Origin of the sequence: Pseudorhodoferax aquiterrae (assembly GCF_014652235.1) — a bacterium.
GTDB lineage: Bacteria > Pseudomonadota > Gammaproteobacteria > Burkholderiales > Burkholderiaceae_C > Pseudorhodoferax > Pseudorhodoferax aquiterrae.
In genome coordinates, this window is the sequence record NZ_BMYK01000005.1 from 1 (window position 1) to 56,436 (window position 56,436).

At 66.4% G+C, this 56,436-nt stretch carries 53 protein-coding genes (1 of these 53 only partly in view); 17 read left to right on the top strand and 36 right to left on the bottom strand.

The annotated features are described in order from the left end of the window. Window positions 1–757: 757 nt before the first annotated feature. Genes IE209_RS10310 through epsF form a run of 13 tightly spaced genes read right to left on the bottom strand, consistent with a single transcriptional unit; the run spans window position 758 to window position 14,823 of the window. Complete coding sequence (locus IE209_RS10310; protein WP_189686880.1) at window positions 758–1,585, bottom strand: polysaccharide pyruvyl transferase family protein; 828 nt, start codon at window positions 1,583–1,585, stop codon at window positions 758–760. Next, window positions 1,576–2,493: a glycoside hydrolase family protein gene (locus tag IE209_RS10315; RefSeq protein ID WP_189686881.1), complete on the bottom strand. Its 918-nt coding sequence runs from the start codon at window positions 2,491–2,493 to the stop codon at window positions 1,576–1,578. Before IE209_RS10315 ends, IE209_RS10310 begins: the two co-directional genes overlap by 10 nt. Further along, window positions 2,490–3,977 (bottom strand): lipopolysaccharide biosynthesis protein, encoded by a 1,488-nt coding sequence (locus tag IE209_RS10320; protein ID WP_189686882.1) that lies wholly within the window; start codon window positions 3,975–3,977, stop codon window positions 2,490–2,492. Before IE209_RS10320 ends, IE209_RS10315 begins: the two co-directional genes overlap by 4 nt. 55 nt (window positions 3,978–4,032) lie before the next feature. Next, window positions 4,033–4,875 (bottom strand): polysaccharide export protein EpsE, encoded by an 843-nt coding sequence (epsE, locus tag IE209_RS10325; protein WP_189686883.1) that lies wholly within the window; start codon window positions 4,873–4,875, stop codon window positions 4,033–4,035. Between the two features lie 27 nt (window positions 4,876–4,902). Further along, a complete protein-coding gene (locus IE209_RS10330) occupies window positions 4,903–5,763 on the bottom strand; it encodes a glycosyltransferase (protein ID WP_189686884.1) in 861 nt (286 codons plus the stop codon). Between the two features lie 29 nt (window positions 5,764–5,792). Beyond that, window positions 5,793–6,578 carry a WecB/TagA/CpsF family glycosyltransferase gene (locus IE209_RS10335; RefSeq protein WP_189686885.1) on the bottom strand — a complete coding sequence of 262 codons (786 nt, stop codon included), beginning with the start codon at window positions 6,576–6,578 and terminating at the stop codon, window positions 5,793–5,795. A 35-nt stretch (window positions 6,579–6,613) separates the two neighbouring features. Then, window positions 6,614–7,813: a glycosyltransferase family 2 protein gene (locus IE209_RS10340; RefSeq protein ID WP_189686886.1), complete on the bottom strand. Its 1,200-nt coding sequence runs from the start codon at window positions 7,811–7,813 to the stop codon at window positions 6,614–6,616. After that, complete coding sequence (locus IE209_RS10345) at window positions 7,806–9,017, bottom strand: glycosyltransferase (protein ID WP_189686887.1); 1,212 nt, start codon at window positions 9,015–9,017, stop codon at window positions 7,806–7,808. The genes IE209_RS10340 and IE209_RS10345 overlap by 8 nt, the downstream gene beginning before the upstream one ends. Then, window positions 8,977–9,564, bottom strand: coding sequence for a serine acetyltransferase (locus IE209_RS10350; RefSeq protein ID WP_189686888.1), 588 nt, complete (start codon window positions 9,562–9,564; stop codon window positions 8,977–8,979). Before IE209_RS10350 ends, IE209_RS10345 begins: the two co-directional genes overlap by 41 nt. Continuing rightward, window positions 9,561–11,003, bottom strand: a complete 1,443-nt coding sequence (locus IE209_RS10355; protein WP_229882798.1) for an Atrophin-1 multi-domain protein — start codon at window positions 11,001–11,003, stop codon at window positions 9,561–9,563. Before IE209_RS10355 ends, IE209_RS10350 begins: the two co-directional genes overlap by 4 nt. Next, window positions 11,003–12,493: an O-antigen ligase family protein gene (locus IE209_RS10360; RefSeq protein WP_189686889.1), complete on the bottom strand. Its 1,491-nt coding sequence runs from the start codon at window positions 12,491–12,493 to the stop codon at window positions 11,003–11,005. The genes IE209_RS10355 and IE209_RS10360 overlap by 1 nt, the downstream gene beginning before the upstream one ends. A gap of 24 nt (window positions 12,494–12,517) precedes the next feature. Continuing rightward, on the bottom strand, window positions 12,518–13,387 hold the full coding sequence (locus IE209_RS10365) for a polysaccharide biosynthesis tyrosine autokinase (RefSeq protein ID WP_189686890.1): 870 nt from the start codon (window positions 13,385–13,387) through the stop codon (window positions 12,518–12,520). Next, window positions 13,387–14,823, bottom strand: coding sequence for a chain length determinant protein EpsF (gene epsF, locus IE209_RS10370; protein ID WP_189686891.1), 1,437 nt, complete (start codon window positions 14,821–14,823; stop codon window positions 13,387–13,389). Before epsF ends, IE209_RS10365 begins: the two co-directional genes overlap by 1 nt. 295 nt (window positions 14,824–15,118) lie before the next feature. Here epsF and IE209_RS10375 point away from each other — a divergent pair, with 295 nt between their 5' ends. Beyond that, window positions 15,119–15,433, top strand: a complete 315-nt coding sequence (locus tag IE209_RS10375) for a hypothetical protein (RefSeq protein WP_189686892.1) — start codon at window positions 15,119–15,121, stop codon at window positions 15,431–15,433. Window positions 15,434–15,445: 12 nt separating this feature from the next. Here the strand turns inward: IE209_RS10375 and epsL are convergent, their stop codons facing one another. The 4 genes from epsL to IE209_RS10395 all read right to left on the bottom strand — a co-directional run bounded on the left by epsL (window position 15,446) and on the right by IE209_RS10395 (window position 19,776). Further along, entirely contained in the window at window positions 15,446–16,702 is a 1,257-nt protein-coding gene (epsL, locus tag IE209_RS10380; RefSeq protein WP_189686893.1) for an XrtB/PEP-CTERM-associated polysaccharide biosynthesis outer membrane protein EpsL, read from the bottom strand. After that, window positions 16,683–18,113 carry an undecaprenyl-phosphate glucose phosphotransferase gene (locus tag IE209_RS10385; protein WP_229882799.1) on the bottom strand — a complete coding sequence of 477 codons (1,431 nt, stop codon included), beginning with the start codon at window positions 18,111–18,113 and terminating at the stop codon, window positions 16,683–16,685. The genes epsL and IE209_RS10385 overlap by 20 nt, the downstream gene beginning before the upstream one ends. Further along, complete coding sequence (epsA, locus tag IE209_RS10390) at window positions 18,106–18,924, bottom strand: XrtB/PEP-CTERM-associated transcriptional regulator EpsA (RefSeq protein ID WP_189686894.1); 819 nt, start codon at window positions 18,922–18,924, stop codon at window positions 18,106–18,108. The genes IE209_RS10385 and epsA overlap by 8 nt, the downstream gene beginning before the upstream one ends. 393 nt (window positions 18,925–19,317) lie before the next feature. Next, complete coding sequence (locus IE209_RS10395) at window positions 19,318–19,776, bottom strand: low molecular weight protein-tyrosine-phosphatase (RefSeq protein ID WP_189686895.1); 459 nt, start codon at window positions 19,774–19,776, stop codon at window positions 19,318–19,320. A 192-nt stretch (window positions 19,777–19,968) separates the two neighbouring features. On the opposite strand from IE209_RS10395, the gene IE209_RS10400 reads away from it, so the two are divergent. After that, on the top strand, window positions 19,969–20,616 hold the full coding sequence (locus IE209_RS10400; protein ID WP_145546217.1) for a DUF47 domain-containing protein: 648 nt from the start codon (window positions 19,969–19,971) through the stop codon (window positions 20,614–20,616). Between the two features lie 15 nt (window positions 20,617–20,631). Next, window positions 20,632–21,642 (top strand): inorganic phosphate transporter, encoded by a 1,011-nt coding sequence (locus IE209_RS10405; RefSeq protein WP_189686896.1) that lies wholly within the window; start codon window positions 20,632–20,634, stop codon window positions 21,640–21,642. A 63-nt stretch (window positions 21,643–21,705) separates the two neighbouring features. On the opposite strand, the gene IE209_RS10410 is transcribed toward IE209_RS10405, so the two are convergent. Both IE209_RS10410 and IE209_RS10415 read right to left on the bottom strand, forming a co-directional pair. Continuing rightward, window positions 21,706–22,155, bottom strand: a complete 450-nt coding sequence (locus IE209_RS10410) for a hypothetical protein (RefSeq protein ID WP_189686897.1) — start codon at window positions 22,153–22,155, stop codon at window positions 21,706–21,708. A 4-nt stretch (window positions 22,156–22,159) separates the two neighbouring features. Then, window positions 22,160–22,681, bottom strand: coding sequence for a GNAT family N-acetyltransferase (locus tag IE209_RS10415; protein ID WP_189686898.1), 522 nt, complete (start codon window positions 22,679–22,681; stop codon window positions 22,160–22,162). 146 nt (window positions 22,682–22,827) lie between these two features. On the opposite strand from IE209_RS10415, the gene rpsP reads away from it, so the two are divergent. The 7 genes from rpsP (at window position 22,828) to hisC (ending at window position 27,836) form a co-directional block, all read left to right on the top strand. Then, entirely contained in the window at window positions 22,828–23,100 is a 273-nt protein-coding gene (rpsP, locus tag IE209_RS10420; protein ID WP_056900038.1) for a 30S ribosomal protein S16, read from the top strand. A 16-nt stretch (window positions 23,101–23,116) separates the two neighbouring features. Further along, a complete protein-coding gene (rimM, locus tag IE209_RS10425; protein ID WP_189687140.1) occupies window positions 23,117–23,686 on the top strand; it encodes a ribosome maturation factor RimM in 570 nt (189 codons plus the stop codon). A 17-nt stretch (window positions 23,687–23,703) separates the two neighbouring features. Continuing rightward, on the top strand, window positions 23,704–24,462 hold the full coding sequence (gene trmD / locus IE209_RS10430) for a tRNA (guanosine(37)-N1)-methyltransferase TrmD (RefSeq protein WP_189686899.1): 759 nt from the start codon (window positions 23,704–23,706) through the stop codon (window positions 24,460–24,462). A gap of 113 nt (window positions 24,463–24,575) precedes the next feature. Then, on the top strand, window positions 24,576–24,962 hold the full coding sequence (gene rplS / locus IE209_RS10435) for a 50S ribosomal protein L19 (RefSeq protein ID WP_145546222.1): 387 nt from the start codon (window positions 24,576–24,578) through the stop codon (window positions 24,960–24,962). Between the two features lie 76 nt (window positions 24,963–25,038). Then, window positions 25,039–25,740 (top strand): CoA pyrophosphatase, encoded by a 702-nt coding sequence (locus IE209_RS10440; protein WP_229882800.1) that lies wholly within the window; start codon window positions 25,039–25,041, stop codon window positions 25,738–25,740. 33 nt (window positions 25,741–25,773) lie between these two features. Continuing rightward, window positions 25,774–26,763, top strand: coding sequence for a CobD/CbiB family protein (locus IE209_RS10445; protein ID WP_189686900.1), 990 nt, complete (start codon window positions 25,774–25,776; stop codon window positions 26,761–26,763). After that, window positions 26,760–27,836, top strand: a complete 1,077-nt coding sequence (hisC, locus tag IE209_RS10450) for a histidinol-phosphate transaminase (RefSeq protein ID WP_189686901.1) — start codon at window positions 26,760–26,762, stop codon at window positions 27,834–27,836. Before IE209_RS10445 ends, hisC begins: the two co-directional genes overlap by 4 nt. A 24-nt stretch (window positions 27,837–27,860) precedes the next feature. On the opposite strand, the gene IE209_RS10455 is transcribed toward hisC, so the two are convergent. The 11 genes from IE209_RS10455 to IE209_RS10505 all read right to left on the bottom strand — a co-directional run bounded on the left by IE209_RS10455 (window position 27,861) and on the right by IE209_RS10505 (window position 38,693). Continuing rightward, window positions 27,861–29,411 (bottom strand): PepSY-associated TM helix domain-containing protein, encoded by a 1,551-nt coding sequence (locus IE209_RS10455; RefSeq protein WP_189686902.1) that lies wholly within the window; start codon window positions 29,409–29,411, stop codon window positions 27,861–27,863. Continuing rightward, window positions 29,408–29,692: a hypothetical protein gene (locus IE209_RS10460; RefSeq protein ID WP_189686903.1), complete on the bottom strand. Its 285-nt coding sequence runs from the start codon at window positions 29,690–29,692 to the stop codon at window positions 29,408–29,410. Before IE209_RS10460 ends, IE209_RS10455 begins: the two co-directional genes overlap by 4 nt. After that, window positions 29,692–32,157, bottom strand: coding sequence for a TonB-dependent receptor (locus IE209_RS10465; RefSeq protein ID WP_189686904.1), 2,466 nt, complete (start codon window positions 32,155–32,157; stop codon window positions 29,692–29,694). Before IE209_RS10465 ends, IE209_RS10460 begins: the two co-directional genes overlap by 1 nt. Before the next feature lie 79 nt (window positions 32,158–32,236). Further along, window positions 32,237–33,241: a FecR family protein gene (locus IE209_RS10470; RefSeq protein ID WP_189686905.1), complete on the bottom strand. Its 1,005-nt coding sequence runs from the start codon at window positions 33,239–33,241 to the stop codon at window positions 32,237–32,239. Then, on the bottom strand, window positions 33,234–33,749 hold the full coding sequence (locus tag IE209_RS10475) for a sigma-70 family RNA polymerase sigma factor (RefSeq protein WP_189686906.1): 516 nt from the start codon (window positions 33,747–33,749) through the stop codon (window positions 33,234–33,236). The genes IE209_RS10470 and IE209_RS10475 overlap by 8 nt, the downstream gene beginning before the upstream one ends. A 127-nt stretch (window positions 33,750–33,876) precedes the next feature. Continuing rightward, window positions 33,877–34,710 (bottom strand): S-formylglutathione hydrolase, encoded by an 834-nt coding sequence (gene fghA / locus IE209_RS10480; RefSeq protein WP_189686907.1) that lies wholly within the window; start codon window positions 34,708–34,710, stop codon window positions 33,877–33,879. Beyond that, complete coding sequence (locus IE209_RS10485) at window positions 34,710–35,819, bottom strand: S-(hydroxymethyl)glutathione dehydrogenase/class III alcohol dehydrogenase (protein ID WP_189686908.1); 1,110 nt, start codon at window positions 35,817–35,819, stop codon at window positions 34,710–34,712. Before IE209_RS10485 ends, fghA begins: the two co-directional genes overlap by 1 nt. A gap of 22 nt (window positions 35,820–35,841) precedes the next feature. After that, window positions 35,842–36,117, bottom strand: coding sequence for a formaldehyde-responsive transcriptional repressor FrmR (gene frmR / locus IE209_RS10490; protein ID WP_189686909.1), 276 nt, complete (start codon window positions 36,115–36,117; stop codon window positions 35,842–35,844). Window positions 36,118–36,149: 32 nt separating this feature from the next. Then, window positions 36,150–37,088 carry a ribosome small subunit-dependent GTPase A gene (gene rsgA / locus IE209_RS10495; RefSeq protein ID WP_189687142.1) on the bottom strand — a complete coding sequence of 313 codons (939 nt, stop codon included), beginning with the start codon at window positions 37,086–37,088 and terminating at the stop codon, window positions 36,150–36,152. Then, window positions 37,055–37,387, bottom strand: a complete 333-nt coding sequence (locus IE209_RS10500) for a 4a-hydroxytetrahydrobiopterin dehydratase (RefSeq protein WP_189686910.1) — start codon at window positions 37,385–37,387, stop codon at window positions 37,055–37,057. The genes rsgA and IE209_RS10500 overlap by 34 nt, the downstream gene beginning before the upstream one ends. A 10-nt stretch (window positions 37,388–37,397) precedes the next feature. Then, window positions 37,398–38,693, bottom strand: a complete 1,296-nt coding sequence (locus IE209_RS10505) for a M48 family metallopeptidase (protein ID WP_189686911.1) — start codon at window positions 38,691–38,693, stop codon at window positions 37,398–37,400. A 36-nt stretch (window positions 38,694–38,729) separates the two neighbouring features. Between IE209_RS10505 and orn the strand changes: the two genes are divergently transcribed. The 7 genes from orn (at window position 38,730) to IE209_RS10540 (ending at window position 49,951) form a co-directional block, all read left to right on the top strand. Further along, window positions 38,730–39,314 (top strand): oligoribonuclease, encoded by a 585-nt coding sequence (orn, locus tag IE209_RS10510; RefSeq protein ID WP_189686912.1) that lies wholly within the window; start codon window positions 38,730–38,732, stop codon window positions 39,312–39,314. A 216-nt stretch (window positions 39,315–39,530) separates the two neighbouring features. Continuing rightward, a complete protein-coding gene (locus IE209_RS10515) occupies window positions 39,531–41,165 on the top strand; it encodes a DEAD/DEAH box helicase (RefSeq protein WP_189686913.1) in 1,635 nt (544 codons plus the stop codon). Window positions 41,166–41,443: 278 nt separating this feature from the next. Continuing rightward, window positions 41,444–42,820 (top strand): TIGR03013 family XrtA/PEP-CTERM system glycosyltransferase, encoded by a 1,377-nt coding sequence (locus IE209_RS10520; protein ID WP_189686914.1) that lies wholly within the window; start codon window positions 41,444–41,446, stop codon window positions 42,818–42,820. A gap of 56 nt (window positions 42,821–42,876) precedes the next feature. Then, on the top strand, window positions 42,877–44,994 hold the full coding sequence (prsK, locus tag IE209_RS10525) for an XrtA/PEP-CTERM system histidine kinase PrsK (RefSeq protein WP_189686915.1): 2,118 nt from the start codon (window positions 42,877–42,879) through the stop codon (window positions 44,992–44,994). Then, window positions 44,991–46,355, top strand: a complete 1,365-nt coding sequence (gene prsR / locus IE209_RS10530) for a PEP-CTERM-box response regulator transcription factor (protein ID WP_189686916.1) — start codon at window positions 44,991–44,993, stop codon at window positions 46,353–46,355. The genes prsK and prsR overlap by 4 nt, the downstream gene beginning before the upstream one ends. A gap of 39 nt (window positions 46,356–46,394) precedes the next feature. Further along, window positions 46,395–49,166 carry an XrtA/PEP-CTERM system TPR-repeat protein PrsT gene (prsT, locus tag IE209_RS10535; RefSeq protein WP_189686917.1) on the top strand — a complete coding sequence of 924 codons (2,772 nt, stop codon included), beginning with the start codon at window positions 46,395–46,397 and terminating at the stop codon, window positions 49,164–49,166. Continuing rightward, the gene (locus IE209_RS10540; protein ID WP_189686918.1) at window positions 49,166–49,951 is read left to right on the top strand and encodes a S1C family serine protease; all 786 of its coding nucleotides are present in this window, start codon (window positions 49,166–49,168) and stop codon (window positions 49,949–49,951) included. The genes prsT and IE209_RS10540 overlap by 1 nt, the downstream gene beginning before the upstream one ends. Before the next feature lie 17 nt (window positions 49,952–49,968). Here IE209_RS10540 and aspS read toward each other — a convergent pair whose 3' ends face one another. The 6 genes from aspS to IE209_RS10570 form a co-directional block, all read right to left on the bottom strand. Then, on the bottom strand, window positions 49,969–51,771 hold the full coding sequence (aspS, locus tag IE209_RS10545; protein ID WP_189686919.1) for an aspartate--tRNA ligase: 1,803 nt from the start codon (window positions 51,769–51,771) through the stop codon (window positions 49,969–49,971). Between the two features lie 78 nt (window positions 51,772–51,849). Next, a complete protein-coding gene (locus tag IE209_RS10550) occupies window positions 51,850–52,479 on the bottom strand; it encodes a DUF502 domain-containing protein (RefSeq protein WP_189686920.1) in 630 nt (209 codons plus the stop codon). A 10-nt stretch (window positions 52,480–52,489) separates the two neighbouring features. Then, window positions 52,490–52,834 carry an FmdB family zinc ribbon protein gene (locus IE209_RS10555; RefSeq protein WP_189686921.1) on the bottom strand — a complete coding sequence of 115 codons (345 nt, stop codon included), beginning with the start codon at window positions 52,832–52,834 and terminating at the stop codon, window positions 52,490–52,492. A gap of 67 nt (window positions 52,835–52,901) precedes the next feature. Beyond that, the gene (locus IE209_RS10560) at window positions 52,902–54,347 is read right to left on the bottom strand and encodes a high affinity choline transporter 1 (protein ID WP_189686922.1); all 1,446 of its coding nucleotides are present in this window, start codon (window positions 54,345–54,347) and stop codon (window positions 52,902–52,904) included. 25 nt (window positions 54,348–54,372) lie between these two features. Beyond that, window positions 54,373–55,944, bottom strand: a complete 1,572-nt coding sequence (gene ubiB, locus IE209_RS10565; protein WP_189686923.1) for a ubiquinone biosynthesis regulatory protein kinase UbiB — start codon at window positions 55,942–55,944, stop codon at window positions 54,373–54,375. Between the two features lie 22 nt (window positions 55,945–55,966). Next, a protein-coding gene (locus IE209_RS10570; RefSeq protein WP_189686924.1) for a hypothetical protein crosses the window boundary here: on the bottom strand, window positions 55,967–56,436 show its 3' portion. Its footprint extends 76 nt past the window's final position; 470 of the gene's 546 nt are visible here — the last part of the coding sequence; its start codon lies off the right edge, out of view — the gene reads right to left on this strand; the stop codon is at window positions 55,967–55,969.

Below are 56,436 nucleotides of genomic sequence, written 5' to 3' on the forward strand. Positions count from 1 at the left end.
GCCCGCGATCACGTGGAACGCTGCCCGCCATCAGCGTGGAATGGTGCCCGCGATGGCGTGGAATACGCAATAAGTATCGGAAAGACTATGTCGAAGCATAGGATGCTCGATAAAAAACGGGTGACATCGACATCGCAGCGTGGCGCCACAAGTTAGATCGTGATTTGCGCAATGCGTGGTGAGAGGGTTTGATGCCATTTGATCGGCTAGGAGTGTTGCCTTCACGGCTTTACGGGTTGGTTTTTCACCTACTCTGTGGTTTTAGGCGCATTCGTGTCCGCGCTCCCACCAAGCTCTCCGCATCCTCTATAAGTTGGGCAGCGTAAGGAGCACTTGCAGTTGGCGGTGTTCTTTGCCAAACCGCGGTAGCGCGCCTTGACGTGTACGAATCAGCGCTTGATTGGCCGAACCGTAAATCCCCCTACGCGGGTGCTAGCCTTGAGATGCTCGAGTTGGTGGCTCAGGTCGTCGACGCGCATGATCTTGTCCAACTTGCGTTGCTTGGCCGGAGGCTCGCTTTTGCATCGACGCCACATCCTGTCTGCCAATCAGGAGATGCCTTAATACGCCAACAACGCAATGGCTTCTGTACCGTGGGCGGTAGCAGCAGCCCGAAAAATCTGAGTCGCCACCTGCCGGAGCCTACTCTGACAGCGTGGGTTTAAGGAAAGAGGCTGCGAGAAAGCAAGCCGTCCTCGCACGGAGCGCACTGAATTCCCTCACAAACGGCGCGCGCATGGCGGAGGACACCACGAGGTTAGGACAGGATACCTGCGGATGCCAGTTCCGCAGCCGACGGCAGAGCGACACTGCCGATCATTGCGGACAGATCCGGCGAACTGTTTGGTTTGGACGACTTCAAGGCCTCATCGATGGATGCCGCAAGGCAGAAATCTTTGCCGATCGAAAGAAAATAGTCTCTGTACTTGTGCAAGGATTCGTCGGTCTGTGGGGACACCAGCAACGCCGGTCGCCCCAGCGCATGCGCCCAGATTAGGCCATGCAACGAGGATGTATAGACGAACTCGGCGCGGCATATCTCTTCGGCCACCGCGCGAGGCGTAGCGTCGATGCTGACCACTTTGTAGTGGCGGTTGCTGCGGTGCTCGAAACGTTCCCGGTAGTGCGGGATGAAGATCGTGTTGCCGGCTTCGGCCCGGATGTGGAGGACATCCGGATAGAGCTTGCCGATCAAGACCCCCGGATCGCCCATGAAGCGCAACTGCGAGACATCGTGACCGGCCTGCCGGAAGGCATCCAGGGTCATCGGCCCGCGAACCCCCCACACGCGGATTTTCAATCCATCCGCCGCGGGAATCGTCGAGTGCTTGCTCCCGATCCCGCAAACGATATCGCCATCCAGCACGCGGTGCGCTACCGATCCAACGAGAAGCAGGCGCCGGCCTTCGTCCTTCACATTGGCAGCATGCTGCCCCGGGTATGCCCATTGCAGGAGGTCAAGATTGAAGTGGTCGCCGGCGTTGCCGTGCTGGAATCCCTGCTGGCTTTGGCCAAATTTCCAGAACGATGCCTTGGTTTTCGGCTGGTTCTCCAGCGCGTCCCAGTAGAAGATTCTTACGGCCATATGGTGTCCAGCGGTATTTCGGCGAATGCGAATTCGAGGTCGTTGATTCCGTAGCTGAGCAATACATCGTTGCCGTCCACCACGATGCCAGGGAAGTAGACGGCCCACAACAGGTTGGGGTTGTGCCGTTGCCCCATCAGGATCAGTTTGGCGAACGAATGGATGAGCCTTTTGGAGCCCACTGTGATGGCCGCGGCTCCGGCGCTGTCGAAATCCAGACGAACGATCCGTCCGAGATAACCGCGCTTGGAGCGCAGGCGTGGCTTCTCATGTGCGACCATGTAGGCGGTGCCGCTGTCCACGAAAGCCATCTGCGTGCCGATCGACAGAGATTGGGAGATCGTATTGCTGGCCGCGGACATGATGCGCTCGAAGTGCAGCGACTTACCGTCGTCCAATTGACCCTGCACGAGGCGCAACTGCGTGAGGGGCTCTAGGGAATAGATTGCCGACAACGTCCCATGGGGAGGCATGTAGAACGCCCAGTTCTTCTCGACGGTCTGGCGGCCGTCCAGTTCGCATTTCTGCGGTACGCCGATTTGGGGCCACACCTGCATCAAGTACAGCCCGTTGGGAGAATGCGCAGAATGGCCGGTGTTGAATGTGATGTAGATCCGGCCCGCAAGCGGGACCAGCTTCGGGTCTGCCACTTGAGGCGTTCCCAGGTCCTGCAAAATTTGAGTCAGATCGATTGGCTTGGAGAGCTTTCCAGCGCTTCCATTCGCGTAATACGACCTGAATGGTTTTTCGCCAGGCCGCGCCTGTGCGCGGAAAGCCAGATGCCAAGTTCCATCAAGAAATGCAATGCTCGGATTGAATACGTTGGAATATCCATTTTCCTTCGCGATGGCGCGAAGAGCTGGTGCAAACCAGCCGGCCTCGTAACGGGAAAGTCTCGTGAATTTCATGGCAGCGCAGCGGCGCCTCTCCTTTTGAGCCAGATTTCTTTCAAAGTCGTAGATATTTGGCGAACCTGGTGCCGTGCTGCCAGCCAGATCACCAGTGCGTAGCATGCGAATGTCAGGCCGATTGCAGGCAGGAGGAAGGTCACGGTGCTGAATGGGGCGTTCGCCCATGGAGTCTGCTGCAAGCCGTAGCCGACTAACGGGACTGCAATGCCGGCCAGGGCTGGTCCCGCGAATTGTTTCAGGTAGGTGACGTAGGGAAGGCGCGCATTCTTGTGCAGCGTGATGATCCGCACCGGCCAGAATGCGATTTGCCTGACTGAGCGCGCTGCGGCAACAGCGGTGACGCCGAAGGGAATGGCTGCGACCAGAACAACCGTTCCGAAAACGACTTGGGCCACGGCGACCTTGAGCGATGCCGTCCCGTTGCCGGTGGCCAGCAACAGGCTTTTGTCGAACAGCGTCACGGATGCCAGCATGGCAGACGGTGCCATCATCGCCATCAAGGGGACGCTGGCGCCCCAGCCGGTCCCAAAAAAGAGCTCGATTAGGGGATGGCCGAATACCACGAGCACGGAGAATATCGCCACGGCGAGCGTTGCGCTTGCGAATGTGAGCGTCAGGAAGTAATGCATCAGGCGCGCATGTTGTTCCTGCAGCCGAGAAAATGTCGTCAGAGACACTTTCGCCAGCGTGGACGAGATAACGTCCATCACGATGTTCAATATCCGCTGACCAACGTAGTAGTAGCCCAGCGCCGCAGGCGGGAAGAATGCACCAATGAGCAGCTTGTCAATGTTGGCCTGCACGGTATTGAGAAGTTCGATGCCCACTACTTGCGCGCTGAACTTCCACATGCCGCGAATGGCGCGGACGGAATAGACAAGGCGTGGATGCCATTTGGCGCTGAACCACAGGATCATCGCGCCAGCAGCGCTGGCAGCAACGGGTTGCATAACGATGGCCCAGACACCTTCGCCGGTGAGGGCGAGGTACACAGCGACCGCGGTTCCCACGAGCGCGCCGCCCAACTGGCGTCGTGCCAGCTTGGAAAAGTTGAAGGTCCGCTCCAGGAAGGCGGCCGGGACGCTGGAGAAGGCGGCAATCGGCAGCACCAATGCGCTGACCGGAATGATGGACTCGAGTTGGGGCTGCTTGAACAACTGCGCCAGCAGCGGCGCACAGAGCACGAGGAGCAGATACAGACCCACCGCGATCGCGAGGGATGTCCAGAAGGCCGAATGGATCTCCTCTTCGTCGACCTCCTTCTTCTGCACGAGCGCCTGCGCCATGCCGTTCTCGACGAAGACCGCGAGGATCGCGGAGATCGACATCGCCAGCGCCGCCAGTCCGAATTCCGCGGGCGTCAGGAGACGGCCCAGGATGGAGAAAACGGCCAAGCTCATCAGCCGAGTTCCCCATTTCTCGATCGCAACCCAGAGCATCCCCCGGGCCACCTGTCCGGAAAGTTCCGTGTTGCGGCTCACCTGTCCGCCTCCAAGGCGGGGCGCTTGTGCAAGGCGGACTCAAGCTCCCAGGGCATCAAAAGAGGCTTTCGCGCACGTAGATCACGTCGTTGGGCGTGATCAAGTCCGTCATGGCCGGGCTGATCTGTTCGACGCGGCCATCCGCCCGCATACGGTGCAGCCGGATCCTGTTCTCGGTGCCGCGGTTGGTGGGGCCACCGCCAACGGCCAGGGCCTGCATGACACTCATGCCACGCTCGATGCGGTAGACGCCTGGGCGTTGTGCTTCTCCGTAAATGTAGAAGACCGGCGCGCGGCGCACATACACCGTGTCGTCGCCCACCAAAGTAATGTCTTCGCCCGTGCGGTCGGCAACGTAGAGCGAGGGGATGTCGATTTCTTTGCGGAACGGCGCGCCGGCGCGGGTGCCGGTCACGATGACGATATCGTCCCCGCCGATCGAGCTGCCGCCACCCTGGATGATGCCGCCCGCCGTGGCCAGGATGTCACTGACGCGCGTGCTCATGTTCTCCAGTGGGTAGCGACCGGGACGGTTGACTTGGCCAAGGACCGAAACGAAGTTGCCGCGCATCTGGGTCACGACGACAGTGACCTGGGGATTGCGGATGAAGCCGCCTTTCTCCAGCGCCTGTGCGATGGTCTTCTCGGCGCCGAGCGTCGACTGGCCGCCGATGCGGACTTGGCCCACCAGCGGGTAACTGATGGTGCCCGCCTCGGAAACCCGGGTTTCGAGTGTGAGGTCCGGGCTCTGGTAGACCGTCACCCGGACGGTGTCGCCCGGCGACAACATGTACTCGGTCGGACTTTGTGCCTGGGCGCAAATGCTCGCCAGTGCGAAGGCGCAAAACAGCAGCCAGGTGCGCACGAATCCGAGGCGGATGACTTGGTCGTTTTTCATTGTGTTTCCCATCGAAGAGGTGGCTTCTTAAGCTTGCAAGCTTCGCTTGAGCATGCGGGCGAATCCCCTTGGCCAGAAACCGTGGGCGAGGAAGCGGCGGTAGTCCTGCAGGGTCGGCTTGATCCCGTACACCCGGGCGAACATCTGAAGTTGCAGCAACTGGCTGCGCCGCCCGATGCCGCCGCTGTGCGCGGCGTCGAGAACGGCGAAGGCCTGTCGGATCTTGCCCTCGCCTTTCGCAGTGATGCGGTCGTCGCGCGGGCTGTTCTCGAAATTGTAGGAGGCACGCTCGACCAGGCGCGCCGGGCCGAAGGTGCGCAACATGCGCATGAAGAATTCGAGATCCTGCCAGGCCGGCAGATCCACCCGGAACAGGCCCGCATCGACGAAGTGGGCCTTGGGCGCGAACACTTGGTTGCCAACGGCGTTATGGCGGAACATGTCCTCGTAGCTTGCGCGATCGGGCCGATCAGACGTGGCGACGTGCTGGCCGTGCTGGATCTCGCGCAGCTGCGAGTAGAGACACGACGGGCGCTCACCCTGCACTTCGAACTGCCGCCAAGCCCGCACGAAGTCGTCGATGCGGAAGGGCTCGAAGCTGTCGTCGTCGTCGAGCCCGGTCACGAACGCGCCACGCGCCGCCAGGATGGCCGCGTTGCGCGCGGCAGGGCCGCCCTTCGATGTATCGTGCCGGATCGTCCGTACGCGCGGATCATCGTGCGCAAGTTGGCGCAGGTATTCCTGGGTGCCATCTGTGGAGCCATCGTCCACAACGATGACTTCGAGATGGCGGTAGGTCTGTTTCAGGACCGAGTCGATGGCGGCGGCCAGCAGCGGCTGCCGGTCCTTCGTGGGGATGTAAACAGAAACCAGCACGTCGTTCGGCATAGGCATGGGCGGCATCTGGTGGGCGTGCATTAGAGCGGCCTCGGCCGCCGTTGCAGGCGCGTTCGCAATGAGCGTGCCATCAGGCCGAGCGCGAATGGAAGGCCATCGATCAGGTAGCGCCGCGCTAGCCGCTGCGGCTCCTGCACCAGCCGGTGCAACCATTCGAGCCCGCCGGCCTGCATCCACTTTGGCGCCCGCGGCACCTCGCCTGCCACGAAGCTGAAGCTGATGCCAACGCCCAGGAACCAGGCTTGCGGGTGCAGGCTGCGCAGTTGCTGGATCAGCCATTCCTGCTTCGGCGAGCCGAGGCCGACGAAGACGATGTGCGGGGCGAAGTCGGTAACGAGGCTGCGGATCCGTGCCATCTCCTCGGGTTGGTTCTCGAAGCCGAATGGGGGGCAGTGGCTCCGCGTGATGGCAGCACCTGCGCCCGCAAGTCGTGCCGCGGCTTGCTCCGCGGTACCCGGATTGCCCCCCACCAGGGCCAGCCGCAGCCCGGCGGCCGCAGCACGGCGGAAAACGGCGATGAACAGGTCGGAGCCGGCGAGGCGACACGGGAGCGGGGTGCCCTGCAGGCGGCTGGCCCACACGATCGGCTTGCCGTCCGCGGTGAAGACGGTCGCTTCGCCCACCATCTGTTTGAAGCCGGGGTCGTGGTGCAGCCTGCGCAGGATGTCGATGTTGGGCGTCACGACCCAGCCGCCTTGGGCGGCGGCTGCGCGTTCGCAGATATGACGGGCAAGCGAATCCACGTTGCTCGCGACAAAGGGCACGCCATCGACGACCGTGCGGGCCAACCCGTCGGGCGCGTTCACCGCAGCGAGGGCTGATGGAGGCGGGCTGCTTGCATTCATCTCGAATCTCTTTTCGTGCGGACCCAATCGACCTGGCGCTTCACCAGGAAACGGGCGTACATGGGGATCTTCGCCAGCATGTAGAGCGGCGCACCGAGCAGTTCGCGCAGCGACACCAGGTCGGACGCATAGCGCGCGCGCGCCAGCAGGATGCTGGCCGCCAGCGCTGCCAGGGCCAGCAGCGCCAGCGCCAGGGGGAGGTACCAGCCCATCGCCCATGCCGCCAGTGTGGCGATGGCGCACACGACAAGCGTGGCCATGGAGAGCAGGGCGAGCGGTGGCACCAGCATGTCGAGCACCAGCATCAGGAAGCGCATGCGTCCCGCGAAGACGGCGCCGGCCACCAGGCGTGGACCTTCGCCGAGCAGCAGCGACAGGTGGCCATGCTCCCAGCGCGTGCGCTGGCTCTGCTCACCCTCGCGCGTGCCGGCGAATGTGCTCGAGACCATGGCCTCCTCGCAGAACAGCGGAGGCGTTCCCCGGCGCGCCAGCTGTACGCCCAGCTGCATGTCTTCGGCCAGGTGGCTGCTGGCGAGCGGCGCCGTGGCAGCCACCGGCCACGGGAAGGCCATGCCGGTGCCGTACAGCCCGCAGTCCAGCCCCATGCGGTGCATGCCGCGCGGCCGTACGCGGTTCTTGACCCGCATCGCGAACTCGGCGATCCGCGCTTTCAGGCTGTCGTTCGGCGCCGTCATGAGGTAGGTCGCCTGCACCGGTCGGCCGGTGGCGTGGCTCAGGCACGCAATGCGCTCCAGGCTGCCCGCCTGCGCGATGCAGTCGGCATCCAGCACGATGACGACGTCCGGCGGGTCCGCAGCGAGATGCCGCACACCGTGGTCCAGGGCATGGCCTTTGCCGCGGAGCGCGGTGTTGAAGCGTTCGGTCACCTCCGCATTCGCTCCGCGAGCGACGGCGGCCGTGTCATCGCTGCAGTTGTCGGCGACGACGAGCAGCCGATCCGCGCGCAGCAGCTGCGCCTGCGCCGCGGCCAAGGCGGGCAGCAGGCCACTCGATTCGTTGTGCGCGGGCATCACGATGGCGATGCGTGGGCGCGGGCCGGCAGGCGTCACCGCCCGTGCCACACCGGGCCACAGCGACGCCAGCACCTGCGCCAGCAGAAGCACCGCTGGGATGGCAGCGAGCAACGCTGCGGCAGCCAGCAGCCCGTGCAGGAGGCCTGTCGTGAGATCAAGCATGTCGCGGCGACGCCATGAACAGCTGCGCCAGTTTGGCGGCTTCGGTGTCGATGTCGTGCTCCCGGCGCACGGCGCGGAAGGCGGCGTCGCCCATCGCGGCCACCTGGTCGAGCGAGCATTGCAGGCATGTCTGCATCGCTTCGGCCAGTGCAGAGACGTCGCCCGGTGGCACGAGCCAGCCGTTGTTGCCTTGCTCGACCAGTTCGGGAATGCCGGCGATGCGTGTGCTGACGACGGGGCGCCTCAGCGCGAAGGCCTCCATCACTACGACCGGCAGACCCTCGGCAAAGCTCGCCAGTACCAGCGCGCGCGATCCGATGATTTCTTCGCGCACTTGGTTGCTGCTGATCCAGCCGGTGATGCGGATGTGTTGTTGCAGTTGCAGCTGCGCGATGCGGGCTTCGATCTGCGGGCGCAGTTCGCCGTCGCCAGCGAGCACCAGCTCGAACGCGATGCCGGCGTCGGCCAGCCGCTTGGCCGCCTCGATGAGGAGCAGATGCCCCTTCTGCTCTGAGAGCCTGCCCACGCAGACTAGGCGGTTGCCGCTGGCGGGGGGGGGCTCAGACGCCTCGTGGAACGCACGCTCCAGGCCGCAGTGCACGACCTTGACCTTGTCCCAGTGCGCGGCGTCGACCCAGCGGTAGAGCTGGCTGCGGCAGAACGAGGTGATGGCCACGACGAAGCGCGACCTGCGGATCTTCTCACCCAGGTGCAGGAACTCCGGCTTGTCGAACTCGTCCGGCCCATGCACCGTGAAGCTGTAAGGTGGGCCGCCGAGGGCTGTCACCAGCATGGCGACTTCCGCGGAGTTGGTGCCGAAATGCGCGTGCAGATGGCGCACCTGCAATCGGGCCAGCCAACGGTGTGCGAGACAGGCTTCGGCGAAGTAGACCAGATGCAAGGGCAACGGGCGGTCCGCGCGCCGTCCCATCCGCAGTGCCAGGCCGAGCGCCGCCAGGAAGCGGCCGGGCGCGCTGACGAGCATCGCCAGCATGGCCGGAGCGAGCTCTGCGGCGCCGCGCCTCAGGAGATATCGGGTCCGCGCCTGTTCCGCCTGGTCGTCTGCATCGGGCACGGCATCGTCCCAACCGCGCACAGCCAGGCGCGTGACTTCGAAGCCCTGGCGTTCCAGCGCCAGGATCTCGCGCCGGATGAAAGTGTGGCTAACCTTTGGGTAGTGGTTCACCAGGTAGGCGATCTTCAAACGTCTGCTCTCCGGATGGATGGGGTGGATTAGATGGATGTGCCGTGATGACGCGCGCCGGATTGCCGACCGCGGTGGCGCCGGCGGGGACATCGGTCAGGACCACGGCCATGGCGCCAACGCGGCAGCCGGCACCAAGCCGCACTCCCCCGATCACTTGCGCGTAAGCACCGAGGTCGACACCGTCCTCCAGCACGGGACACGGTCCGTTTTCCGCGCGGTTGCCGAGCGTGACGCCCTGACGCAAAGTGCAGTCAGCACCGATGACCGTGCCGGGGTTGACGAAGATGCCACCGAAGTGCCAGATCCGCAGGCCCGGCCCGATGCGCGCTTCCTTGGGCAGGCTGATGCCCGTGGCCGTCTCGACGAGGCGGAACAGGAGCCAGTACAGGCGCGTCAGCAGGCGCCGCCGAGGGCCCTCGGGAAGTGCGTCCACACGGCGGCCGAACCGGTACACGCGGATGGCCCATAGCGATTGTTCACGCAGCCATTTGGTGCCGGCGCCGGCGCATCGGTCCAGATCCGCCTGCCAGTTCGGATCCGTCATTTCTGCCCGCCGGATTGCGCACCTTGGGTGAGCTGCACCAGGCTGGCACCGACGGTGGACATCCGGCTGCCGTCCCCGCTGAACGCGGTGACCTCGTGGCGGGCCGAGCCGGTCGGCCATGTGAACACGCGCGATTCGCCGTTGGCCAGTTCCCCACTGTCGAACACGGGCTGCGCGGAGTCGGCGCCGAAGACGCGCATGCGCAGTCTGCCGCCGCCGGTCGTGCGCGCCGTCAGCTGGTAGGAGGCTCCAGCCTGGGGCAGTGCCCAGCGAACAGGCTGGAGCATCGAGGCCGAACTGTTTTTTTGTTCGACGCCAGAAAGGCCTGCCTCGAACACCACGGCCTGCTGCCATGTCTGGAAGGTACCGAGTCGGTCGCCCTGCACCTTGATCCAGTCGCCGCGCATGGACAGGAGGTTGAGCCGCTGTTCCATCACCATCGGACGCCCATCGCCATCCAGCCAGCCCGAAACCCCGGTGACCTGGCGAAGCGCAGCTCGCATCCGGTTGAGCTCATTGCCGGTGTGGCTGTCCCAGGCGCCGCCGTGCAGGCTGAACCCGCTTCCGTTCTCGACGTAGATCACGAACGGCGTTCCGACGTTGCGGTCCACGACGTAGGCACCGTAGACCTTCAGAGTCTCTGCCACCTTGTGCAGGCGGGGGTTGCGGATGCGGCTGGTGTCGTAGTCTGCCGGCAGCATCAGCAGAGCGCCTTCCGGGATCTGGCCGGTATTGGTGCGCGCGGCGCCCCTGTCGGCCGAGGTGGCGGGGAACACGTAGGTGGGGTCCGCGCTCAAGCCGTTGTGCGCCAGCGACATCGCCAGGGCATGCAGGTACATCGGATTGCCGTCGTTGATCTCATGGCTTCGGATGAGACCTCCCATGGTGGGCACTCCCGCTGCGCGCGCGCCTTGGTAGTAGTGTCCCGGCTCGCCCCAGCCGCGCCCGTCCAGCCGCGTCCAGGCGTACTGCGCGGTGCGCCACTGTCCATCAATCTGCTTGAGCTTGAAGAACGAGTGGATGATGCCGTCTGTCTCGTCCACGATGTCGGCATGGCCGTCGGAGCCGGTTGCCGGTATGACGTCCGCCGGCCAGCGCGGTATGGTGATCGAAGGATGCACGCGTGCGGCGTCGGGGTCCCATACCCCGTTGCGGCCGGGCAACGGCAGGATCTCCATGGGCTTGTCCGTCTTGTTCGCCTTGAACGTGCCAGTGGAGTACGCCCCACCTCCAACGGCGGGCATATAGGTCGATGGGGGAATGACGAAGTCGCCCAGCACCGGGTCGATAGGCCGGGCATTCCAGGGCGACTGCGCGGAGAACGGCCGGGCGTAGCTGCCCCATTCGGCGGCGGCCGACACGGCAGCGATCCCGGCCGCCGCCAGTGCCACCAACGCGGTGCGCAGGCGGCTACGGTTCGGTGTTTCAAGCATGGACATCAGAACTTTCTTCTCTGCGCGGTGGGGTTAAAGCCGGCTCCTGGTTCTGCAGCGTGCGTGGGCTTCAAAGGCTCCTTGGCACGCACCGCGTATGCGCATACTGCACCCGCAGCCAGCCAGAAGTACCAGTTGTAGATAAGGTAGGACAGCATGTTGTCCGACATCGACGTCAGCAGGTAAGCGCCCAGCGCCGCCGTACCGATCAGGTACAGCAAGCGGTCCACCCGATAGAGAGGGCGCATGGCGGTCCAGCACTTCCAGAACAGCCACAGGTAGCAAGATACGCCGACGACCCCGATGTCGAAGAACAGTTGCACGAGAACGCTGTGCGCGCCCCAGTTGCGACCACCGGCCATCGAAAAGAACACGGGAGAGAAGTAGTTGAAGGCACCTGCACCGTAGCCCATGAAGTAGCGGCCAGGATCCATCCAGCGCAGGCCGTCCGACCAGATCAGTTGGCGCCAGGCGAACGAATTGAGCCGGGCGTACTGCACCACTTCGTTACCCTGTCCCAAATCGAGCAGACGGTCCCGGAACTCCGGGATCAGCAAGGCGAGCAGCGGTGCGAATGCCAGATAGACAAGGTAGCGCCGCTTGAAGAACAGGCCATACAGCAGGAACGGCAGCGTCGCGGTGATCCAGGCACTGCGTGTCTTGGTGGCCAGCAACAGGCCGAACAGGACGATCAGGTAGCCGACGGAGCCGATCGTTTGCCACGAAATCGCCAGCGCTTCGGTGCGCTTCCAGAGGTAGAACACGATAGCGATGACGAGCACCAGGTAGAACGCAAGGATGTTGGGGTGGGGGAACGGTCCGCTGTAGCGTCCGGGTTCGTAGGCATCTCCGCGTGCGATGGCCAGGACCGTCAGCAGGGCGACGGGCACCGACGACAACACGATCAGCCGCAGGACGTCCACTAGACTGCGCTCGTCGTCGACGAGTTGAAACGCCACGATGAACATGGCGAATGTCGATGCCTGTGCCATGGCCAGGCGCACCTGTTGAACAGGATCCGGTGCGTAGGTGACCGCCAAGAACTGGATGAGCATGAATGGCCCCCATATCCAGTACGCAACCGATGGGACGCGCTTGGGGTTGCGCATCAGCAGGATGATCGTCAGGGCGATGACCGAGAGGTTGACAAATGCCCCCAAGCCTCCAAGCGGTCCGAGCCTGGTTTCCTCGAACAGGCTATTCGTTCCCCCGCGCAGAACAATGATCGCCAACAGCAGTGCCTTGGGACTGATCGCCAATGTGAAACCCAGCACGATCAGCAAAGGCAGCGCCGCCAGAATCACCGGCTTGGAGCTGGCCAGGTCACCGATGACCGTGACCAGGATGCCGGTGCCGACGCACAACGCAGCCAGCGCCAGCAACGCACCGAGCTGGCCGGTCCATTGCTGCGCATCCGTAGATCGAAAGTGCATCAACGAATCAGTCCAGCCAACCGGGTGCTTGGATGCGTCAGGCAAATGTCCGAAGGACGGCATTGGGCGACTTGGATCCCTGGCAGGTCAAAATTCGTTGACGACGGCGCCAATCAACTCGGTCGCGCCCCCTGCGACGATGCTTGAAAGATCCTGCAGATCATTCATGCGGGAAGCGCTCTTGCGAGCAACCGCCAGCGCGGCGCCGCAGCGCATCGCCACGATGCTGGCATCCGCTCCTCGGCTGAAGGCAGACGTGTCTAGAACGATGTGGTCGAACTTGCGGCCGAGTTCCTTGAGCAGCAGGCCGAAGGCGGGGCGTTCCAGCAGTTCGACAGGGTTGGGCGGAATCGCGCCCAGGGGCAGGATCAGCAGGCCCGGCACGCCATGCACCGCCTGGATGACGCGTTCTTCCTTGCGGCCCAGGAGAATCGACGACAAGCCAGACTGGTTCGGGATGTCGAAGATGGTGTGCTGCCGCGGTGAACGCATGTCGGCGTCGATCAACAACGTCTTTCCCTCGAGTTGCGCGAGGGTCACTGCGAGGTTTGCGGCGAAGTAACTCTTGCCGTCCATCGAGTCAGGGCTGATCACGGCCAGCGGCCGGCGCGGCATACCTTCACGGTAGAGGCGCGACAGTAATTGGCTGCGGATGGCACGGAACGACTCGGACTCACGCGAGAACGGTTGGAAAAGCGTGACCAGTTCCGCGCTCCGGTTGCCACGCTCGTTAGGGCTGTAGGGGTAGTGGAACTGCTGGGACAGGGCTTCCAGCACGTCGTCGGGACTCGCAAAGCCCAGCGCGATGGCGGCTTCGCCGAAGCGAATGCCGTGGTCGCGCTGGTGCCGCAGCACACGCTCGACCTGGTCGGCGCTCAGGTTGCGGGCCTCGGCGATGATGGCGCCGATGGAACGATCGCGGAGCATGTTGCCGGGGGTATCGGAGAGGTCGGACATCACATTGCCTTTTTGCTGCGGCTCACCGCCAGGCCGCCCAGCAGCCGCTGCTCCACCGCGAGTAGGCGGTGCTTGCGGCCGGACCGCCGCGAATCCGGCGCGGGGAGCACGCCGAGGATAGGAATCTGCATCGCGGCGACAACATCGTCAAAATCGCGCACGCGCCTGTCGCGCAGTTCCAGCAGTAGAGCCATGCCGGTACCCAGCAGCATGCCGACGACGAGCGCCAGTGCCGCGTTGATCTGGATGTTGGGCGATACCGGGTTCAATGGCTCGGTCGCTTCGCCCAGGATGCTCACGTTGTTCAGCGTACTCTGACTTTCGAGATTCGACTGCGTGAGGCGCATGGAGATGTTGTCGAAGGCGCGCTGCTTGCCATCGACCTCCCGGAGCAGCACCGCGGCGTCGTCGCGCACGGCCTTCATGCGCAATACCTTGGCGCGCTGCTCTTCAAGCGATGCACGAATCTGCGCTTCGCGCTGGCGGTTGATGGCGTTGGTAACCGCGGCACCGCCGCTGACGCGACGCATCTCGGTGTCTAGCCGGGTCCGCAGTTCGGCGGCAGCGGCCTTCGCTTCGATGACCTGCGGATGGCTGTCGCCAAAGCGGATACTGAGCTCCCGCAACCGAGCTTCCGAGCGGCCAAGTTCGGCCCTCAGCTGCGTAATCAGCGAGTTGTTCAGCACTTCTTGCGTGCGGTCGGAAGCTGCGCCGTCGGCCTGGGCCTGCCGGCTGCCCGACTCGACAAGCATGGCCTGCACGGCGACGAGCTGCGAAGAAAGTTCGTTCAGGCGCTGGTTCTCGACATCGAACCGTTCGTCGGTGCCGATCAGGCCATTGGCACGTTGGAAGGCCGAAAGCCGTGACTGCGCGGCCTCAAGCTCCTGGCGTGCGGCCTTGACCTGCTCATCGAAGTAGCTGGCGTAGCGCCGCGCGGGATCCACCCGCAGTTCCAGCGCTGTGGCCATGTAGGCCCGTGTAAACGCGTTGGTCACTGCTGTGGCGTACTGCGGGTCTCCGGCGCGGAAGGAAACTTGCAGGACGTTGCTTTCCTTGGATGGCGTCACAGTCATGTTGGCGCGCAGTCCGTCGGCGAGCCATTGCTCGACGGTCCCCTTGCCCTCGGTCGCTACGAGCCACCGGTCGCGCACATTGGGCCGGTCCACCAGCTTCAGATCATTCACCACGCGCAAGGCGACCCGCGAACTGCGCAAGACGTCGATCTGCGTGTTGATGAACGAGGGAGACGATAGGCCCGGATAGGTCACCGCCGAAATCGGGTCCGGCTTGACGTCGATCATCAGAAACGCCGATGCCTGGAACTTCTCGGGCAGCATCAAGCTGACGATCACGGCCGACGCGGTGGTCAGGACCGTGGCCGCCATCACCAGCCACCACCGGGCCCTCACCATCGCAATTAACTTACCAAATGTCACTGACCTTCTCCCAATAGTGGTGTGCTGCCATCAGCCCATCACGTAAGTTTGCTTCCGCACCGCCACATCAAGGGGCGCCAAGACCTTCATCATCGCACGCATCTTTCCGACGGCACCGCCCACGCAACCTCAACAGATGCGCTGTGTTCGCGGGAGGCGCACTCACTTACCGCCTTCCAAGCATGCACCAGGAATGTGTGTTTTCAGAGTAGTCCGTTCAGGCTATTGCTGCGCTGCACAATAATACTTAAGCTTGCACAAAGTGTCCGGTAACCACCACAGTGAGGCGGCATCAATGCGCAAATTTCAGTCTGTCTTTTTGGCCCTGATGTTGAGCGTTGGCGGCGGTCTTCATGGCAATGCGCAAACCTCTTCACCTGCCCCCGTGCACAGCACTGTGATGTGGCTGGAGGAATGGATGTCGTTGCCCAAGGCCCAGACCAAAGAGGTGACTGGTAGCACTATGTCGCACAGAGCGGGACGTTCTTCCGAAGTGGCGGCGCTGCAGCCCACCCCGCTCGATGGATTGATCAACCGTCCCACCATGCTGCTGGCCGGATTGATGGTGATGGGGGTCATCATGAAACGCCGCTTCGGTCGCCGCCACTAGCTGATAGCGGAATCAGAACTCCATATTCGCGCCAATGCCGATCGAGGTGTTTTTGTAGTCTATGCCCGCGCGCGTGGATTCGCGCCGGGTCTGGCGTATGGCAGACCGGAGGGACAGGAAAGAGCGAGGCCGCCATTCGACCCCTACCGCTAGTTCATGCTCGGTGTCGTGGCGGTCGATGGCTGTCGAGGGATCTGGAGGGCCTTCGTAGCCTCTTTCCGTCTTCGCGAATCTTGCGTTCATGCGAGTCTTGTCGGAGATCTGCCAAGTAGGCTCGACGAAGACCCGATCTGATTTGAAGTAGGTGCTATATGAGGATTGGAAGGCTTCGAGGTCACGTATCCAACCGGAAGCCAGGGTGACCCGCGGTGTGGCGGACCAGTTGAACCGGACCATGCCCCGCATTCCGTCGAAATTGCGGACAGGGTCGAGCGGATGGTTGCGGTCCCGTTGCGCAATGCGCAGCCCGAGAGAGGTCTTGGCGGTCATGCGCCACAGAGTGTCCAACTCCACCTCTTTCTGATCGAACCGTCGGCTGGCTTCTACGATGTCGCTGAGGGAATCCGTGTACGAACCGCTGGCCGTGCGGAACGTCAGGGTGGCCAAACTGCCGGAAGGAAGGACATAGCGCAGACCAAGATCGCCGGTGGTCTGGCGTGAAGCGCTTTCGATCACCAGAGGGATGGTGTTGCGCTGCGAATAGCGGGCCAGCGCTCCCACAACGTGCCAGCGAGCGCCCAGCTCGTATATGCCATCCAGGCGCTGGCTGGTGTCTAGGCGGTCGTTGCGCTGGTCGATGCGGTTCACATTGCTCGTGTCCCCGGCGTTGTTTGGAAGCTTGCGGCGCTGCGTGCTCACGTTTCCATGGAAGCGTGGCGTGATCGCCCAGCCCCAATTCGCCCGATAGTTGAAGGTGCCGAAGTTCAGGTAACTGAAGTTTTGGTACCGATAGTCGATGTAGGCGGCCTCAATGTGAACGTTTTGCAAGCCGTAGGTCTTCTCGAATCGGGCGCCAAGGGTGGCGATATTGACTGTGTCTGCATAGGACCGCCCGCCAAGGCGCGATGAACTGCTGCCCGCGGGCAGGCGCAAGAGGTTGCTTTCGTGACGAATGGTTTCATCAACGAACCACTCAAGGCCAGAGCCTTCGTCCGCGCGGCTTGAGGCGCTGGTGGCAATGAATACCGCCAGCAGCAGCGGGTTCCATCCGTCGACGCGCTTCCGGTGCGGCGCCACTTTCGCTTGCTTTTCAGTACGCTTGGCTGTCACGAAAAACCAATCTTATTGTTTTCATGATGATGTACAGATCCAGACGCAGTGACCAATTACGAAGGTAGTCAAGGTCGTGGTGGATCCGGTCCTGCATCTCCTCCAGCGTGCGCGTTTCCCCACGGCAGCCGTTCACCTGGGCCCAGCCGGTAATGCCGGGTTTCACTTTGTGCCGGACCATATAACCCTTGATGAGCCTGCGGTAGGTCTCGTTGTGCGACACCGCGTGCGGCCGCGGGCCCACGATGCTCATGCGCCCCTGCAGCACGTTGATGAACTGCGGCAACTCGTCCAAGGAGGTGCGGCGCATGAATGCGCCAAGCGGCGTGATGCGGCTGTCTCCGCGCTGTGCCTGCTGGACACTGTCGCCGTCTTCGGTCACGGTCATGGAGCGAAACTTGTAGACCACGATCTTCTCTCCTGCCAGGCCGTAGCGGTGCTGACGGAAGATCACCGGTCCCGGCGACGTGAACCGAACTGCGCACGCCAGCACCAGGAGAATTGGCCAGATAAGCGCCAGTATCAGCAGCGATAAGACGATATCGCTGGAGCGCTTTAGGATGCCGTTGATACCGCGGAATGGCGTTTCCCGAACTGAAATGACCTGGGTGCCACAGACATGGCCCAGCCGTGCCTGGATCAGGTCGGTGAAGAACATGTCCGGCACGAAATAGATGGAAGCCGTGGTGTCCTTCAACTCATCAAGCAATTCCAGAATGCGCGGCTGCGAGGCCATCGGAAGGGACAGGTAGATAATCTGGATGCCCTGGGCTTTGACGAAGCCTGGAAGCGCGGTGGCCGGGCCCAGCAGCCCGAACCCCATAGGCGCATTTAGCCGCTGCAAACTTCTGTCGTCGAAAAAGCCCTTCACCTCGATGCCGGAATAGGGGGTGTCGCGGATTCGGCGCGCCAGGGCAATTCCTTGCGTATTCATGCCGACGATCACCGCCTTGCGAGACGGGCCGCGCATGGCCAGAACCGCTGGGGCAGCCACTCTCAATGCTCGGTGGGCGGCGATTTGCGCCAGGGGCGCCATCCACATCCAGGTCAGCAGGGCGCCGATGCTGAACTGGTGGATATAGCCGGTGGCAACTCCCATGGTCAGTAGCAGCGCGCCGACCGCGATCCAGTTGATCAGCGTCTGCACAACCAGTTTCACCATTGACGAATGAATCTGGGACGTGCCGGGAAATGTCATCGAGAAGACGATGACCGAAAGGACCAGATAGCCCGGGCGCAGGCTGCCCTCGTGGTACAGGCCGACCGCCCACAGGGTGAGGACCAGCATGCCGGGGTCAATCAATGCCTCGATGAAGCGCAGGGGATGGTCCTTGTCGAGCGCGCCGATGTCGGCGCTCGTGTTAGAACGGCGCGGCCTTGTGCTGGCGAGAGGGGCGGGAGAACTATCCATGGGCGTAATGACTGTTCTTCAGCCGGGACACGGCTTGGGCGCGGTTGTAGACATCCAGCTTCTTGAAGATGCGCTGCAGGTGGTTCTTGACCGTGAATGTGCTGATGTCCAGGATGGTGCCGATCTCCTGGTTGGTCTTGCCCATTTCGACCCATTGCATGATCTGCAACTCGCGGCCTGTCATGCCGTTTTCAGGCGCTGCCTGGTCCAGCCCGTGACGCGAGATGGTGATCTGCGCAGGCACCACGCTGCCTTGCGCGGCGGTCCTGGAGGGCAGGGCAGCCTGGCGCAAGGCCATGTCGATGTGGGGCAGCAGCGCGCTCATCGCCGCGGCACCGGTCTTCTCAGGGATGGCTTGACGGCTCAGCACGACATACAGGCAATCCTGCTCACCACGCAGATCGCGCAGGCCATGCACCAGCGCCGAGCGCATGATCGGAGCCGTCGACTGGAACGGCCCATGCTGTGGTATGAGCCCGAGAACGCCGTTCAAGCGCTCCGCTGGCGTCACGTAGGGCTGCTTGTTCACCGCTGACCAATGGGCAAACAACTCCTGCAGCCCACATCCCAGGCCGGACATGCTGGCCTGCGCGGTCCGCACGCCGCGCAGCGCAGAGACGATCTCATGGCCGATGGCGCCACGCTGGAAATCGCCCCAGGCGGCCACGAGGATGTCATGGGGCAGGAAGTGCTGGAGATCACCCCGTAGCCAGTTGACCAAGTCCAGGTGTGTGCGGACATGGGCGACTTCTGTCAGCACATCGAAGCAGCGTCCGCGGTCTGCGATGGATAAATTGCTCAGAAATGACATTCACATCCTTGCGGGAAGACCTGTCGATCGGAAACGCAACCACTTTGCTGCCGCCTGAGCGCCTCGAAGTGGTGCGTTTTCTTGAATGTCCCCGGCCTTGTTCTCTGCATTAGCCAGTTTGATGCCCGTCCATGTCGGCCTGATGGCATCCTGTTCGTCGGCCAAATTGTCATGTTGACGGCATCTCTCCAGGTCAACGCACCCAGTCGGTGCCTGGTGTTCAGACCGCCGATGTTCGGGAAATTCTGCGTCGACAGATTGTCGATGCCGGTGCTCGGCAGGCAGGGATGTTAGCGGCACTCGGCAGCAGAGCAACTTTCAAGCCATCAGGAAATGTAACAGTGTCCTGCCCGTCGGCGGGGCGCGGCGCATCCGGCAAAACCCCGGTCGGGGTCAACGACGGATGCGCTCTCGCCATGACAGCACGGCCTGCTCGACCAGCTTGTGCGTCTCCTGGTAGACCGATTCGTGCTTGAGGTAGGGGTCGGCGATGGCAGTGCCGAGCCAATGTCCGAGCAAGCGCGCCTTGGCCGGTGCTTCGGGGTCCAGCTGGGCCAGGTGGCGGACATGGCCTTGTTCCATCACCAGGATCAGGTCGGCCCACCAGAGCAGGGTGCGGTTGATTTGCTGGGCGCGGTGCCGTTCCAGTTCCTGCAAGAGCCGGGGCTGCTGGCGCGCGACGTACAGCACAGTCTCGTCAGCCGGCTTGCCGACCAGCGCGCGTGTTCCAGCGGATTGCACCTGCGCCGACTCCGCGTGCCCATCCGCTTGCAACTGCAGACGCAGCAGCGCTTCGGCCAGCGGGCTGCGGCAGACGTTGCCGGTGCATACGACAAGAATGCGTTCGTACATGGAGTGCTGCGCGGAAGAAGGGCGAGGTGGCCGATCGTGCCAGAAAGTCCGGCACAACCCGGCCAGTGGGGACGCGTTCCGGGGTGTCAGGCGCGCGTCGCGCTTTGTGGGCTGGCGCCCCGGAACGCGCAGTTACACTCCGCCCCGTTCACCGAAACGTCATCTTTTTGACACACCCCCCAGGATCTGCGCATGCTGTTCGGCAAGCTGATGCCACGCGATGGCAACTTTTTCGAGATGTTCAACCAGCATGCAGACCGCATCGTGGAGGCCGCGCGCGCCTTCTCGCAGCTGGTGGCCAACTACCACGACGCGCATCTGCGTGAGCAATACAACCGCGACGTGGACAACGCCGAGCGTGCCGCCGACCGCGTGACGCAGGAAGTCAACCGCACGCTGCACAAGACCTTCATCACGCCGATCGACCGCGAGCAGATCCACTCGCTGATCAACTCCATGGACGACGTGGCCGACCTGCTGCAGGACGCGGCCGAAACCATGGCGCTGTACGACGTGCGCAGCATGACGGAGGAGATTCGCCGCCTGACCGAGCTGTGCATGAAGTGCTGCGAGCGCGTGAAGGACGCGGTCAAGCTGCTGTCCAACATCGGCGACCCGGCGACTGCCGAAGCCGCGCTCAAGACCTGCGAGGAGATCGACCGGCTGGAGTCCGACGCCGACCGCGTGATGCGTTCGGCCATGAGCAAGCTGTTCCGCGAGGAGCCCGACGTGCGCGAGCTCATCAAGCTCAAGGCCATCTACGAGCTGCTGGAGACGGTCACCGACAAGTGCGAGGACGTGGCCAACCTGATCGAGGGCATCGTCCTCGAGAACTCCTGAGCCGGGCAGCGCGCGATGGCTTCTGTGCAGGTGGCCCTGTGGGTCGTGGTGCTGCTGGTCACCCTGGCCCTGGTGTTCGACTTCATGAATGGCTTCCACGACGCCGCCAACTCGATCGCCACCGTGGTGTCGACCGGCGTGCTCAAGCCCGGGCAGGCCGTGGTGTTCGCGGCGTTCTTCAACTTCATCGCGATCTTCGTGTTCCACCTGAGCGTGGCCGCGACGGTGGGCAAGGGCATTGCGGAGCCGGGCGTGGTGGATGTGCACGTGGTCTTCGGTGCGCTGATCGGCGCGATCTCGTGGAACCTGATCACCTGGTACTACGGCATCCCGAGCAGTTCCTCGCACGCACTGATCGGCGGCATCGTGGGCGCCGTGATGGCCAAGACCGGGGCCTCGGGCCTGGTCGGCAGCGGCATCGCCAAGACGGTGGCTTTCATCTTCGTGTCTCCGCTGCTGGGGTTCGCGCTGGGCTCGCTGATGCTGGTGATCGTGGCCTGGATCTTCCGGCGCGCCACGCCTTCGCGTGTGGACCGCTGGTTCCGCCGCCTGCAACTGGTCTCGGCCGGCGCCTACAGCCTGGGCCATGGGGGCAACGATGCGCAGAAGACCATCGGCATCATCTGGCTGCTGCTGATCGCCACGGGCTACGCATCGGCCGGCGACGCCTCGCCGCCGACCTGGACCATCATCAGCTGCTATGTGGCGATCGCCGCCGGCACCATGTTCGGCGGCTGGCGCATCGTCAAGACCATGGGCCAGAAGATCACCAAGCTCAAGCCGGTGGGCGGCTTTTGTGCCGAGACGGGCGGGGCGCTGACATTGTTCATGGCCACGGTGCTGGGTGTGCCGGTGTCGACCACGCACACCATCACGGGTGCCATCGTCGGTGTGGGCTCCACACGGCGTGCCAGCGCGGTGCGCTGGGGCGTGGCGGGCAACATCGTCTGGGCCTGGATCTTCACGATCCCGGCCAGCGCCTTCGTGGCGGCGATCGCCTACTGGATCAGCTTCAAGGTGTTCTGAGGACTGGGGCACCTTCGCGCTGCGCGCCGCGGTGCCGAGCCTCTTGGGGCGGCCCGGCGCGACTCACTGCGAAATTTTGCGCGCCTCTTCGATCTGGTATTCGAAGTAGCGCTGGAAGCTGAACGCCAGGCTGGCCATCAGCACGCCCGTGCCCAGCAGCAGCGCGGCGGCCACGCCGATCACGGTGAGCCAGTTGGTGCTGCCGGCCGGCGCTTCGGCTGTGGCGTCGAATGCGGCGTTCCACTTCTCGGGCGAACGCAGGCCGTAGACGATGGCCGCCAGTGCGCTGGCCGCGATCGACACCCCCAGCAAGGGAATCAGCACCCAGCTCAGGTGGTCGTCCTGGCCGAGCTGCTGCACGCGTTCGACGCCATACAGGCCCAGCGCCGTGGGTAGCGGGTAGAGCCAACCCCACAGGTCGCCCAGGCCGCGCAGATAGAAGCGGTGCAGGCCGAGCGGGCCGCCCAGCAGTGCCAGCCAGGTGGCGATGGTCTTGTTCTTGGGGCTGGACATCGCTTCAGACCGGCGGCTGGCTGTCACCGGCGCCCAGGGACTTTTCCATGAGCACGATGTCGAGCCAGCGCTCGAACTTCCAGCCACAGGAGCGGATCACGCCCACCTGCTCGAAGCCCAGCGCGCGGTGCACGCCGATGGAGCCGGCGTTGGCGGAGTCGCCGATCACGGCGATGAGCTTGCGCACGCCGCGCGCCTGCGCTTGCTCGGCCAGCGCCGTCAGCAGCTGGCGCCCCAGGCCGCGGCCGGCGGCATCGGGGGCCAGGTAGATCGAGTCCTCGGCCGAGAAGCGGTAGGCCGGGCGCGGCTTGAACCAGTTGCAGTAGGCAAAGCCCAGCACGCGACCGTCTTCTTCGGCCACGAGATAGGGCAGGCCCTTGGCCAGGACGTCGGCACGCCGTGCGGCCATGTCCTGCGGCGATGGCGGATCGATCTCGAAGGTGCCGGTGCCGTGCAGCACATGGTGGGTGTAGATGGCGGCAATGGCCGGGACGTCGGACTCAAGGCTGGGGCGGATGCTTGGCATGAAACGGATGCGGGCTATAATCGCGGGCTTTTCAGCGTGTCGCTGGCCGGGTGGCCACAGCGCGTGTCTCAGCGCTGAATCTGAAAAATCGAATCTGGCCCATCCGGTGCTATCTAGCCGGCGGGCCGACCCCCTGAGGATAAATCATGGTTGTCATCCGGCTTTCTCGCGGCGGTGCCAAGGCCCGTCCCTTCTTCAACATCGTCGTTGCCGACAAGCGCGTCCGCCGTGACGGCCGCTTCATCGAGCGCATCGGTTTCTACAACCCGACCGCCAAGGCCAACGAAGAGAGCATCCGCATTGCCCAGGACCGCCTGAGCTACTGGCGCAGCGTCGGCGCCCAGGCTTCGCCGACGGTCGAGCGTCTGGTGGCCCAGGCCGCTGCCGCCCCGGCTGCTGCTCCCGCAGCCGCTGCCTGAGTTGGCAGGCCTGCTGATGCTGCAGGCACTCGATCCGGCACCCCTGCCGGACGATGCGGTCGAAGTGGCCCGCGTCGCCGGTGGTTGGGGTGTCAAGGGCTGGCTCAAGCTCCAGCCCCACAGCGCCCAACCCGAGGCGCTTTTTTCTTCCAAGCGCTGGTATCTGCAGGCGTCCGAACGCGGCCCCAAGGCCTTCGACGGCACGCTGCTGCTCAAGGTGCGTGAAGCGCGCGAGCATTCCGGCGGCGTCGTGGCCCAGGTGCAGGACATTGCGGACAAGGATGCGGCCGACGCGCTCAAGGGCGCGCGCGTGTTCGTCTCGCGCTCCAGCTTCCCGACCGCGCAGGCGGACGAGTACTACTGGGTCGACCTGATCGGCCTGGACGTGGTCAACCGCGAGGGCGTGGCCCTGGGCCAGGTGCGCGAGTTGCTGTCCACCGGCCCGCAGACCGTGCTGGTGCTGGAGCAGCCCGGCGCCGAGGGCGGCAAGCCCGTCGAGCGCATGGTTCCCTTTGTCGCGGCCTATGTCGACAAGGTCGATCTGCCCGGCCGCTGCATTACGGTGGACTGGCAGCCCGACTACTGAACAGGGCTGCTGAGGCCATGCGCTTCGACGTCGTCACGCTGTTTCCCGAACTGTTCGCGCCCTTTCTGGCCAGCGGCGTGACGCGGCGTGCGTATGCATCAGGCCAGGTCGATGTGCGGCTGTGGAATCCGCGCGACCAGGCCGAGGGCAACTACAAGCGCGTGGACGACAAGGCCTTCGGCGGTGGCCCTGGCATGGTCATGCTGGCCGAGCCGCTCGCGCGCTGCCTCGATGCGATCCTGGCCGAGCGCGGCGCCGGCACGCCGGTCGTGCTCTTCGCGCCTGTGGGTGCGCCGCTCAACCACACGGCCGTGGCCGGCTGGGCCGAGGGCGAGGGCGCGGTGCTGCTGTGCGGCCGCTACGAAGGCATCGACCAGCGCCTGGTCGACCGCTACGTGACCCACAGCATCAGCCTGGGCGATTTCGTGCTGTCGGGCGGCGAGATCGCCGCGCTGGCCCTGCTCGATGCCGTGGCGCGGCTTCAGCCCGGCGTGCTCAACGATGCCGAGAGCCACCAGTTCGACAGCTTCCATCCGGCCCTGGACGGACTGCTGGACTGCCCGCACTACACCCGACCCGAGGAATGGCGCGGCGCCTCGGTGCCCGAGGTGCTGCTGTCGGGCCACCACGGCCGCATTGCGCGCTGGCGGCGCGACATGCAGCTGCGTCTGACGGCCGAGCGCCGGCCCGATCTGCTGGCCGCCGCACGTGCAGCAGGGCGATTGAGCGCGGCGGATGAAGCGGTGCTGGCGCAAACCGCATCCGCCACGCTATAATCACGGGCTTTTCGGATCCTCTGTCCGCTGCCTTTTGCAATGTCGCAAGGGGCTCCGTCCCGGCCTTCGTGCTGCGCGACACCCGAGCGTGAGCAAGATCCTGTGGAAGAACCATGAACCTCATCCAGATCCTCGAGCAGGAAGAAATCGCCCGTCTGGGCAAGAACATCCCCGAATTCGCGCCCGGCGACACGGTGGTCGTCAGCGTCAACGTCGTTGAAGGCACGCGCAAGCGCGTCCAGGCCTACGAAGGCGTGGTCATCGCCAAGCGCAACCGTGGCCTGAACAGCGGCTTCACCGTGCGCAAGATCTCCAGCGGCGAAGGCGTGGAACGTACGTTCCAGACCTACAGCCCGCTGATCGCCGGCATCGAAGTCAAGCGCCGTGGCGATGTGCGCCGTGCCAAGCTGTACTACCTGCGCGATCGCAGCGGCAAGTCGGCCCGCATCAAGGAAAAGCTGGTGCTCAAGGCCCCCAAGGCCGCTGCCGCAGCCGAGTAATCCGCACGGCCCTTCGGTCCGTCAAGCCGCCACCTGCTTCGCGCGTGGCGGCTTTTTGCTTTTTGGGTCCCCGCCTGTGTCCGATCTGCCGCTGACGCCGCTGTCCAAGATTCCCAATTTCGATCCGCGCCACGCCCCGTCGCTCGGCACCGATGCGCACCTGCCTGCAGTGCCGCTCGCGCGCCTGGGCGCCGAGGCCCTGCGCGAGCGCTTTCGCTCGCCGCCGGTCTGGGAGCCCGAGGTGCGGGCCGAGCCGCGTTTCACCGACCGCTCGCCGGCCCGGGCGGCCGTGTTGGTGCCGGTGGTGCTGCGTACCGCTGGGCCCACGGTGCTGCTGACCGAGCGTTCGCTGCAACTGGCCAACCATTCGGGCCAGGTCGCCTTCCCGGGCGGGCGCATCGATGCCAACGACGCCGATGCCAACGCCGCCGCGCTGCGCGAGGCCCAGGAGGAGGTCGGGCTGGACCGCTCCCATGTCGAGCTCATCGGTGCGCTGTCCAATTACGTGACGGGGACGGCCTTCGTCGTGACCCCGGTGGTCGGCCTGGTGCGCCCAGGGTTCGCGCTTGCATTGAACGCCGGCGAAGTGGCGGCGGCCTTCGAGGTGCCGCTGGCCTTCTTGATGGATCCGGCCAACCACCACCGCCACATGCTGGAGTGGCAGGGGGTGCGGCGCGAGTGGTTCTCCATGCCGTTCCGCGATGGCCAGGCCGAGCGCTTCATCTGGGGCGCGACGGCCGGCATGCTGCGCAACCTGTACCGCTTCCTGTCGGCCTGAGGCCGTGCGCCCGTCGCCTATGATGGCCGCCCCATGAGCTTCTTCGCCATCTTCTGTGCGCTGCTGCTCGAGCAGGTGCGGCCGCTGGCCCGTGACAACGCCATCCACGGCTGGTTGCGTGCCTGGGTGCGCTGGAGCAGCGACAACTTCGACGCCGGCAAGTCCTTGCACGGCTGGACCAGCTGGGCGCTGGCCGTGCTGCTGCCCACCGTGGTGGCGCTGGCCGTGTACTGGATGCTGGCGCAGGGGATCGGCTGGCCCGCGGCCGTGCTGTGGAACGTGGTGGTGCTGTACGGCACGCTGGGCTTTCGGCAGTTCAGCCACCATTTCACCGAGATCCGCAATGCACTCGAGGCGGGCGACGAACTGCAGGCGCGTGAGCACCTCGCGGCCTGGCAGCGCGTGGACGCGAGCGAGTTGCCGCGCCGCGAGATCGTGCGCCATGTGATCGAGTACTCGGTGCTGGCGGCGCACCGCCATGTGTTCGGCGTGCTGGCCTGGTTCGCGGTGCTGGCGGCGCTGGGCCTGGGTCCTGCCGGTGCTGTCTTCTACCGCATGGCGGAGTTCGTCTCGCGGTATTGGCGCTACCGGGCTAATCCGCAGAACCAGCCCGCCAGCGCGGCCTTGCAGCAGGTTGCCGGTGTGGCCTGGACCGTGGTCGACTGGCTGCCCGCACGTGCCACGGCGCTGGGTTTTGCCATCGTCGGCAGCTTCGAGGACGCGATCGACAGCTGGCGGCACCATTCCCAGCAGTTTCCCAGCGACAACGACGGCGTGATCCTGGCTGCCACCTCGGGGGCCGTGAACGTGCGCCTGGGCGGCGAGGCGCTCAAGGCCAAGCCGGTGGGCAACGCCTTGCAGCCCTTCGAAGCGGGCCTGCAGCCGCCCCAGGATTCGGCGTCCACGCCGGGCCGCGAGCCCGAGCTTGCGCACCTGCGCAGCGTGGTCGGGCTGGTCTGGCGCACGGTGGTGCTGTGCCTGGGCCTGCTGGCCCTGCTGACCTTGGCGCGCCTGCTGGGATGAGCTTCACGAGCCCCCACCTGGCTGGGTTGGCGCCCTACACGCCTGGGGAGCAGCCAGCCATCGAAGGCCTGGTCAAGCTCAACACCAACGAGAACCCGTACCCGCCCTCGCCGCGCGTGCTGGCGGCGATCGAAGGCGCGGCACGCACCGGCCTGCAGCTGTACCCGGACCCGGAATCGTGCGCGCTGCGCAAGGTGATCGCGCGCCACCATGGGGTGGACCCCGACCGGGTGTTCGTGGGCAACGGCTCGGACGAGGTGCTGGCGCTGGTCTTCGACGCCTTCTTCCGCCACGCCGGCCAGCCGCTGTTGCTGCCCGACGTGAGCTACAGCTTCTACCAGTCGGTCTGCCGCTGGCTCGGCGTGGCCGTGCGCCAGGTGCCGCTGGACGAGGGCCTGCGCGTGGACCTGGCGGCCTTCGAGGCCACGCGCGGCGAGGCGGTGGCCGGCATGGTCATCGCCAACCCGAACGCACCCACCGGCATCGCGCTGCCGCTGAATGCGCTGGCGCGACTGGCACGGGTGCATCCACAGCGCGTGCTGCTGGTCGACGAAGCCTATGTGGATTTCGGCGCCGAGTCGGCCACCGCGCTGGTGGCGCGGCATCCGAACGTGCTCGTGGTGCAGACCCTGTCCAAGTCGCGCGCGCTGGCCGGACTGCGCGTGGGCTGGGCCATCGGCCAGGCGCCGCTGGTGGACGCGCTAACACGCGTGAAGAACAGCTTCAATGCCTACCCGCTGGACCGGCTGGCCCAGGCCGGTGCCATCGCCGCCTTTGAAGACCAGGCGTACTTCGAACGCCAGCGCGACGCCGTGGTGCACTGCCGCGAAGGCCTGCTGCTGCAGCTGGAAGACCTGGGCTTCTCGGTGCTGCCCTCGCAGACCAACTTCGTGTTCGCGCGCCACCCTGCGCACGACGCCGCGCAACTGGCGGCGGCGCTGCGTGCGCGCAAGGTATTGGTGCGCCACTTCGCGCAGCCGCGCATCGACCAGTACCTGCGCATCAGCGTGGGCACGCCTGGGCAGTGTGGCCAGTTGGTCGATGCGCTCGTGCACATTCTTCAGGCCGGTTGAAACTCCGGATGGCCCCCGGCGGGCTCAGCGCAGGCGTGCAGGGCTCTCTTGTCGGGGGTGTGCTGCAGCGTGCGTGCTCAGCAGGCGCGCTGCGGTGCTGCCGGCCGCAGCCAGCGCCAGCAACAGCCCGTCGACCAGCCACACGGCAGCAGGCGTCTGCCCGGCCTGGCTCCCGTAGGCACCGGTCGTCAAGGCATTGAGGACCACGCAGGCACCGGCCATCCAGGCGATCGCCAGCGCCTGCCGGCGCCAGGCCCGCGCCGGGGCCGCCAGCGCATGGAGCAGGCAGGCGGCCCAGGACACGAAGAAGATGGCCACCTCGCATGCCGCGCGGTCCGAACCGCGCGCAAGGCCGCTGCCGTCGGCCGGCAGCAGCCGGTTGGCCAGCAGGAACGCGAGCGTGGCCACGATGAGGCCCGTGGTGCCGGCGACCGCGGCGGCCTGCGCCAGCCCGTGCCGCGGCGCCCCGCCTTTGGCCTGGCGCACCGCGAGCCAGTGCACCAGCCCCGTCGCGATCAGCACGCAGCCGCACAGGCCCAGCACGAAGTACAGCGCACGCAGCAGCCCGTGCTGGAACTGCACGAAGTGCATGCCCGAGATGAAGCGCTGCACGCCCATGGCCGGCGCGGCCTCGAAGCGGTGCAGCAGCTGGCCCGTGCCGGCGTCGAAGAACAGCTGGTCCAGGTTCATCGTGACCTCACGGGCGTAGGAGCGCCGCAGTTCCACGGTGGCCTGCCGGTCGCCAGGATTCCAGACGCGCACGAAGTACGGTTCCGCGCCGGGTCCCCACACCAGCCGGGCCTGCGCCACCATGGCGTCCAGTCCAGCGATCGGGGCGTTGCCGGGGCCGGCGCGCGGGCGCTGGAAGCGTCCGTAGCCCTCGGCCTGCACCTGGGCCTTGGCCTGCGGGCCACCGTAGACCCCGACATGGGCCTGCGGAAAGTACAGGGACCAGAAGATCACCAGGCCCGACAGCGTGATGGCGAAGTGAAAGGGCAGGGCGGCCACGCCGCTCAGGTTGTGCAGGTCCAGGCTGCTGCGCGGCAGGCGCTTGTGCGGCCGGAACGTGAAGAAGTCCGCCAGCAGCTTGCGGTGCACCACCACGCCGCTTGCCAGCAGCACCAGCATGCCCATGGCGGCTAGGCCGACCAGCCATTTGCCCAGGTCGTTCCAGTCCAGGTGCAGGCCGTAGTGGAACGGGAAGATGAAGCCGCTGGCGCCCAGCGTGCCCGGGTCCGGCAGCACGCGCAACTGCACGGGATCGACCAGCACCTGACCGCGCGCCCCGTCGCGCGCCTGCCAGGACAGACGCAGCACGGGTGTGCGCGGCGTGGCCCAGTCGATGCGCCACTGGCGTGCGCCAGCTGGCACCAGCGACCGCACCAGGGGTTGCAGCGCGTCCAGCGGCGGCGCGGTGGGCGGTGGCGGCAGCCGCGTTGCGGGCATCATCCAGCGGTCGAGTTCGCGGTCGATCACGCTCAGCGTGCCCATCCAGAACACGGCGAACAGCAGTGCGCCCAACAGCAAGCCGGCCCAGCTGTGCACGGGCGTCAAGCGCGCGCGCCAGGCCTTCATGGGGCGAGCAGGCGCTGCAAGCCGTGCAGCAGCACGCCAGCACCGCCGAGCCCGCCGCACAGCGGCAGCAGGCGCGGGCAGGCCAGGGCCCAGAGCAAGAGGGCCAGGTAGGCCACGAAGCCCAGCATGGCCGCCGTGACCACCGCGTCGGAGGGCTGGAGCAGGCCGCGCGCCAGCAGGCTCGCGCCCAGCGTGACGGCCAGGCTCACCACGGCGTAGCCCCCGGCCACGGCCACGGCCGTGCGCAGCACGGCATGCGCGACGAGGGCAGGGCTGGTCATCAGAAGTCGATGGCGTAGCCCAGCGTCAGCGTGCGGCCGCGGCCGGCGAAATAGCGCAGCGGTTCGACCAGCGCGCTCTGCGAGTAGTAGGTGATGTAGTCGCGGTTGAACAGGTTGGCCACGGCTAGGCGCACCGTGCCGCGCGGCAGCTTGTACTGCAGGCTGGCATCGGCCAGCGTGTAGCCCGCAAAGTGCTTGGCCGGGTCGTCGAAACTGCGCGAGAAGGCGTGCTGCAGTTGCACGAAGCTGCTCAGCCGCTCGTTCCAGCGCGCCGTCCAGCTCGCGACCACGCGGTCGGGCGCGACGTTCAGGCCGTCGAGCCGCGCGTCCAGCTGGCCGTCGGCATTGCTGTCGTAGCGGCCCTTGCTGCGCGAATAGCTGGCGCGGAGCTTGTGCGCGTGGCCCACACGGTAGGCCAGGCTGGTCTCGATGCCGTCGATCTGGTTCTTCTCGCGCGCCAGCATGAAGGCCTCGTTCACGCGCACCACGCGCGTGCCGTAGTCCGAGGCCGAGCGGTACCAGCTGGCTTCGGCCTCCCAGGGCCCCTGGCGCCAGCGTGTGCCGAGCTCCACGCTCTTGGTCACGATGGGGCTCAGGCTCTGCATGTCGTCCACGTTTTGGCCGACGGTGTTGATGGAGCGCAGCACGCGGCCCACGTCCGGCATGCCGAAGCCTTCGGAGTAATTGGCGTACAGGTTCCAGCCCTTGACCGGCTCGAACACGATGCCGGCGTTGTAGAGCGTCTCGTCGAAGTCGAGCGTTCCGCCCTGGACCGCCACGCGGTTGTAGGCCGCCAGCGTGGTGTAGCTGTCGATGCGCAGGTCGGCGTATTCCTTGCGCACGCCGGCGTGCAGCGTGACCCGGTCCAGCGGCTTGAATTCACCCTGCAGGAACAGCGAGACGTTGCGGTACTCCGACTCGGGCACGTAGGTGCGGCCGGTGCCGTAGAGATCCTGCTTGCCCTTGTCCACCAGCGTGTCGAAGCCGCCGGTCAGCTTGAGGCGCTGGTCCAGCAGATCGGCCTTGCTCAACGTGAACTTGCTGCCGATCTTGGACGACACGGCGCGCGACTGGTCGTACAGCGTGCCGGCAGGCGCGATCGACGGGTCCTGGAAGGTGGCCGAGCGGTCGGCGCCGAACAGGCCTTCGAACTTCTGGCTGAACAGCACGGCCGACAGTTCCATGCCCGCCAGGTTGTAGTGCTGGTAGCCGATGCTGGAGGTCCAGACATCGTTGTGCGGCGGTGTGCCGGGCGGCGTGCTTTCCACCGAGGTGGTCGGGATGCCAAGCGTGCGGTTGCCGGCCACGGCCGTGTAGTGGGCCTTGGAGGCGATGCGGTAGCGGTTGACCGAGAACTGCAGGCGCTGGTCGTCGTCGAGCCAGTAGCCCAGCTTGCCAAGCAGGTCGTAGGCGCGCGAGTCCATCAGGTCGCCCTGGGTGGTGTCTGCGCCGATCGAACGGCCCTCGGCGTCGCGCCACAGGCCTTGGTCTTCGGCTGCCACGGAGAACAGATAGTCCAGCCTGTCCTTGCGCCCGCTACCGCTGTAAGTGGTCTTGTAGCCCATGCCTTCGGCGTTGACATGCTCGGTCGGCAGCGTGGTCTGCACCTCGAAGTGCTGCTGGAACGTGCCGTTCTCGGGCCGCTTGGTGATGATGTTGATGGTGCCGCCCGTCGCGCCCAGGCCGTTGATGGCATTGGCGCCCTGCACCACCTCCACGCGTTCGACCATGGAGAAGTCGATAGTGTGGGCCTCGCGGCCGGTCGGGCGGATCGGGTTGGACTGCGGCACGCCGTCGATCAGGATCAGCGGCGTGCGCCCGCGCAGGGTCTCGCCGCTGCCGTTCATCTTGCCCCGGCTCGGCGTGTAGGAAGGAATCAGGTTGGCCAGCACGTCCGAGGAGTTGGTGGACAGCGCCATCTGTTGCGCGATCTCCTCGCGGTCGATGATGCGCACGGTCTGCGGCGACTTGTCGGCCTCGATGTTGGAACGCGAGGCCGAGACCACGACGGTCTCCAGCGCCTGGGTCGACGCTGGCGCGGCGTCCGCGGGCTGCGCGGCGCTGCTGTCCGGCGCAGCGACCGCCGCCGGCGCTGCCGGGGGCGCAGCGGGCGTCGGCGCCGGTGGTGTCACCGCGCCGGGGCGCGCGGCCGGCGCCAGGAAGTAGCCGGCGTCCGAGCGCTGCATCGCGAAGCCGGAGCCGCGCAGCAATTGCGCAAAGCCGCTCTCGACGCTGTGGCTGCCCTGCAGGCCCTGGGTGCGCAGGCCGGCGATGCGGCTGGCGTCCAGCGCCAGCGACACGCCGGCCTGCTGCGCGAAGCGGTTCAGGGCCGGGGCCAGTGGGCCGGCTGGGATGTCGTAGGCCTGCAGCGGAGCGCTGGGGCCGGGCTGGGCTTGCACGCCGGGCGTGACGATGGCAAGAGTGATTGCCAGGGCGAGGGGGCAAAGGCGCTGGATGTCGCGCATGGGGGAGAGTCCTGTGGCTGGTTGCTTCATCCCCTTGACGGACGGCGCCGCCAAACCGGAACCGAGCCGCGAAAAAATTTCAGGAGGAGGGCGCCAGGTCGACCCAGACCCAGCGTGAGGCCAGCGAGCGCACGCGCAGTTGCGGGAAGCTCTTTTGCAGCAGCGCCAGGGCGCGGTCGGTGTCGTCCAGTGGCAGTACGCCGCTCATGCGCAGGCCGGCCAGGGCCCCGCGGTCGAAGCGCAGCATGCCGCTGTGGTGCCGCGCCAGCTGGTCCAGAACCGCGTCGAGGGGCTGTTCCTCGGCCACGAGCTGGTGGCGCTGCCAACCCAGTTCGACGCTGCGCGGGTCCATGGGCTCGACCGCGTCCAGTCTCCCGGCGCGCAAGGTCACGCGCTGGCCAGCGCGAAGCTCGACTTCGGCATCGGCCTCGGCGGGCCGCACGGCGACGCGTGACTCCAGCATTTCTACGCGCACGCCATCGGGGCCGCGCGTGACCGTGAAGCGCGTGCCCAGCGCGCGCACGCTGCCCAGGGACGTCTGCACGAGGAAGGGCCGTGTCGCGTCATGGGCCACCTGCACGAGGATGCTGCCGCGCAGCAACTCCACCGTCCGGGTGTGGGCGTCGAAGTGCCAGCGGATCGCGCCCGCGCCGCTGATCGTGAGCTGCGAGCCGTCTTGCAGCACCTGGTGGGTCCACTGCCGTTCGCTGCCACGCAGGTCCGCGCGCTCGGCGGCGAAGGTCTGGCCGGGCCAGGTCTCCACGAACCTCGAGGCGGGCAGGGCCAGCACGGCGGCCAGCACCAGCGCGCCGGCCAGCCGGGCCGTGCGCCGACGGCGCGCTCGGCGCGGGGCGTCCAGCGCAGCGCGAACCGCCTGGCCCGTGCCGGGGCTGTCGTCGCGCACGGCCTGCACTTGGCCGAGGAACGCCTCGATGCGCTCGGCGGCTTCGGCATGCCGCGGGTCTTGCGCCTTCCAGACCGCGAAGCCCTGTTGCGCGCGCACACGTTCGGCCGCGTCGCCGCTGCCCAGTCGCACGATCCAGTCGGCCGCCTGGGCGGCGATGGTGGCGTCGCGTTCAGGCATCCGCCGCCTGGTGGCAGCACACCAGGGCCTGGACCAGGTACTTGTGGACCATGCGGCTCGAGACGCCCAGGACCGCCGCGATCTCGCCGTGCGGCGCACCTTCGAGGTAGTGCATGAGGAAGGCCCGGCGGGCCTTGTCCGAGAGGTCTTGTAGCGCCGCCTCGATGCGGACCAGGGCCTGCACGGTCTGTGCCACCTGCTCGGCCGAGGGGCCGCCTTCCCGCGGTGCGACGGCGGCCAGCGCTTGCAGATAGGCGGATTCGATCTGCTGGCGGCGCGCCTCGTCGATCAGCAGCCGCTTGGCCGTGGTCACGAGGTAGGCGCGCGGCTCCTGCACCGTGCTGAACAGGCCCGGGCTGCCCAGCAGCCGCACGAAGGTGTCGTGCGCGACGTCGGCGGCCTGGTGGCTGCAGCCCAGCTTGCGCCGCAGCCAGGCGAACAGCCAGCCGTGGTGCGCGCTGTACAGCGCATGGGCATGCTGCTGCAGTGTCGGTTCCAAAGCAGCCATGGCGCTTGCCTTCTTGCCAGCCGGACGGAAAGTGTGAGGTTGAGAATTATTCTCAGTTTAACGCAAGGAGCGTGGCTGGCCGGCGCTGTGGGCACGCCGCCGTGCCGGGCGGGTGCCTCACGGCGGTTCAGCGGCGCAGTGCCTGCGCGTGGTGGGCGACGTGCTCGCCCAGGAAGCTCGCGATGAAGTAGTAGCTGTGGTCGTAGCCCGGTTGCAGCCGCAGCGTGAGCGGATGGCCGGCGGCATCGCAGGCCGCTCGTAGCCGCTCGGGCTGCAACTGGTCGGCCAGGAACTCGTCGGCATCGCCCTGGTCGATCAGCAGTGGCAGGCGTTCCTGTGCATTCTTGACCAGTTCGACGGCGTCCCAGTCGGCCCAGGCGCTGCGGTCCTCGCCGAGGTAGGCCGTCAGCACCTTCTGGCCCCAGGACACTTGCGAGGGGGCGACGATGGGCGAGAACGCCGACACGCTCTGGTAGCGACCCGGGTGGCGCAGGGCCGTGACCAGCGCGCCGTGGCCGCCCATCGAGTGGCCGAAGATGCCGCGCGCCGCGCCGGCCGGGAAATGGTGCTCGACCAAGGCCGGCAGCTCGTCGGCCACGTAGTCCTGCATGCGGAAGTGCGGCGCCCAGGGCGCCTGCGTGGCGTTGAGGTAGAAGCCGGCGCCCTGGCCCAGGTCGTAGGCCGGGTCGTTGGCGACAGCCTCGCCGCGTGGGCTGGTGTCGGGTGCCACGACGATGAGGCCGTGGCGTGCGGCATGTTCCTGCGCGCCGGCCTTGGTGATGAAGTTCTGCTCGGTGCAGGTCAGGCCCGAGAGCCAGTACAGCACCGGGCATTTCTCTCCCTGCAGCGCAGCCGGCGGCAAGTAGACACCGAACTTCATCTCGCAGCCCAGCGCCGCGGACGCGTGCTTCCAGACTTCCTGGCGGCCGCCGAAGCTGGCGTGGCTCTCGACGCGCTCCATCAGTAGTGCACCACCGAGCGGATCGACTTGCCTTCGTGCATGAGGTCGAAGGCTTCGTTGATGCCCGTGAGCGGCATGGTGTGCGTGACGAAGGGGGCGAGCTGGATGTCGCCCTTCATCGCATCCTCGACCATGCCCGGCAGCTGGCTGCGGCCCTTGACGCCGCCGAAGGCCGTGCCCATCCACTTGCGCCCCGTGACCAGCTGGAACGGCCGCGTGGAGATCTCCTGGCCCGCGCCGGCCACGCCGATGATGACGGACTGGCCCCAGCCGCGGTGCGCGCATTCGAGTGCGGCACGCATCACGTTGGTGTTGCCGATGCACTCGAAGGAATGGTCCACGCCCCAGCCCGTCATCTCCACGATGACCTGCTGAATCGGCTTGTCGAAATCCTTGGGGTTCACGCAGTCGGTGGCGCCGAAGGTCTTGGCCAGGTCGAACTTGGAGGGGTTGGTGTCGATCGCGATGATGCGGCCAGCCTTGGCCTTCTTCGCGCCCTGCACGACCGCCAGGCCGATGCCGCCCAGGCCGAAGACGGCGACCGTGTCGCCCTCTTGCACCTTGGCGGTGTTCCAGACCGCGCCCAGGCCGGTCGTGACGCCGCAGCCCAGCAGGCAGACCTGCTCGGGATTGGCGTCGGGGTTGATCTTGGCCAGCGAAACCTCGGCGACGACCGTGTACTCGCTGAAGGTGGAGCAGCCCATGTAGTGGTAGATGGGCTGGCCGTTGTAGCTGAAGCGGGTGGTGCCGTCGGGCATCACACCCTTGCCCTGCGTGGCGCGCACGGACACGCACAGGTTGGTCTTGCCGCTCTTGCAGAACAGGCATTCGCCGCACTCGGCCGTGTACAGCGGAATCACGTGGTCGCCCGGCTTCACGCTGGTCACACCTTCGCCGACCTCGACCACGATGCCCGCGCCTTCGTGGCCCAGCACGGCGGGAAACAAGCCTTCGGGGTCGTCCCCTGAGAGCGTGAAGGCGTCCGTGTGGCACACACCGGTGTGCGTGATCCTGACCAGCACCTCGCCCTTTTGCGGCGGGGCGACGTCGATCTCGACGATCTGCAGCGGTTCTCCGGCCTTGAAGGCGACGGCGGCGCGGGATTTCATGGATGGTTCTCCTGGATGGGGGTTAGCGGAGGTAGGTGCGGACCAGCGCAGTCATGTCCTGCACGCGCTGGGCATGGCGGTCGTCGCCTGGGGCGGGCGCGCCGAACTCCTCGCGGATGTGCGATTCCAGCACTTCGGCCATGAGGCCGTTGACGGCGCCGCGGATGGCGGCCAGTTGTTGCAGCACGGGGCCGCAGTCGGCGCCGTTTTCGAGCGCGCGCTCGAGCGCATCGGCCTGGCCGCGGATGCGGCGCACGCGCAGCAGGGCCTTCTTCTTCTCGGCAGGGGAGTGCGGCATGGTGGCGCACTATACCCCAGGGGAGTATGGGCTCAGTAGCGTGGGGCCTGGCTCAACTCGGCGAACAGGTCGGCGTAGATCGCATGGCGGCGTGGCGCAATGGGGCTGTCCTCGCCCACGGCGGCCAGCACGGCGCAGCCGGGCTCGTGCAGATGCGTGCAGTTGTAGAAGCGGCACTGGTCTGCATGGGCTGCGATGTCGGGCATCAGCGCGGCGAGCTGGCGCGGCGCGATCTGGTGCAGGCCGAATTCCTGAAAGCCTGGTGAGTCGATCACGGCCGTGCTGCGCGTCGCGTCGGTCCAGTACCAGGTGGTGCTGGTCGTGGTGTGCTTGCCCGACTTGAGCGCGTACGAGATCTCCTGCGTCAGCACGGCCGCGCCGGGGACCAGCTGGTTGATCAGCGTGCTCTTGCCGGCGCCCGAGGGGCCCAGCACCAGCGTCGCTTTGCCTTGCAGCAGCGGCGCCAGTTCGGCGGCGCCCTCGGTGCGCAGACTGGCGGTGTGCACGGCATAGCCCATCGCGCGGTAGGGCGCCAGGCGCTGCCAGGCGCGCGCGAAGGGCTCGGCCAGGTCGCGCTTGTTGAGCACGACCAGCGGCACGATGCGTTCGGCCTCGGCCGCGATCAGCACGCGCGCGAGTTGCTGCTCCGACGGCTCGGGCTCGGCCGCGATCAGCACCAGCACCTGGTCGATGTTGGCCGCGAAGGACTTGGTGCGGATCTCGTCCTGCCGGTACAGCAGGTTGCGACGCGGTTCGACGGCCTCGATGCTGCCCTCGTCGCCCTGGCCTGGCGGCGGCGCCAGCCAGCGCACGCGGTCGCCGACCACGGCCTGGCTCTTCTTGCCGCGCGGATGGCAGATGCGCCGGCTGCCGTCGTCGGCCTCGACCAGGCAGTGCCGGCCGTGTGCGGCGACGACCAGGCCGGTGGGCAAGGCGCTCAAGTCAGCAGCGCGTCGAAACGCGTGGCACAGTCGAAATCGGTCTCGGAGAGTCCGCGCACGTCGTGCGTGTTGAGCGCCACCACGCAGTGGTCGTAACGCACCAGCAGTTCGGGGTGGTGGTCCTGCACATGGGCGACGAAGGCCACGGCGTTCACGAAGGCCATGGTCTCGTGGTAATTGGCGAAACGGTAGGTCTTCTCGATGGCCACGTTCTCGCCATCGCCGCGCAAGGTCCAGCCCTGCAGCTGGGCGAGCCGGGTCACGATGTCGGTGGGCTTGAGCGCGCGGCGCGGCGTGGTGGCCCAGTCCTTCTTTGGCAAGGTGCTCATGCGGTGCTCCTCAGGCAGCAGGCTGCAGACGGGCCAGCCGTTCGGACGCTGGCGGGTGGGAGTAGTAGAACTTCACGAACACGGGGTCGGGCGTCAGCGTGCTGGCGTTGTCTTCGTAGAGCTTGAGCAGCGCGGACGACAGGTCGGCGCCGCTGGTCTGGGCCACGGCGAAGGCGTCGGCCTGGAATTCGTGGCGGCGCGACAGCTGGGCCGACAGCGGCGCCACGAAGAAGCCGAACACCGGCATGGCCAGCATGAACAGCAGCAGCGCCAGTGCGTCGTTGGGGGCCGGGCGGCCGTCGGGCAGCAGCGCCATGAACGGGTGCACCCCCAGGCCGGTGTAGAACCAGGTCTGGCCCGACAGCCAGCCCAGCAGCGCGAAGCCCGCCAGGCTCAGCGCGAACATCAGGACGATGCGCTGCACGATGTGACGGTGCTTGAAGTGGCCGAGCTCGTGCGCCAGCACGGCATCGACCTGGCGCGGGGACAGCCGGGCCAGCAGCGTGTCGTAGAACACCACGCGCTTGGCGGCGCCGAAGCCGGTGAAGTAGGCGTTGCCATGCGCGCTGCGCCGGCTGCCGTCCATCACGTACAAGCCCTTGGCGGCGAAGCCGCAGCGTTGCATGAGCGCGGTGACGCTGGCTTTCAGGCCTTCGTCCTCGAGCGGCTTGAACCGGTTGAACAGCGGCGCGATGAAGGTCGGGTAGACCATCAGCAGCACGAGGTTGAAGCCCATCCAGGCGGCCCAGGCCCACAGCCACCAGCGCTGGCCGGCCGCGCCCATGAGCCACAGGATCAGTGCGGCGATCGGCAGGCCGATCAGGGCGCCGACCAGCGCCGACTTCAACAGGTCGGCCAGCCACAGCCGGGCGCTCATCTTGTTGAAGCCGAAGCGTTGCTCGATGCCGAAGGTCTGGTACAGCGAGAACGGCAGCTCCAGCAGGCCGCCCACCAGTGCGAAGGCGGCCAGCAGCGCGAGCTGTTGCAACATGCCGGGGCCGAGGGCGCGCAGCAGCAACTCGTTCAGCAGGTTCAGGCCGCCCAGCAAGGTCCAACCCAACAGCACGGCGGTGCCGAAGGCCATCTCCAGCAGGCCGAAGCGCGTTTTGGCGATGGTGTAGTCGGCGGCCTTGCGGTGCGCCGCGGGCGTGATGGTGCCGACGAACGCGGCGGGCACTGCGTCGCGGTGCCGTGCCACATGGCGGATCTGGCGGCTGGCCAGCCAGAACTTGACCAGCAGGCCGAGCACGAGGGCCACGGCGAATGCCGCGGTGAAAAGGTCCGCAGCGGACAGGTCGGGGGGCATAGCCGGGCAGTGTAGGCCATCGGCGAGAATGCCTGCATGGACCCGACCAACACCACTTCCGCACCCGTCCTGCTGGGCAAATCCGACAAGAACCTGGTCTGGCTGGACTGTGAGATGACCGGCCTGGACCCTGAAGTCGAGCGCCTGATCGAGATCGCGGTGGTGGTGACGGGGCCGGATCTGCAGCCGCGCGTGGAAGGGCCGGTGCTCGTGATCCACCAATCGGACGAGCAGTTGGACAAGATGGACGCGTGGAACAAGGGCACGCATGGCCGCAGCGGTCTGATCGACAAGGTGCGCGCCTCCAGCATGACCGAGGCCCAGGCCGAGGCGGAACTGCTGGCCTTCCTCGCGCGCTACGTGCCCAAGAACTCGGTGCCCATGTGTGGCAACAGCATCGGGCAGGACCGGCGCTTTCTGGTCAAGTACATGCCCAAGCTGGAGGCCTTCTTCCATTACCGCAACCTGGACGTCAGCACGCTCAAGGAGCTGGCCAAGCGCTGGAAACCTGAGGTCTACAGCAACTTCAAGAAGGCGCAAAAGCACACCGCGCTGGCCGACGTGCACGAGTCCATCGACGAGTTGGCGCATTACCGCACGCACTTCTTGCGCATGGATTAACGGCGCATGTCATAATCGAGGGCTTCGGCAAAGTCGCTTGACCGCGCCGTCCCTTTGCATCTCCCCTCACACTCTCGGCTCTGAAGAGCCGCCAACGCTGTCGGCACTGGCCAGGCGTTGTTTCGTTTGAAGGTGGATGTTTGTTCCACCGATGACGAGCTTTGCACCGCCACACCGACGTCAGGTAGCGCGGGGCATCGCACGTGTGAGAAATCCATGACCGACTCTTTTGAAGACCGGGCAGCTTTGCCCATGCCCGCCCACGACAACGCCGTTGTCGAGGGTGAAACCGCCCACACCGCTGCGCCGGACGTTTCCGCCTTCGCCGCGCTGGGCCTGGCCGAGCCGCTGCTGCGCGCCGTGGCCGACCTGGGCTTCACCCAGCCCACCGCGGTGCAGCAGCAGGCCGTGCCGATGGCCATGGGCGACACCACCGGGTTCAACGACCTGATGGTTTCCAGTCAGACCGGCAGCGGCAAGACCGCGGCCTTCCTGCTGCCCGTGCTGCACACGCTGATTCGCCAACAGGAAGCCAACGAGGCGGCCGAGCGTGCGGAGCGCGAGCGCCTGGCGGCTGAAGCCGAGGCCCGCGGCGAACCGGCGCCCAAGAAGCCGCGCCGCAAGGACCCGACCAACCCGCGCCACTTCAAGCCGGCCGAGCCGGGCGCGCTGGTGCTGTGCCCCACGCGCGAACTGGCGCAGCAGGTCGCGCACGACGCGATCGAACTGGTCAAGCATTGCCGTGGCCTGCGCATTGCCAACGTCGTGGGCGGCATGCCCTACGCGTTGCAGATCGCCAAGCTGCAGAACGCCAATCTGGTCGTGGCCACGCCGGGCCGCCTGCTGGACCTGCAGCGCTCCATGCAGCTCAAGCTGGACAAGGTGCGCTTCCTGGTCGTCGACGAAGCCGACCGCATGTTGGACCTCGGCTTTGCCGACGACCTGGCCGAGATCCACGACCTGACGGCCCAGCGCCAGCAGACCATGATGTTCAGCGCCACCTTTGCGCCGCGCATCCAGCAACTGGCGCTGCGCGTGATGCGCGAGCCCAAGCGCATCCAGATCGCCACGCCGCACGAGAAGCACCAGAACATCCGCCAGGTGCTGTTCTGGGCCGACAACGCACAGCACAAGCGCGCGCTGCTGGACCACTGGCTGCGCGACGCCAGCATCGAGCAGGCCATCGTGTTCGCCAGCACCCAGATCGAGTGCGACGGCCTGGCCCATGATCTTCAGCAGGCCGGCTTCTCGGCCGTGGCCCTGCATGGCGCACTGAGCCAGGGCTTGCGCAACCGCCGCCTGATGGCGCTGCGCAATGGCCAGGTGCAGATCCTGGTGGCCACCGACGTAGCGGCGCGGGGCATCGACGTGCCCGCCATCACGCACGTGTTCAACTTCGGCCTGCCGATGAAGGCGGAGGACTACACGCACCGCATCGGCCGCACCGGCCGCGCCGGGCGCGACGGCCTCGCCGTGACCTTCGCCGAGTTCCGCGACCGCCGACGCATCCAGGACATCGAGCACTTCACGCGCCAGCCGTTCAAGGCCGAGGTGGTCCCAGGCATGGAGCCGCGCGAGCGCTTCCCCGAGCCGCGTAAGCCGGCCTTCGGCCGTGGTGGTCCGCGTGGCGGCGAGCCGCGTGGTCGTGGCGTCGGCGCGCCGCGCGGCGGCCAGCACGACCGGGCCGGTTTCGGCGCCTGGCAGGGCGGTGACCGCGGCGGCTTCGGCAGCCAGGCGAGGCCTGCGCCGCGGGCAGACGGCGCTCGCGCGGGTGCTGGACGTCCTGCGGGCGGCGGCAAGGTGTTCGTGCCGTTCGACGCCAAGCGGCGTCCGCACAAAGCGTCGCGCTAGTCTGACGTACCGGACGGAGGCCGGCGCTGGTGTCATGCAGGCCTTCTACAATCGTCCGGAGATTTGTGGGTTTTTGCGCAGATTCCGCTCAAATGGGGAGCAATCCTTGCGCCCGTGGCTCGATCGGGGCCGCCCTGCATCTGATGGCACGTACAGTTGTGGTTGGCGCGCTCTGTCTTTTACCGGGAACGGCATCGGATGATTCGACTTCGACGTAACAACACCAAAGGGAAGCGGTCCCTGATTGCATCTGGCGCTGGGGCCGAGGGTCGGGGCGCATGATCAAGTTGTTCAACCACTACCTGCATCGGCGGACGGTGTTGCAGGTGGTTCTCGATTTCGCGTTGATCCTCGCGGCCGTGTTCGCCGAATTGCTGTGGCGGCGTGCGGAGTTGCCGGTCATGGTGCCGGTGCTGGGCTACACGGCCTTGCTGGCAACCGGCATGTTGGTCATCAACGGCAGCATGGGCTTTTACCAGCGCGTGCACGGCCGCACCTTAAACCAGTCGCGCGCGCGCGCAGCGCTGGCGCTGCTGCTTGCGGTGCCCGTGACCTACGCCGTCTTCGGCTTGGTTCCTTTGGGTATCGAGGGGCGCCAGTCGCTGGCCCTGGCGGCCATGGTCGGGCTGCTGGTGGTGCTGGCGCACCGCGTCGATGCCGCACATTCCGGCGCACAGTCCGCCTTGAGGCACCGCGTACTGGTGTTCGGAACCGGTCCCCGGGCCGCGTTGGTCGGCCGGGCGCTCAAGAAGGACGACCCGCATGTCGACGTGGTGGGCTACTACGCCAGTCCGAACGAATCCGAGGCCGAGGTCTCGGCCTGGGGCATCCTCTCCAAGAACAAGTCGCTGACCGACACGGCGCTCGAACTGGAAGTCGACGAAATCGTCGTGGCGCTGGTCGAACGCCGTGGCGGCAGCATGCCCTTGCGCGAGCTGCTGGACTGCAAGCTGCACGGCGTGCGCGTGACCGACATGGCCACGCACTTCGAGAAGACCAAAGGCCAGATCCGGCTCGATTCGGTGTCGGCCGGTTGGCTGGTCTTTGGCGATGGGTTCAGCCAGGGTGGGCTGCGCACGGCGGTCAAGCGCATCTTCGACATCGCTTGTGCGCTGCTCTTGATCGGGATCACCGCGCCCGTGATGCTGGTGACGGCGCTCGTCATCAAGCTGGAAAGCCGCGGCCCCGTCTTCTACCGCCAGGAGCGTGTGGGCTTCAATGGACGGCTGTTCAACGTCGTCAAGTTCCGCAGCATGCGCACCGACGCGGAGAAGGACGGGCCGCAGTTCGCGGCGGCCAAGGACAGCCGGGTGACGCGTGTGGGGAGCTTCATCCGCAAGGTCCGCATCGACGAACTGCCGCAGCTGTTCTCCGTGTTGAATGGTGACATGAGCCTCGTGGGCCCGCGCCCCGAACGGCCGTTCTTCGTCGACCAGTTGACCCGCGAGATTCCCTACTATGCGGTCCGCCAGAGCGTCAAGCCCGGCGTGACGGGCTGGGCCCAGGTGCGCTACCACTACGGCGCCTCGCTGGAAGACTCGGCGGAAAAGCTGCAGTACGACCTGTACTATGTCAAGAACCACTCCCTGTTCCTGGACCTCGTGATCCTGTTCGAGACCATCGGGGTGGTGTTGATGGCCAAGGGCGCGCGCTGAGCATGCCGGCGCCTGGTGTGGCGCAGAACTGCCCGCGTCCGCAGTAGGGGAGGCGCGTGGACAGTCCCAACATCTTGCTGAGCGTCTGGGGGTATGCCTTCACCGGGCTGGCCTTCGCCGCATTCGCCGTGGCGCTGGTGCGGCGACGCACGCTATGGGCGGCGCGCGAGGTCTCTCCCGGATTGATGCTCGGAGCGGTCGTCGCCTCGATGGTGTGGGCCTTCCTCGTGCTGGCGGCCCTGCTGAGCGCGTCGCCCTGGCTGGTCGACCTCAGCCTGCTTGCCGATTGCCTGCGCTACGCCTGCTGGATCGGCTTCCTGTTGCTGCTGTGGCGGCCTGAGCGTCCGGGCTGGCTGGTCCAGCGCTTCGGTTGGGCGGGTGTGGTCGCGGCCCTGCTGGTCGGCGGGACGGTGGTGGTGCGGGTGAACAACCTGCTGGACGGCGATGGCAATGCGGCGGCCGCGGTGGGCCAGTGGCAACTGCTCGGCGCGATGGCCCTGCCGGTCTTTGCGCTGTTCTTGTTGGAACAGGTCTACCGCAACGTGACGGACGACGTGCGCTGGAGCCTCAAGCCCCTGTGTTTGGGCTTGGCCGGCACCTTCCTGTTCGACCTGTACGTGTTCTCGCAGGCGGTTCTGTTCAACCGTCCCGACCTCGATGCGATGAGCGTGCGCGGCCTGTTGCACGCGGTGTTGGTGCCGCTGATGTGGTTGTCGATGAGCGGGCGCAGCGACTGGGTCGGCAAGGTGCGCGTCTCGCGCACGGCCGTCTTCCATTCCGCCACGCTGGTGTTGGCGGGCGTCTACCTGATCTTCATTTCCGCGGTCGGCTATTACGTGCGCTACTTCGGTGGCGACTGGGGCCGGGCGCTGCAGCTGGCGCTCGTCTCCGTGGCCTCGGTGGGCATGATGGTGCTGCTGATGTCGGGCACGGTGCGCTCGCGGCTGCGCGTGACGGTGGGCAAGCACTTCTTCCGCTACCGCTACGACTACCGCGAAGAATGGTTGCGCTTCACCCAGACCCTGTCGAACGACCGCTCGCCGCTGGCCATGGGCCAGCGCGTGATCCGCGGGCTGGCCGACATGCTGGAAAGTCCGGCAGGCTTGCTGTGGTTGCGCAGTCCGGGGGAAGCCTCGTTGCGCTGCGCGTCGACCTGGAACATGCCCGCGTCCAAGGACAAGGAAGAGGCCGACTCCGCGTTCTGCCGCTTCCTGCTGCAAAGCGGCTGGGTCATCAACCTGCAGGAGTACCGCTCCTTCCCCCAGCGCTACGGCGACCTGGCCTTGCCGGCCTGGCTGCAGGAAGTGCGGCAGGCCTGGCTCATCGTGCCGCTGACCGTGGGCGATGAGTTGACGGGCTTCGTCGTACTCGCCAGTGCACGCGCCGACGTGGATGTCAACTGGGAAGTCAACGACCTGCTGAAGACGGCCGGCCGGCAAGCGGCGAGCTTTCTCGCGCAGATGCAGGCCACCGAAGCCTTGCTGGAAGTGCGCAAGTTCGATGCCTTCAACAAGATGTCGGCCTTCGTGGTGCACGACCTCAAGAACATCGTGACCCAGCTGTCCCTGATGATGAAGAACGCCAAGCGCTTGCAGGGCAACCCGGAGTTCCAGCAGGACATGCTCATGACTGTTGAAAATTCCTTGGACAAGATGCGACAGCTGATGCTTCAATTGCGCGAGGGTGCCAAGCCGACCGGCACCGTGCACGGTGTCGCCCTGGCCGGCATTGCCCGGCGCATCGCCCGGGTGGCCGAGGGCCGCGGCCGGCAGCTGGAGCTGGATCTGGACGACGAGCCGGTGGCGCGGGGGCAGGATGAGCGGCTCGAGCGCATCATCGGCCACATGGTGCAGAACGCCTTCGATGCCACCGACCCTCCGGGCCGCGTATGGCTCCGGCTCGGCCGCGAAGCCGGCATGGCGCTGGTCGAGGTCGGGGACACGGGGCGCGGCATGTCCGAGGAGTTCGTGCGCGAGCGCCTCTTCAAGCCCTTCCAGACCACCAAGCAGGCCGGCATGGGCATCGGCGCCTACGAGAGTTATCAATATGTGCAGGAGTTGGGCGGAAAAATCCGGGTGGACAGCGAACTTGGCCGCGGTACGGTGATCAAGATGCTGTTGCCACTGTTCGACGCCCATTCGACGTCCGTCCTGCAGCCCTTGGAGAACGCATGAGCTCGGAAAAGATGCGCGCGCTGTTGATCGTCGAAGACGATCCGGCGCTGCAAAAGCAGATCAAGTGGTCGCTGGACCGCTTCGAGTCGGTGACGGCACTGGACCGCGAGTCGGCGCTGGTGCAGCTGCGCCGCCACACGCCAGCGGTCGTGACCATGGACCTGGGCCTGCCGCCCGATGCGGACTCGGTCAGCGAGGGCTTCAAGCTGCTCGAGCAGATCCTAGCGGTGGAGCCCGACACCAAGGTCATCGTGCTGACAGGCCAGAACGACCAGGCCAACGCCCTGCGCGCCGTCGCCATGGGGGCCTACGACTTCATGCCCAAGCCGTTCGATCCCGATGTGCTGAACCTGACGGTGGATCGGGCGTTCCGCCTGTTCGAGTTGCAGAAGGAGAATCGCCGGCTGCGCTCCATGCAGCAGCCCGATGCGCTCGGCGGCCTGATCACGCGCGACCCCGAGATGCTGCGCATCTGCCGCACCATCGAGAAGGTGGCCAACAGCACCGCGACCGTCATGCTGCTGGGCGAAAGCGGTACCGGCAAGGAGGTGCTGGCCAAGGGCCTGCACCAGGCTTCGCCACGTCGCAACGGCAAGTTCGTCGCGATCAACTGCGCCGCGATCCCCGAGAACCTGCTCGAGAGCGAACTCTTCGGCTACGAGAAGGGTGCGTTCACCGGCGCAGCCAAGACCACCGTCGGCAAGATCGAGACGGCCAACGGCGGCACGCTGATGCTCGACGAGATCGGTGACCTGCCGTTCAGTCTGCAGGCCAAGCTGCTGCGCTTCCTGCAGGAGCGCACCATCGAGCGCGTGGGCGGCCGCCAGGAGATCCCCGTCGACGTGCGCATCGTCTGCGCCACGCACCAGGACCTCAAGGCCCTGAGCAAGGAAAACCGCTTCCGCGAGGATCTGTACTACCGGCTCGCGGAGATCGTCGTCAACATCCCACCGCTGCGCGCCCGTGTCGGCGACGCCGCATTGCTGGCCCATGCCTTCGTGCGGCGTTTCGCGCAGGAGCAGAACCGCGGCACGGTGAGCCTCAGCGAAGAGGCCGTCCGTGCCATCGAAGCCCATGGCTGGCCCGGCAACATCCGCGAGCTCGAGAACTGCATCAAGCGTGCGGTCATCATGGCCGATGGCAACCAGATCGTGCGCGACGACATCGGCCTGGTGGCCCCGGAAGAGCCCGATGGCCTGGACCCGGCGCTGGACCTGCGCGCCGTGCGTGATGCCGCCGAGCGCACCGCCATCATTGCGGCGCTGGGCCGGGTCAACGGCAACATCGTCAAGGCCGCGGAACTCCTCGGCGTCAGCCGGCCCACGCTGTACGACCTCATGCACCGCCTCGGCTTGAAGTAAGCCGGCCGCCCCGTCAAGACCTTCCCAGAGAGCCGTTCCATGCCGCACCACAAAACCTCTTTCGCCACGATCGCCGTCGCCGTGGCCCTGCTGCTCGCGGGCTGCGGCGACAGCCCCGAGTCCCTGCTGTCCTCCGCCAAGGACTACATGGCCAAGAACGATTACAAGGCCGCCACCATCCAGATCAAGAACGTGCTGCAAAAGCAGCCCGATTCGGGCGAGGCCCGTCGCCTGCTCGGCCTGGCGCTGCTGGCCAGCGGCGATGCCTCGGCTGCGGAAATCGAACTCAGCAAGGCGCGCGATCTCAAGCAGCCGGCCGACCAGGTCCTGCCCAAGCTGGCGCAGGCGATGCTGATGCAGGGCAAGAACAAGAAGGTCATCGAGGACTTTGCCGACACGCAGCTGTCGTCTCCCGAGGCCACTGCGGAACTGCAGACCGCGCTGGCGAGTGCCTACGCGGCCGAGCGCAACCAGGCCGGCTCCGCGAAGGCGCTGGAAAAGGCCTTGGCGGCGGACCCGCAGAACCAGGGGGCCCTGCTGCTGCAGGCCCGCAGCAAGCTCGCAGCCCGGGACACGGATGGCGCCGTGGCGGTGCTGGATGGTGTGTTGCAGCGCAACGCCAAGAACGCGGAGGCCTGGCGCATCAAGGGCGACATCCAGCAGTACGTGCTGCGGCAACCCGACGAGGCTGCGGCGTCCTACCGCAAGTCGATCGAGGCCCAGCCCGGCGATATGCGGGGCTACTTCGGCCTGGTCGGCCTGTTGACCCGGCAGGCCAAGCTGGACGACGCCGAGAAGGAGATGGCGAACCTGCGCAAGCTGGCGCCCAAGCACCCCGAGGCGATCTACCTGGATGCCCAGCTGTCCTACGCGAAGAAGGATTTCCCCAACGCCCGGCAACTGGCGCAGGATTTGCTGCGCGTCGCCCCCACCAATGCCCGCGCGCTCGAGCTCGCCGGCGGCATCGACCTGCAGCGCAATGCGCTGGTCACGGCCGAGGAATACCTCGCCAAGGCCGTGCAGGGCGACGCCTCCCTGGAGATGGCGCGCCGCTGGCTGGCCATGACCTATCTGCGCTCCGGCCAGGCCGCCAAGGCGCAGGCCACGCTGGCGCCCGTGATCAACGACAGCACCAGCGATCCCACGCTGCTCGCGCTGGCGGGGGAGGTCCAGCTCATGAGCGGCGACGCCCGCAAGGCCGAGGAGTACTTCGCGCGGGCCAGCAAGCTCGATCCCAGCGATGGCCGCAAGCGCACGGCGCTGGCCATGACGCAGATGGCCAGTGGCAAGCTGGAAGCTGGCCTGGAGCAACTGCAGGACATCGCTGCCACGGACAAGGGCACGTCGGCCGACATGGCGCTGATCAGCACGCTGGTGCGCCGCAACGAGCTCGACAAGGCACTGGCCGCGATCGACCGGCTGGAGAAGAAGACCCCCAACGTCCCGCTGACGGGCCAGCTGCGCGCCGGCGTGCTGATGGCCAAGAACGATCTGGCGGGCGCGCGCAAGAGCTACGAGGCGTCGCTGGCGATCAACCCCAACTTCTTTCCGTCCGTTGCGGGCCTGGCCGTGCTGGACCTGAACGACAAGAAGCCGGATCAGGCGCGCAAGCGTTTCGAAGACCTGCTGTCGCGCGAGCCGAAGAACTCGCGTGCCATGTTGGCGCTGGCCGAAGCCTACGCGCGCCAGCCGGGTGACCACACCAAGCAGATCGGCGAGCTGCTGGCGCGCGCGGTGCAGGCGGAACCGACGGAAGTGGCGCCCCGCGTGATGCTGGTGGACCATCTGCTGCGGCAGCAGGACACGAAGCAGGCGGTGTCCGTGGCCCAGGCGGGTGTGGCAGCGCTGCCGGACAACCCGGCGATGCTCGACGCGGCCGGCCGCGCCCAGATGGCGGCTGGCGACACGAACCAGGGCCTCACGACGCTGGCGCGCGTCGTGTCGCTGCAGCCCCAGTCCACGGTGCCGCTGGTGCGCCTGGCCGATGCCCAGATGGTGACCAAGGACCCCGTGGCGGCCGAGCAGACGCTGCGCAAGGCGCTCGATCTGCAGCCCAACCTCATCGAGGCGCAGCGCCGCATGATCGCCTTGCGCAACGAACAAGGCCGCATGGCCGACGCCGTCGCGCTCGCGCGCACGGTCCAGAAGCAGCGTCCCACCGAGGCCATCGGTTTCCTGCTGGAAGGCGACGCGCGCATGGCCGGCAAGGATCCCGCCAGTGCGCTGGCGGCCTACCAGGCGGGGCTCAAGATCACTCCCGCGCCGGAGCTGATGGTGCGCGTGCTGACCAACCTGCGCAGCACCGGGCGCAACGCCGACGCCGATCGCCAGGCCAATGCCTGGCGCCAGAGCCAGCCCAAGGACATGGTGGTGCCCATGTTCCTGGCGGAGACGGCGATGTCCGACAAGCGGCTGGCCGACGCCGAGAAGCTGTACCTGGACGTGATCAAGGCCCAGCCCAACAACGCGGTGGCCTACAACAACCTGGCCTGGGTTTCGTCCGAACTCAAGCGCGACAACGCCATGGTCTATGCCGAGAAGGCCAACGAACTGGCGCCCGACCAGCCCGCCTTCATCGACACCCTGGCCATGCTGCTGGCCGAGAAGCAGGACTACAAAAAGGCCATCGAATTGCAGACCAGGGCCATGGGCCTGCAGGCCAACAACCTGCTGTTCAAGCTCAACATGGCCAAGATCTACGCCAAGGCCGGGCAGAAGAACGAAGCACGCCAGCTGCTGGACGAGCTCGCCAAGCAGGGCGACAAGTTCGGCGGTCAGGCCGAGGTCGAGAAACTGCGCGCCACGCTCTGATGGCCCGCACGCGCCGCTGTTGGCTCGCAGGCTGCGCGGCCGCCGCCTGGTGCCTGGCCGCCGCGCCTGCGCGCGCCCAGTTCATCGAGCTGATCGCCAAGACCAAGCCCTCGATCCTGATCGTCGGCACCTACAAGGCGACCAACAGCCCGCGCTTCAACCTGCGCGGAACGGGCTTCGTGGTGGGCGATGGCAACCTGGCCATCACCAATGCCCATGTGCTGCCCAAGTCCGACGAGCCCTCGGACGGCTCCGATCTGGTGGTGCAGGTGCGTCTGGGGCGCGAACTGTCGATGCGGGCCGCCCAGGTGCTGGAGGTCGACCGCCTGCGCGATCTTGCCCTGTTGCGCTTCTCTGGCGATCCGGCACCAGCGCTGTCTCTGGGCGACTCCGATGCCGTCAAGGAAGGGCAGGCCGTTGCCTATACCGGCTTCCCGATCGGTGGTGCATTGGGCTTCTCGCCGGTGACGCACCGCGGCATGGTGTCTTCGATCACGCCCATCGTGCTGCCCGCTGCCAATGGGCAAAGCCTGTCGGCCCGTTCGATCCGCAACGCACGCGACGGCAGCTTCGACATCTTCCAGCTCGACGGCACGGCCTACCCGGGCAACAGCGGCGGGCCGGTGTTCGACCCGGCCACCGGCGCCGTCATCGCCGTGATCAACATGGTCTACGTGCGCGGCACGCGCGAGACGGCGATCTCTCAGCCCTCGGGCATCACCTACGCGATCCCGGCCAACTTCATCGCGCCGCTGCTGCAGCGCCACCAGGGCCAGCCGCGCTGACCCTGGCGCCCACCGCCTCAGGCGGCGGCGATGGGGTTGCGCAGGCGGATGTGCAGTTCGCGCAGCTGCTTCTCGTCCACCGGCGCCGGGGCCTGGGTCAGCAGATCCTGCGCACGCTGGGTCTTGGGGAAGGCGATCACGTCGCGGATCGATTCGGCACCCGTCATCAGCGTCACGATGCGGTCCAGGCCGAAGGCGAGGCCGCCGTGCGGCGGGGCGCCGTACTGCAGCGCGTCCAGCAAGAAGCCGAACTTCTGCTGGGCTTCCTCGGCGCTGATCTTGAGCGCGTCGAACACCTTCTGCTGCACGTCGGCGCGGTGGATACGGACCGAGCCGCCACCCATCTCCCAGCCGTTGAGCACCATGTCGTAGCCCTTGGAGATGCACTTCTCGGGCGCGCTGACCATCCAGTCCTCGTGGCCGTCCTTGGGGGCCGTGAACGGGTGGTGCACGGCGGTATAGCGCTGGGCTTCCTCGTCGAACTCGAACATCGGGAAGTCCACCACCCACAGCGGGGCCCAGCGGTCCTCGAACAGGCCGTTCTTCTTGCCGAACTCGCTGTGGCCGATCTTGATGCGCAGTGCGCCGATCGCGTCGTTGACGATCTTTTCCTTGTCGGCGCCGAAGAACAGCAGGTCGCCGTCCTGTGCGCCCGTGCGCGTCAGCACTTCCTGCAGGGCCTTGTCGTGGATGTTCTTCACGATGGGCGACTGCAGGCCCTCGCGGCCCTTGGCCAGCTCGTTGACCTTGATGTAGGCCAGGCCCTTTGCGCCGTAGATCTTGACGAACTCGGTGTAGCCGTCGATCTCGCCGCGCGACAGGCCCGTGCCTTCCCTGGCGCCGCCCGGCACGCGCAGCGCGACCACGCGGCCGCCCTTGGCGTTGGCCGCTGCCGAGAAGACCTTGAAGTCCACGTCGCCCATGACGTCCGTGAGTTCTGTGAACTCCAGCTTCACACGCAGGTCGGGCTTGTCCGAACCGAAGCGCCGCGCGGCCTCCTGGTAGCTCATGACCGGGAACTCGCCCAGGTCCACGCCCAGCGTGTTCTTGAACACCGTCACGATCATGTTCTGGAACATGGCGCGGATGTCCTCTTCGGTCAGGAACGAGGTCTCGATGTCGATCTGCGTGAACTCCGGCTGCCGATCGGCGCGCAGGTCCTCGTCGCGGAAGCACTTGGTGATCTGGTAGTAGCGGTCGTAGCCCGCCACCATCAGCAGCTGTTTGAACAGCTGGGGCGACTGCGGCAGCGCGAAGAAGTGGCCGTCGTGCACGCGGCTCGGAACCAGGTAGTCGCGCGCGCCTTCGGGCGTGGACTTGCCCAGCATGGGCGTCTCGATGTCGATGAAGCCCTGGGCGTCCAGGAACTTGCGCACCTCCATGGCCACGCGGTAGCGCAGCATGAGGTTCTTCTGCATGTAGGGGCGGCGCAGGTCCAGCACACGGTGTGTGAGGCGCGTGGTCTCGCTGAGGTTCTCATCGTCGAGCTGGAACGGCGGCGTGACCGAGGGGTTCAGCACCGTCAGTTCCTGGCACAGGATCTCGATCTTGCCGCTCTTGATCGCGTCGTTGGTCGTGCCGGCCGGGCGGGCGCGCACCAGGCCCTTGATCTGGATGCAGAACTCGTTGCGCAGGCCCTCGGCGGCCTTGAACATCTCGGGGCGGTCCGGGTCGCAGACCACTTGCACATAGCCTTCGCGGTCGCGCAGGTCGACGAAGATCACGCCGCCATGGTCGCGGCGACGGTTGACCCAGCCGCACAGGGTCACGGTCTGGCCCATCAGCGCTTCGCTGACGAGGCCGCAGTAGGTGGTACGCATTTGAGATTCCATATCCAGCTCGGAGGTCTTGGCGCCTGTGCCGGCGCCGGTGGAGGGCAAGCGCCTGGGCCCGCGGGCTCAGCGCACGATCGGATTCGGGTTGGGCGGCGTCACCGGCGCCACCACACCCATCGAAACAATGTATTTGAGCGCCTCGTCCACGCTCATGCGCAGCTCGACGCAATCGCTGGCCTTGACCAGCACGAAGTAGCCGCCGGTCGGGTTGGGCGTGGTCGGCACGTAGACGCTCAGGTAGTCCTGCGGCGGCAGGTGGTTGGCCGTGTCACCGCGCGGCGCGCCGGTCACGAAGGCGATGGTCCACATGCCGGCATGTGGCCATTGCACGAGCACCGCGGTGCGGAAGGCGTTGCCGTTCTCGGAGAACACCGTGTCCGACACCTGCTTCACGCCGGAGTAGATCGAACGCACGATCGGGATGCGGTGCAGCAGGTTGTTCCACCAGTCGACCAGCTTGCGGCCCAGGAAGTTGCTGGCCACCGCACCCACGACGAGCAGGATGGCCAGCGCCAGCAGCACGCCGAAGCCGGGCACGTGAAAGCCCAGCAGACGGTCCGGATGCCATGCGGAAGGCAGGATCAGCAGCGTCTGGTCGAGCGTGCTGATGACCCACTCGAGCACCCAGGCGGTGATCACCGCGGGCACCACGACGAGCAGGCCGGTGGCCAGCCATTTGCGCAAGGCGTTCATCGGTGGGCGTTCAGGCGCCGCCGGCCGAGGGGGTGGACGGGGCAGGGCTGGCGGCGGGTGCAGCGGCCGGCGCCGGCGCGGGGCTGGCCGCCGCGTCGCTGGCAGGCGCCGGGGCCGCCGCGGGCGTGCTCTCACCGGGCTTGGCTGCCGGGGCGCTGGTCGGCGCACTGCCGTTGTTGCGGAAGTCGGTCACGTACCAGCCCGACCCTTTGAGCTGAAAGCCCGCCGCCGTCACCTGTTTGCGGAACGCATCGGCGCCGCACTGCGGGCAGACGGTCAACGGCGCATCGGAGATCTTCTGCAGAACGTCCTTGGCATGGCCGCAGGACTCGCAACGGTAGGCGTAGATAGGCATGGCGTTAGGCGGACTGGGGGCTCAAAAAAACCCTCGATTATAGGCCGCGGCCCGCCCGCGGCGCCCATCAGGCGCTGCGCACGAGCGGGTGGTGGCTGGCGTGCCGGTTGGCGATCCACTGCGGCGCCAGCGAGCCGATCAGCATGCCGGCCATGGACGCCAGCACGCCGGCCAGCTGCGCCGGGAACACCTCGCCCCAGGGGGTGTACATCACCGCCAGCCAGGTACCGATGCCGGCGATGACGGCCAGGATCGCGCCCTGGGTGCTGGCCCGTTTCCAGTACAGGCCGAACACCAGCGGCACGAAGGCGCCGACCAGCGGCACCTGGTAGGCACCGGAGACCAGTTCGTAGATCGAGGTGCCTTCCATGGCGATGGAATAGGCCAGCACGCACGCGCTGAACACCAGCACCGTGATGCGCATGGTCAGCAGTTCCTTGCGGTCGGTGGTGCGCGGCACGAACTGGCGCCAGATGTTCTCGGTGAAGGTGACCGAGGGCGCCAGCAGCGTGGCCGAGGCGGTGGACTTGATGGCCGACAGCAATGCGCCGAAGAACAGAACCTGCATCGCGAAGGGCATCTTCTCCATCACCAGCGTGGGCAGGATCTTCTGCGGATCGTCGGCCAGCAGCGCCTGCGTCTGCTCGGGCATGATGAGCAAGGCGCTGGCCACGAGGAACATGGGCACAAAGGCGAACAGGATGTACATGCTGCCGCCGATCACCGGGCCCTTGGTCGCGGCCGAGACGCTGTTGGCCGACATCACGCGCTGGAACACGTCCTGCTGCGGGATCGAGCCCAGCATCATGGTGATGGCCGCGGCGAAGAAGAACAGGATGTCGTGCAGGCTGGGCTCGGGCCAGAACTTGAAGAGGTCGCGGCTCACGGCGAAGTCGATCACCTTGTCCGCGCCGCCGGCCATCTGCCCGGCGAACACCGCGAGGATGGCCAGGCCGGCCACCAGGATGATCATCTGGATGAAGTCGGTCACGGCCACCGACCACATGCCGCCGAACAGCGTGTAGGCCAGGATCGAGACCACGCCGATCACCATGCCCATCGGCACGCTGATCGCCTCGCCGGACAACAGGTGGAACACCAGGCCCAGTGCCGTGACCTGCGCCGAGACCCAGCCCAGGTAGCTCAGCATGATGATCAGCGAGCAGCCCACCTCGACCACGCGGCCGTAGCGCTCGCGGTAGTAGTCGCTGATGGTCAGCAGGTCCATCTTGTAGAGCCTGGCCGCGAAGAACAGCCCCACGAAGATCAGGCAGAAACCGGCGCCGAACGGGTCCTCGACCACCGCGTTCAGGCCGCCCTCGACGAACTTGGCGGGGATGCCCATCACGGTCTCGGAGCCGAACCAGGTCGCGAACGTGGTCGTCACGATCATGATCAACGGCAGATTCTTGCCTGCGACGGCGAAGTCCCCGGTGGTCTTGACGCGGCGCGCGGCCCACAGGCCGATGGCGATGGTGAGAAGCAGGTAGACGAATACCAGTGTCAGCAGCACGCGCAGTTTCTCCTTCGACGTTGTTTCAGAACAGCTGCACGCGGACCCACAGCTGCATGACCAGCAGACCCAAAGCAAAACCGATGCCGCCGTAGATGATGGCCTGCAGCAGCCGGTTGGTCCGCCGCTGCTCGGCCAGCAGCTGCTGCAACTGGCGGTCATGGGCCTGGCCGTGGCCGCCGCGCCGCAGGTACTCCACGAGCAAACGCGGCATTTCGGGCAGCAGCTTGGCGTAGCGCGGCGCCTCGTCGCGCAGTTGGCGCAGCAGGGCCTGCGGGCCGATCTGCTGCATCATCCATTTCTCCAGGAACGGCTTGGCCGTGGCCCAGAGGTCCAGGTCGGGGTCGAGCTCGCGGCCCAGGCCCTCGATGTTGAGCAGCGTCTTTTGCAGCAGCACCAGCTGCGGCTGGATCTCCACATGGAAGCGGCGCGAGGTCTGGAACAGCCGCATCAGCACCATGCCCAGCGAGATCTCCTTGAGCGGTCGGTCGAAGTAGGGCTCGCAGACGGCGCGGATGGCGGCCTCGAGCTCGTCCACGCGCGTGTTGGCAGGCACCCAGCCCGACTCGATGTGCAGCTCGGCCACGCGCTTGTAGTCGCGCCGGAAGAAGGCCGTGAAGTTCTGCGCCAGATACTCCTTGTCGAATTCGGTCAGCGTGCCGACGATGCCGAAGTCCAGCGAGATGTAGCGCCCGAAGGTGGCCGGCTCCAGGCTGACCTGGATGTTGCCGGGATGCATGTCGGCGTGGAAGAAGCCATCGCGGAACACCTGCGTGAAGAAGATCGTCACGCCGTCGCGCGCCAGCCGGTGCATGTCCACGCCGGCCTCGCGCAGGCGCGTGGTCTGGCCGATGGGCACGCCGGTCATGCGCTCCATGACGATCACGTCCGGCGCGCAGTAGTCCCAGAACATCTCGGGAATGAGCACCAGGTCCAGGTCGGCCATGTTGCGGCGCAGCTGGGCCGCGCTCGAGGCCTCGCGCAGCAGGTCCAGCTCGTCGTGCAGGTACTTGTCGAACTCGCCCACCACCTCCAGCGGCTTGAGCCGTTTGGCCTCGGCCGAGGCGCGCTGCACCCAGCCGGCCAGCATGCGCATGAGCGCCAGGTCGTTCTCGATGGTGGCCAGCATGCCGGGGCGCAGCACCTTGACGGCCACCTCGCGCTGCTCGCCCTTGCGCGTGCGCAGAACCGCAAAGTGCACCTGCGCGATCGAAGCGCTGGCGATGGGTGTGCGGTCGAACTGGATGAAGATCTCGTCGAGCGGCTTGCGGAAGGCACGCTCGATGGTGTCCACCGCGATCTCGGACGGGAAGGGCGGCACGCGGTCCTGCAGCCGCGCCAGTTCGTCGGCAATGTCGGGCGGCAGCAGGTCGCGCCGCGTGGACAACACCTGGCCGAACTTCACGAACAGCGGCCCCAGCCGCTCCAGCGCCTCGCGCAGGCGCTGGCCGCGCGGTGCGCTGAGGTCACGGCCCACGGAGAGCACGCGCGTGAGCCCGCGCAGCCAGGGCTGGCGGAAGCTGGAGAGCACCAGCTCGTCCAGGCCGTAGCGCAGCGCGATCCAGGAGATGTAGGCGCCGCGGGCGAACTGCCTCACGGTGCGACCCTCGTGTGGGCCGTCATGCCGCGGTCTTGCCGCGCGCGCCGCTGGCGAGGGCCACGAACTTCTGCAGTGCGGCCGTTGCGGCGCGCCCGATCTGGCCCAGCGTGTGGGCCGGCGCGTCGCCGATCAGGCGCGAGAGGTCCTCCTCGATGTCCCAGCGCACGTGTTCGATCAGCCAGTTCACGTCGGCCGCCAGCTGCACGTCGCCCTCGATGCGGATGCCGGGCTTGTCGCCCCGCAGCAGCGTCTGCGCCAGCGCGGCCGCGGATTCCTCGGTCACGGTGAGGGTCAGATCGGCCGGGGTCAGCGGATCGGCCAGGTCGAGCAGGCCGGCAGGCGTGGCCTGGAGGTGCAGCGTGAAATGGCGCCACTGGAAGCGCACGGCGCGACCCTGGTGGCGCAGCAGCCGCTCCATGGCCTGCTCCTCCTGCATCAGCACGTGGTTGAGCAGCAGCACCAGGCGCCGGTGGAACTCCTCCACGGCCC

Coding starts and splice junctions, on each gene's coding strand:
- IE209_RS10310 (WP_189686880.1), bottom strand. CDS start 1,585: ATGGCCGTAAGAATCTTCTACTGGGACGCGCTGGAGAACCAGCCGAAA.
- IE209_RS10315 (WP_189686881.1), bottom strand. CDS start 2,493: ATGAAATTCACGAGACTTTCCCGTTACGAGGCCGGCTGGTTTGCACCA.
- epsE (WP_189686883.1), bottom strand. CDS start 4,875: ATGAAAAACGACCAAGTCATCCGCCTCGGATTCGTGCGCACCTGGCTG.
- IE209_RS10330 (WP_189686884.1), bottom strand. CDS start 5,763: ATGCCGAACGACGTGCTGGTTTCTGTTTACATCCCCACGAAGGACCGG.
- IE209_RS10340 (WP_189686886.1), bottom strand. CDS start 7,813: ATGCTTGATCTCACGACAGGCCTCCTGCACGGGCTGCTGGCTGCCGCA.
- IE209_RS10350 (WP_189686888.1), bottom strand. CDS start 9,564: ATGACGGATCCGAACTGGCAGGCGGATCTGGACCGATGCGCCGGCGCC.
- IE209_RS10355 (WP_229882798.1), bottom strand. CDS start 11,003: ATGTCCATGCTTGAAACACCGAACCGTAGCCGCCTGCGCACCGCGTTG.
- IE209_RS10360 (WP_189686889.1), bottom strand. CDS start 12,493: ATGCCGTCCTTCGGACATTTGCCTGACGCATCCAAGCACCCGGTTGGC.
- IE209_RS10365 (WP_189686890.1), bottom strand. CDS start 13,387: ATGTCCGACCTCTCCGATACCCCCGGCAACATGCTCCGCGATCGTTCC.
- IE209_RS10375 (WP_189686892.1), top strand. CDS start 15,119: ATGCGCAAATTTCAGTCTGTCTTTTTGGCCCTGATGTTGAGCGTTGGC.
- IE209_RS10385 (WP_229882799.1), bottom strand. CDS start 18,113: ATGGATAGTTCTCCCGCCCCTCTCGCCAGCACAAGGCCGCGCCGTTCT.
- epsA (WP_189686894.1), bottom strand. CDS start 18,924: ATGTCATTTCTGAGCAATTTATCCATCGCAGACCGCGGACGCTGCTTC.
- IE209_RS10395 (WP_189686895.1), bottom strand. CDS start 19,776: ATGTACGAACGCATTCTTGTCGTATGCACCGGCAACGTCTGCCGCAGC.
- IE209_RS10400 (WP_145546217.1), top strand. CDS start 19,969: ATGCTGTTCGGCAAGCTGATGCCACGCGATGGCAACTTTTTCGAGATG.
- IE209_RS10405 (WP_189686896.1), top strand. CDS start 20,632: ATGGCTTCTGTGCAGGTGGCCCTGTGGGTCGTGGTGCTGCTGGTCACC.
- IE209_RS10410 (WP_189686897.1), bottom strand. CDS start 22,155: ATGTCCAGCCCCAAGAACAAGACCATCGCCACCTGGCTGGCACTGCTG.
- IE209_RS10415 (WP_189686898.1), bottom strand. CDS start 22,681: ATGCCAAGCATCCGCCCCAGCCTTGAGTCCGACGTCCCGGCCATTGCC.
- rpsP (WP_056900038.1), top strand. CDS start 22,828: ATGGTTGTCATCCGGCTTTCTCGCGGCGGTGCCAAGGCCCGTCCCTTC.
- rimM (WP_189687140.1), top strand. CDS start 23,117: ATGCTGCAGGCACTCGATCCGGCACCCCTGCCGGACGATGCGGTCGAA.
- trmD (WP_189686899.1), top strand. CDS start 23,704: ATGCGCTTCGACGTCGTCACGCTGTTTCCCGAACTGTTCGCGCCCTTT.
- rplS (WP_145546222.1), top strand. CDS start 24,576: ATGAACCTCATCCAGATCCTCGAGCAGGAAGAAATCGCCCGTCTGGGC.
- IE209_RS10445 (WP_189686900.1), top strand. CDS start 25,774: ATGAGCTTCTTCGCCATCTTCTGTGCGCTGCTGCTCGAGCAGGTGCGG.
- hisC (WP_189686901.1), top strand. CDS start 26,760: ATGAGCTTCACGAGCCCCCACCTGGCTGGGTTGGCGCCCTACACGCCT.
- IE209_RS10455 (WP_189686902.1), bottom strand. CDS start 29,411: ATGAAGGCCTGGCGCGCGCGCTTGACGCCCGTGCACAGCTGGGCCGGC.
- IE209_RS10460 (WP_189686903.1), bottom strand. CDS start 29,692: ATGACCAGCCCTGCCCTCGTCGCGCATGCCGTGCTGCGCACGGCCGTG.
- IE209_RS10465 (WP_189686904.1), bottom strand. CDS start 32,157: ATGCGCGACATCCAGCGCCTTTGCCCCCTCGCCCTGGCAATCACTCTT.
- IE209_RS10470 (WP_189686905.1), bottom strand. CDS start 33,241: ATGCCTGAACGCGACGCCACCATCGCCGCCCAGGCGGCCGACTGGATC.
- IE209_RS10475 (WP_189686906.1), bottom strand. CDS start 33,749: ATGGCTGCTTTGGAACCGACACTGCAGCAGCATGCCCATGCGCTGTAC.
- fghA (WP_189686907.1), bottom strand. CDS start 34,710: ATGGAGCGCGTCGAGAGCCACGCCAGCTTCGGCGGCCGCCAGGAAGTC.
- IE209_RS10485 (WP_189686908.1), bottom strand. CDS start 35,819: ATGAAATCCCGCGCCGCCGTCGCCTTCAAGGCCGGAGAACCGCTGCAG.
- frmR (WP_189686909.1), bottom strand. CDS start 36,117: ATGCCGCACTCCCCTGCCGAGAAGAAGAAGGCCCTGCTGCGCGTGCGC.
- IE209_RS10500 (WP_189686910.1), bottom strand. CDS start 37,387: ATGAGCACCTTGCCAAAGAAGGACTGGGCCACCACGCCGCGCCGCGCG.
- IE209_RS10505 (WP_189686911.1), bottom strand. CDS start 38,693: ATGCCCCCCGACCTGTCCGCTGCGGACCTTTTCACCGCGGCATTCGCC.
- orn (WP_189686912.1), top strand. CDS start 38,730: ATGGACCCGACCAACACCACTTCCGCACCCGTCCTGCTGGGCAAATCC.
- IE209_RS10515 (WP_189686913.1), top strand. CDS start 39,531: ATGACCGACTCTTTTGAAGACCGGGCAGCTTTGCCCATGCCCGCCCAC.
- IE209_RS10520 (WP_189686914.1), top strand. CDS start 41,444: ATGATCAAGTTGTTCAACCACTACCTGCATCGGCGGACGGTGTTGCAG.
- prsR (WP_189686916.1), top strand. CDS start 44,991: ATGAGCTCGGAAAAGATGCGCGCGCTGTTGATCGTCGAAGACGATCCG.
- prsT (WP_189686917.1), top strand. CDS start 46,395: ATGCCGCACCACAAAACCTCTTTCGCCACGATCGCCGTCGCCGTGGCC.
- IE209_RS10540 (WP_189686918.1), top strand. CDS start 49,166: ATGGCCCGCACGCGCCGCTGTTGGCTCGCAGGCTGCGCGGCCGCCGCC.
- aspS (WP_189686919.1), bottom strand. CDS start 51,771: ATGCGTACCACCTACTGCGGCCTCGTCAGCGAAGCGCTGATGGGCCAG.
- IE209_RS10550 (WP_189686920.1), bottom strand. CDS start 52,479: ATGAACGCCTTGCGCAAATGGCTGGCCACCGGCCTGCTCGTCGTGGTG.
- IE209_RS10555 (WP_189686921.1), bottom strand. CDS start 52,834: ATGCCTATCTACGCCTACCGTTGCGAGTCCTGCGGCCATGCCAAGGAC.